This window comes from Rhodococcus sp. H-CA8f (genome assembly GCF_002501585.1).
GTDB lineage: Bacteria > Actinomycetota > Actinomycetes > Mycobacteriales > Mycobacteriaceae > Rhodococcus_F > Rhodococcus_F erythropolis.
Window position 1 is genome coordinate 6,011,028 of the sequence record NZ_CP023720.1, and the last position, 56,297, is coordinate 6,067,324.

60 protein-coding genes (2 of these 60 cut by a window edge) are annotated in these 56,297 nt (G+C 62.8%); 30 read left to right on the forward strand and 30 right to left on the reverse strand.

Annotation, left to right across the window (positions count from 1 at the left end; translation table 11 throughout):
• Both serS and CPI83_RS27920 read right to left on the reverse strand, forming a co-directional pair.
• Positions 1-548, reverse strand: partial view of a serine--tRNA ligase gene (serS, locus tag CPI83_RS27915; RefSeq protein ID WP_003945400.1) — the 5' portion only. It extends 706 nt beyond the left edge of the window; 548 of the gene's 1,254 nt are visible here — the first part of the coding sequence; it begins with the start codon at positions 546-548; the stop codon falls past the left edge of the window.
• 65 nt (positions 549-613) lie between these two features.
• Positions 614-1,009, reverse strand: coding sequence for an ankyrin repeat domain-containing protein (locus CPI83_RS27920; protein WP_003945404.1), 396 nt, complete (start codon positions 1,007-1,009; stop codon positions 614-616).
• 82 nt (positions 1,010-1,091) lie between these two features.
• On the opposite strand from CPI83_RS27920, the gene CPI83_RS27925 reads away from it, so the two are divergent.
• The 6 genes from CPI83_RS27925 (at position 1,092) to CPI83_RS27950 (ending at position 7,264) form a co-directional block, all read left to right on the forward strand.
• Positions 1,092-2,186 carry a septum formation family protein gene (locus CPI83_RS27925; RefSeq protein ID WP_198586328.1) on the forward strand — a complete coding sequence of 365 codons (1,095 nt, stop codon included), beginning with the start codon at positions 1,092-1,094 and terminating at the stop codon, positions 2,184-2,186.
• Positions 2,187-2,189: 3 nt separating this feature from the next.
• Positions 2,190-2,540, forward strand: coding sequence for a metallopeptidase family protein (locus CPI83_RS27930; protein WP_007736028.1), 351 nt, complete (start codon positions 2,190-2,192; stop codon positions 2,538-2,540).
• Positions 2,541-2,673: 133 nt separating this feature from the next.
• Complete coding sequence (locus CPI83_RS27935) at positions 2,674-2,973, forward strand: PE family protein (RefSeq protein WP_029254193.1); 300 nt, start codon at positions 2,674-2,676, stop codon at positions 2,971-2,973.
• A 76-nt stretch (positions 2,974-3,049) separates the two neighbouring features.
• A complete protein-coding gene (locus CPI83_RS27940) occupies positions 3,050-4,303 on the forward strand; it encodes a PPE domain-containing protein (protein ID WP_097388050.1) in 1,254 nt (417 codons plus the stop codon).
• Between the two features lie 65 nt (positions 4,304-4,368).
• The gene (locus tag CPI83_RS27945) at positions 4,369-5,121 is read left to right on the forward strand and encodes an ESX secretion-associated protein EspG (RefSeq protein ID WP_232816819.1); all 753 of its coding nucleotides are present in this window, start codon (positions 4,369-4,371) and stop codon (positions 5,119-5,121) included.
• 40 nt (positions 5,122-5,161) lie between these two features.
• Positions 5,162-7,264 (forward strand): acyltransferase family protein, encoded by a 2,103-nt coding sequence (locus CPI83_RS27950; RefSeq protein WP_097388052.1) that lies wholly within the window; start codon positions 5,162-5,164, stop codon positions 7,262-7,264.
• 9 nt (positions 7,265-7,273) lie between these two features.
• Here the strand turns inward: CPI83_RS27950 and CPI83_RS27955 are convergent, their stop codons facing one another.
• The 3 genes from CPI83_RS27955 to CPI83_RS27965 are packed head-to-tail and all read right to left on the reverse strand — an operon-like array spanning position 7,274 to position 9,523.
• Positions 7,274-7,942, reverse strand: coding sequence for a histidine phosphatase family protein (locus CPI83_RS27955; RefSeq protein ID WP_019746386.1), 669 nt, complete (start codon positions 7,940-7,942; stop codon positions 7,274-7,276).
• Positions 7,939-8,853: a prephenate dehydratase gene (pheA, locus tag CPI83_RS27960; RefSeq protein WP_097388053.1), complete on the reverse strand. Its 915-nt coding sequence runs from the start codon at positions 8,851-8,853 to the stop codon at positions 7,939-7,941. The genes CPI83_RS27955 and pheA overlap by 4 nt, the downstream gene beginning before the upstream one ends.
• Before the next feature lie 31 nt (positions 8,854-8,884).
• A complete protein-coding gene (locus CPI83_RS27965) occupies positions 8,885-9,523 on the reverse strand; it encodes a hypothetical protein (protein WP_021334642.1) in 639 nt (212 codons plus the stop codon).
• Between the two features lie 139 nt (positions 9,524-9,662).
• Here CPI83_RS27965 and CPI83_RS27970 point away from each other — a divergent pair, with 139 nt between their 5' ends.
• The 5 genes from CPI83_RS27970 to CPI83_RS27990 all read left to right on the forward strand — a co-directional run bounded on the left by CPI83_RS27970 (position 9,663) and on the right by CPI83_RS27990 (position 13,808).
• Positions 9,663-10,439: a DUF2470 domain-containing protein gene (locus tag CPI83_RS27970; RefSeq protein WP_097388054.1), complete on the forward strand. Its 777-nt coding sequence runs from the start codon at positions 9,663-9,665 to the stop codon at positions 10,437-10,439.
• Between the two features lie 10 nt (positions 10,440-10,449).
• Positions 10,450-11,271: a type II CAAX endopeptidase family protein gene (locus CPI83_RS27975; RefSeq protein ID WP_020905746.1), complete on the forward strand. Its 822-nt coding sequence runs from the start codon at positions 10,450-10,452 to the stop codon at positions 11,269-11,271.
• Positions 11,272-11,419: 148 nt separating this feature from the next.
• The gene (locus CPI83_RS27980; protein WP_198586386.1) at positions 11,420-12,655 is read left to right on the forward strand and encodes an LCP family protein; all 1,236 of its coding nucleotides are present in this window, start codon (positions 11,420-11,422) and stop codon (positions 12,653-12,655) included.
• Between the two features lie 99 nt (positions 12,656-12,754).
• Positions 12,755-13,225 (forward strand): hypothetical protein, encoded by a 471-nt coding sequence (locus tag CPI83_RS27985; protein ID WP_029254187.1) that lies wholly within the window; start codon positions 12,755-12,757, stop codon positions 13,223-13,225.
• A gap of 37 nt (positions 13,226-13,262) precedes the next feature.
• Entirely contained in the window at positions 13,263-13,808 is a 546-nt protein-coding gene (locus CPI83_RS27990; RefSeq protein ID WP_020905744.1) for a ferritin, read from the forward strand.
• A gap of 11 nt (positions 13,809-13,819) precedes the next feature.
• Here CPI83_RS27990 and CPI83_RS27995 read toward each other — a convergent pair whose 3' ends face one another.
• Complete coding sequence (locus tag CPI83_RS27995) at positions 13,820-14,761, reverse strand: cytochrome c oxidase assembly protein (RefSeq protein WP_097388055.1); 942 nt, start codon at positions 14,759-14,761, stop codon at positions 13,820-13,822.
• Positions 14,762-14,887: 126 nt separating this feature from the next.
• On the opposite strand from CPI83_RS27995, the gene CPI83_RS28000 reads away from it, so the two are divergent.
• Complete coding sequence (locus tag CPI83_RS28000; RefSeq protein WP_060938691.1) at positions 14,888-15,532, forward strand: thioredoxin domain-containing protein; 645 nt, start codon at positions 14,888-14,890, stop codon at positions 15,530-15,532.
• Here CPI83_RS28000 and CPI83_RS28005 read toward each other — a convergent pair whose 3' ends face one another.
• From CPI83_RS28005 to CPI83_RS28015, 3 genes are read right to left on the reverse strand one after another with little or no spacing between them, the layout of a single operon-like run.
• On the reverse strand, positions 15,533-16,480 hold the full coding sequence (locus CPI83_RS28005) for a M56 family metallopeptidase (RefSeq protein ID WP_021332702.1): 948 nt from the start codon (positions 16,478-16,480) through the stop codon (positions 15,533-15,535).
• A complete protein-coding gene (locus CPI83_RS28010; RefSeq protein ID WP_019746375.1) occupies positions 16,477-16,836 on the reverse strand; it encodes a BlaI/MecI/CopY family transcriptional regulator in 360 nt (119 codons plus the stop codon). Before CPI83_RS28010 ends, CPI83_RS28005 begins: the two co-directional genes overlap by 4 nt.
• Before the next feature lie 28 nt (positions 16,837-16,864).
• Positions 16,865-17,494: a M23 family metallopeptidase gene (locus CPI83_RS28015; protein ID WP_097388056.1), complete on the reverse strand. Its 630-nt coding sequence runs from the start codon at positions 17,492-17,494 to the stop codon at positions 16,865-16,867.
• Positions 17,495-17,673: 179 nt separating this feature from the next.
• On the opposite strand from CPI83_RS28015, the gene CPI83_RS28020 reads away from it, so the two are divergent.
• Positions 17,674-18,600 (forward strand): cation diffusion facilitator family transporter, encoded by a 927-nt coding sequence (locus tag CPI83_RS28020; protein ID WP_029254183.1) that lies wholly within the window; start codon positions 17,674-17,676, stop codon positions 18,598-18,600.
• A 154-nt stretch (positions 18,601-18,754) separates the two neighbouring features.
• A complete protein-coding gene (locus CPI83_RS28025; protein ID WP_024487904.1) occupies positions 18,755-19,300 on the forward strand; it encodes a ferritin in 546 nt (181 codons plus the stop codon).
• Here CPI83_RS28025 and CPI83_RS28030 read toward each other — a convergent pair.
• Genes CPI83_RS28030 through CPI83_RS28045 form a run of 4 tightly spaced genes read right to left on the reverse strand, consistent with a single transcriptional unit; the run spans position 19,297 to position 22,815 of the window.
• A complete protein-coding gene (locus tag CPI83_RS28030; RefSeq protein WP_020905739.1) occupies positions 19,297-20,115 on the reverse strand; it encodes an alpha/beta fold hydrolase in 819 nt (272 codons plus the stop codon). The genes CPI83_RS28025 and CPI83_RS28030 overlap by 4 nt on opposite strands.
• A 53-nt stretch (positions 20,116-20,168) precedes the next feature.
• Entirely contained in the window at positions 20,169-21,083 is a 915-nt protein-coding gene (locus CPI83_RS28035) for a DUF5926 family protein (RefSeq protein WP_024487903.1), read from the reverse strand.
• A gap of 11 nt (positions 21,084-21,094) precedes the next feature.
• Positions 21,095-21,859 carry a glycerophosphodiester phosphodiesterase gene (locus tag CPI83_RS28040; RefSeq protein ID WP_019746370.1) on the reverse strand — a complete coding sequence of 255 codons (765 nt, stop codon included), beginning with the start codon at positions 21,857-21,859 and terminating at the stop codon, positions 21,095-21,097.
• Positions 21,856-22,815, reverse strand: coding sequence for a DUF4328 domain-containing protein (locus tag CPI83_RS28045; protein ID WP_097388057.1), 960 nt, complete (start codon positions 22,813-22,815; stop codon positions 21,856-21,858). Before CPI83_RS28045 ends, CPI83_RS28040 begins: the two co-directional genes overlap by 4 nt.
• 415 nt (positions 22,816-23,230) lie before the next feature.
• Between CPI83_RS28045 and CPI83_RS28050 the strand changes: the two genes are divergently transcribed.
• Positions 23,231-25,012: a hypothetical protein gene (locus CPI83_RS28050; protein ID WP_097388058.1), complete on the forward strand. Its 1,782-nt coding sequence runs from the start codon at positions 23,231-23,233 to the stop codon at positions 25,010-25,012.
• Positions 25,013-25,028: 16 nt separating this feature from the next.
• Positions 25,029-25,958, forward strand: coding sequence for an LLM class F420-dependent oxidoreductase (locus CPI83_RS28055; RefSeq protein WP_020905735.1), 930 nt, complete (start codon positions 25,029-25,031; stop codon positions 25,956-25,958).
• A gap of 15 nt (positions 25,959-25,973) precedes the next feature.
• Here CPI83_RS28055 and CPI83_RS28060 read toward each other — a convergent pair whose 3' ends face one another.
• The 3 genes from CPI83_RS28060 to CPI83_RS28070 all read right to left on the reverse strand — a co-directional run bounded on the left by CPI83_RS28060 (position 25,974) and on the right by CPI83_RS28070 (position 28,512).
• Positions 25,974-26,570 (reverse strand): hypothetical protein, encoded by a 597-nt coding sequence (locus CPI83_RS28060; RefSeq protein ID WP_223257952.1) that lies wholly within the window; start codon positions 26,568-26,570, stop codon positions 25,974-25,976.
• A gap of 111 nt (positions 26,571-26,681) precedes the next feature.
• Positions 26,682-27,395 (reverse strand): peptide-methionine (S)-S-oxide reductase MsrA, encoded by a 714-nt coding sequence (gene msrA / locus CPI83_RS28065; protein ID WP_020905733.1) that lies wholly within the window; start codon positions 27,393-27,395, stop codon positions 26,682-26,684.
• Positions 27,334-28,512 (reverse strand): acyltransferase, encoded by a 1,179-nt coding sequence (locus CPI83_RS28070; protein ID WP_020968085.1) that lies wholly within the window; start codon positions 28,510-28,512, stop codon positions 27,334-27,336. Before CPI83_RS28070 ends, msrA begins: the two co-directional genes overlap by 62 nt.
• Before the next feature lie 260 nt (positions 28,513-28,772).
• Between CPI83_RS28070 and CPI83_RS28075 the strand changes: the two genes are divergently transcribed.
• Positions 28,773-29,396, forward strand: a complete 624-nt coding sequence (locus CPI83_RS28075) for a superoxide dismutase (protein WP_003944189.1) — start codon at positions 28,773-28,775, stop codon at positions 29,394-29,396.
• Here CPI83_RS28075 and CPI83_RS28080 read toward each other — a convergent pair whose 3' ends face one another.
• The 4 genes from CPI83_RS28080 to CPI83_RS28095 form a co-directional block, all read right to left on the reverse strand.
• Positions 29,397-30,743: a hypothetical protein gene (locus CPI83_RS28080; protein ID WP_080909301.1), complete on the reverse strand. Its 1,347-nt coding sequence runs from the start codon at positions 30,741-30,743 to the stop codon at positions 29,397-29,399.
• 44 nt (positions 30,744-30,787) lie between these two features.
• Positions 30,788-31,936, reverse strand: coding sequence for an AI-2E family transporter (locus CPI83_RS28085; protein WP_080909302.1), 1,149 nt, complete (start codon positions 31,934-31,936; stop codon positions 30,788-30,790).
• On the reverse strand, positions 31,926-32,498 hold the full coding sequence (locus tag CPI83_RS28090) for an HdeD family acid-resistance protein (protein ID WP_019746361.1): 573 nt from the start codon (positions 32,496-32,498) through the stop codon (positions 31,926-31,928). Before CPI83_RS28090 ends, CPI83_RS28085 begins: the two co-directional genes overlap by 11 nt.
• Before the next feature lie 156 nt (positions 32,499-32,654).
• On the reverse strand, positions 32,655-34,004 hold the full coding sequence (locus CPI83_RS28095; protein ID WP_046377720.1) for a DUF1254 domain-containing protein: 1,350 nt from the start codon (positions 34,002-34,004) through the stop codon (positions 32,655-32,657).
• Positions 34,005-34,169: 165 nt separating this feature from the next.
• On the opposite strand from CPI83_RS28095, the gene CPI83_RS28100 reads away from it, so the two are divergent.
• Positions 34,170-34,697 carry a hypothetical protein gene (locus tag CPI83_RS28100; protein WP_019746359.1) on the forward strand — a complete coding sequence of 176 codons (528 nt, stop codon included), beginning with the start codon at positions 34,170-34,172 and terminating at the stop codon, positions 34,695-34,697.
• A 292-nt stretch (positions 34,698-34,989) separates the two neighbouring features.
• Complete coding sequence (locus CPI83_RS28105; RefSeq protein WP_019746358.1) at positions 34,990-35,703, forward strand: TMEM165/GDT1 family protein; 714 nt, start codon at positions 34,990-34,992, stop codon at positions 35,701-35,703.
• A 3-nt stretch (positions 35,704-35,706) separates the two neighbouring features.
• Here CPI83_RS28105 and CPI83_RS28110 read toward each other — a convergent pair whose 3' ends face one another.
• Complete coding sequence (locus CPI83_RS28110) at positions 35,707-36,726, reverse strand: Lrp/AsnC family transcriptional regulator (protein WP_020905727.1); 1,020 nt, start codon at positions 36,724-36,726, stop codon at positions 35,707-35,709.
• A gap of 99 nt (positions 36,727-36,825) precedes the next feature.
• Here CPI83_RS28110 and CPI83_RS28115 point away from each other — a divergent pair, with 99 nt between their 5' ends.
• From CPI83_RS28115 to CPI83_RS28125, 3 genes are read left to right on the forward strand one after another with little or no spacing between them, the layout of a single operon-like run.
• On the forward strand, positions 36,826-38,034 hold the full coding sequence (locus CPI83_RS28115; protein WP_019746356.1) for an MFS transporter: 1,209 nt from the start codon (positions 36,826-36,828) through the stop codon (positions 38,032-38,034).
• 27 nt (positions 38,035-38,061) lie between these two features.
• Positions 38,062-39,324 carry an amidohydrolase gene (locus CPI83_RS28120; RefSeq protein WP_020905726.1) on the forward strand — a complete coding sequence of 421 codons (1,263 nt, stop codon included), beginning with the start codon at positions 38,062-38,064 and terminating at the stop codon, positions 39,322-39,324.
• Positions 39,325-39,357: 33 nt separating this feature from the next.
• Entirely contained in the window at positions 39,358-40,809 is a 1,452-nt protein-coding gene (locus CPI83_RS28125; protein WP_097388059.1) for an amidase, read from the forward strand.
• Positions 40,810-40,821: 12 nt separating this feature from the next.
• On the opposite strand, the gene CPI83_RS28130 is transcribed toward CPI83_RS28125, so the two are convergent.
• A complete protein-coding gene (locus CPI83_RS28130; protein WP_097388060.1) occupies positions 40,822-41,835 on the reverse strand; it encodes an ABC transporter substrate-binding protein in 1,014 nt (337 codons plus the stop codon).
• A 152-nt stretch (positions 41,836-41,987) separates the two neighbouring features.
• Between CPI83_RS28130 and CPI83_RS28135 the strand changes: the two genes are divergently transcribed.
• The 6 genes from CPI83_RS28135 (at position 41,988) to CPI83_RS28155 (ending at position 47,133) form a co-directional block, all read left to right on the forward strand.
• Positions 41,988-42,878 (forward strand): AraC family transcriptional regulator, encoded by an 891-nt coding sequence (locus CPI83_RS28135; RefSeq protein WP_232816821.1) that lies wholly within the window; start codon positions 41,988-41,990, stop codon positions 42,876-42,878.
• Between the two features lie 53 nt (positions 42,879-42,931).
• Positions 42,932-43,903 carry an ABC transporter substrate-binding protein gene (locus CPI83_RS28140; RefSeq protein WP_019746350.1) on the forward strand — a complete coding sequence of 324 codons (972 nt, stop codon included), beginning with the start codon at positions 42,932-42,934 and terminating at the stop codon, positions 43,901-43,903.
• A gap of 54 nt (positions 43,904-43,957) precedes the next feature.
• Positions 43,958-44,680, forward strand: a complete 723-nt coding sequence (locus CPI83_RS28145; protein WP_019746349.1) for a GntR family transcriptional regulator — start codon at positions 43,958-43,960, stop codon at positions 44,678-44,680.
• Entirely contained in the window at positions 44,677-45,327 is a 651-nt protein-coding gene (locus CPI83_RS28150) for a sterol desaturase family protein (protein WP_020968076.1), read from the forward strand. Before CPI83_RS28145 ends, CPI83_RS28150 begins: the two co-directional genes overlap by 4 nt.
• A gap of 144 nt (positions 45,328-45,471) precedes the next feature.
• The gene (locus CPI83_RS31100; RefSeq protein WP_003944172.1) at positions 45,472-45,630 is read left to right on the forward strand and encodes a hypothetical protein; all 159 of its coding nucleotides are present in this window, start codon (positions 45,472-45,474) and stop codon (positions 45,628-45,630) included.
• A 90-nt stretch (positions 45,631-45,720) separates the two neighbouring features.
• Positions 45,721-47,133: an amidase gene (locus tag CPI83_RS28155; RefSeq protein ID WP_020905719.1), complete on the forward strand. Its 1,413-nt coding sequence runs from the start codon at positions 45,721-45,723 to the stop codon at positions 47,131-47,133.
• A 19-nt stretch (positions 47,134-47,152) separates the two neighbouring features.
• Here the strand turns inward: CPI83_RS28155 and CPI83_RS28160 are convergent, their stop codons facing one another.
• From CPI83_RS28160 to CPI83_RS28180, 5 genes are read right to left on the reverse strand one after another with little or no spacing between them, the layout of a single operon-like run.
• Entirely contained in the window at positions 47,153-49,351 is a 2,199-nt protein-coding gene (locus CPI83_RS28160) for an acyl-CoA dehydrogenase (RefSeq protein ID WP_080909307.1), read from the reverse strand.
• 4 nt (positions 49,352-49,355) lie between these two features.
• On the reverse strand, positions 49,356-50,222 hold the full coding sequence (locus CPI83_RS28165; RefSeq protein WP_007735961.1) for an SDR family oxidoreductase: 867 nt from the start codon (positions 50,220-50,222) through the stop codon (positions 49,356-49,358).
• 41 nt (positions 50,223-50,263) lie between these two features.
• Positions 50,264-51,139: a MaoC/PaaZ C-terminal domain-containing protein gene (locus CPI83_RS28170; protein WP_021342394.1), complete on the reverse strand. Its 876-nt coding sequence runs from the start codon at positions 51,137-51,139 to the stop codon at positions 50,264-50,266.
• A 7-nt stretch (positions 51,140-51,146) separates the two neighbouring features.
• A complete protein-coding gene (locus CPI83_RS28175) occupies positions 51,147-51,578 on the reverse strand; it encodes an SRPBCC family protein (protein ID WP_019746343.1) in 432 nt (143 codons plus the stop codon).
• Between the two features lie 42 nt (positions 51,579-51,620).
• Positions 51,621-52,811 carry a lipid-transfer protein gene (locus CPI83_RS28180; protein ID WP_097388062.1) on the reverse strand — a complete coding sequence of 397 codons (1,191 nt, stop codon included), beginning with the start codon at positions 52,809-52,811 and terminating at the stop codon, positions 51,621-51,623.
• 102 nt (positions 52,812-52,913) lie between these two features.
• On the opposite strand from CPI83_RS28180, the gene CPI83_RS28185 reads away from it, so the two are divergent.
• Positions 52,914-53,597, forward strand: a complete 684-nt coding sequence (locus CPI83_RS28185) for a TetR/AcrR family transcriptional regulator (protein WP_080909309.1) — start codon at positions 52,914-52,916, stop codon at positions 53,595-53,597.
• Positions 53,594-54,145: a GNAT family N-acetyltransferase gene (locus tag CPI83_RS28190; protein WP_097388063.1), complete on the forward strand. Its 552-nt coding sequence runs from the start codon at positions 53,594-53,596 to the stop codon at positions 54,143-54,145. The genes CPI83_RS28185 and CPI83_RS28190 overlap by 4 nt, the downstream gene beginning before the upstream one ends.
• On the opposite strand, the gene CPI83_RS28195 is transcribed toward CPI83_RS28190, so the two are convergent.
• The 3 genes in view from CPI83_RS28195 to CPI83_RS28205 are tightly spaced (at most 35 nt apart) and all read right to left on the reverse strand, a layout consistent with a single transcriptional unit that may run on beyond the window.
• Positions 54,123-55,580 carry an HNH endonuclease signature motif containing protein gene (locus CPI83_RS28195; RefSeq protein ID WP_097388064.1) on the reverse strand — a complete coding sequence of 486 codons (1,458 nt, stop codon included), beginning with the start codon at positions 55,578-55,580 and terminating at the stop codon, positions 54,123-54,125. The two genes, CPI83_RS28190 and CPI83_RS28195, sit on opposite strands and share 23 nt — an antisense overlap.
• Before the next feature lie 35 nt (positions 55,581-55,615).
• A complete protein-coding gene (locus CPI83_RS28200; protein WP_069146698.1) occupies positions 55,616-56,266 on the reverse strand; it encodes a DUF6308 family protein in 651 nt (216 codons plus the stop codon).
• A protein-coding gene (locus tag CPI83_RS28205) for a hypothetical protein (RefSeq protein ID WP_029254163.1) crosses the window boundary here: on the reverse strand, positions 56,259-56,297 show its 3' end. 552 nt of this gene lie beyond the right edge of the window; only the last 39 of its 591 coding nucleotides appear in the window; its start codon lies beyond the right edge, outside the window; its stop codon occupies positions 56,259-56,261. The genes CPI83_RS28200 and CPI83_RS28205 overlap by 8 nt, the downstream gene beginning before the upstream one ends.

Here is a 56,297-nt window from a genome sequence, read left to right on the forward strand (position 1 = left end):
ATCGCCTTCTGCGCCGCCAACTGCAGCAGTCCGAGCTGGAGCATGGCTCCGTAGCCGGTCATGAAGTAGAAGCGCGAACCCGAAACCTTGGCGCCGCGTTCCATGTCGATCAGGCCGAGCGACTCACCCAGCTCGAGGTGATCCTTCGGCTCGAAGTCGAACTTCGGAATCTCACCGACGTGTTCGAGCACGATGTAATCGTCCTCGCCGCCGGCCGGCGCACCTTCTTGTACGACGTTGGAAATCGCGCGGTGTGCGGAGTCGAGCGCGGCCTGCGCCTCGTGCTGCGCGGCCTCGGCTTCCTTGACCTTGGCCGCCAGTTCCTTGGAACCCTCGAGCAGCGCGGGACGCTCCTCCGGAGATGCCTGTCCGACCTTCTTGCCGAAGGCCTTCTGCTCTGCGCGGAGGTTGTCTCCGGTCAGAACGGCAGCGCGTCGGGACGCGTCGGCTTCGAGCAGAGCGTCGACCAGTCCTGGATCTTCTCCACGGGTGCGCTGCGACTCGCGGACGATTTCGGGGTTCTCACGGAGAAACTTGAGGTCAATCACGACTTCGAACTTTACCCACTCACCGCAGCTCGCCGACGGTCACGTCCACGTCGGAGAGGGGGAGATCACGATTCGAGCAGACTCAGGTAGTCCTCGCGTCCGAACATCCGAGCCGCGTCGACGGCCGTCGGGTGTCCGCCTTTCGGGTCGGCTCCCCCGCTCACCAGCGCTTTCACCACCGCATCCTCGCCCTTGAAGACGGCTCCGGCGAGGGGTGTCTGGTTCTTGTCGTTGGGCCGGTTGACGTCGGCGCCGCGCTCGATCAAGGCAACGACGGCGTCAGCGTGACCGTGATACGCCGCCAACATGACGAGCGTGTCGCCACTCTCGTTGGTCAGATTGACGGGAACTCCAGCATCGACGTACGACGCCAGCCCGGCCGCGTCGCCGGTTCGTGCCATGTCGAAGAGCCGGCCCGCCAGCTCGACAGCCTCGGGATCGAGTGGGGTGTTTTCGCTCATGACTACAAAATACTCACAGACGCGTTTGTGAGTTTTGTAGTGAAGGTTCGATATCGCCACGGCAACAGGCATGATGGAATCGATGTCCGAAGACAAGATCGAGAAGTCGCCAGATCCGGCAGATCCCCAGGGGACGCCGGCGAAGAAAACTGTCTCAGCGAGTCGCACCCGTCGGGTCCTGGCTGCCGTGGCGGTAGGTGCGGTGGTCGCCGCGATCGCAACGATCGCGATTTCCGGTGGATTGAACAAGGACGACTCGTCCTCGGTCAGTGTCAGTGGTGGCGGTCCGGCAGCGACGGGATCTACTCGCGACGACGCCTTCACCGCGGCTGCGGCCGGCGACTGCCTCAACTGGACGCCTGCGACCGAGTCGGGCGGGGACCGCACGGACATGTCAAAGGTTCAGTGCGGAACTGAACACCGCTTCGAGGTTGCCGGACCACTCGACCTGTCGGTGTTCCCCGGCGCCGAGTTCGGCCCCGGTTCCCGGTACCCGGGCGCCCTTCGATTCGCCGAACTCCGCGACGAGCACTGCACACCCATCGTCATGTCCTACCTCGATTCGAAGTTCGATCCCGAGGGCAAGTTCAGCGTCGGCCTGATGTTCCCGAGCGAATCGGGTTGGGCTTCGGGCGAGCGCGCACTGCGTTGCGGCTTGCAGTTCTCGACCACGACCGGCGAACTACAACCGTTCGTGGGCCGCGTGGCGGACCAGGACCAGTCGAACGTGTGGGACGTCGGCACGTGCATCGGCATCAACCAGAACCTCCCGACCGATCCGGTCGATTGCGCGAAACCGCATGCATACGAGGTTATTTCGGTGATCGACCTCGGCACTCAGTTCCCGGGCGCAATGCCGTCGGTCGAAGATCAGGACCGTTACCTCGAGGGCGTCTGCACTCAGGCGTCCAACGAGTACCTTGGTTCCGCAGACGCGCTTCGCGACAAGACGCTGACGCTGTTCTGGGACAACATTTCACTGGAAAGCTGGTTGGCCGGTAGCCGCCGAGTCAATTGTTCGATCGGCAAAGAGGTCGAAACCGGCGGGTTTGCCGCGATCACCGGAAGCGCCAAGGGCGAAATCCTGATCAACGGCGCCGCTCCGGTCCCGCCACCCGCTGCACCGGAAGGTCGGTCGCTGCCGACGCCGTTGCCCGGCGCAGCTCCGCCGTCGTAAGCCATGACGGTGACTATGACGCCCGACCGGTTCGAGGAACTGGTCGGCGAGGCGCTCGATCTGATTCCGCCCGAACTTGCCAAGGCCATCGACAACGTCGTGGTGCTTGTCGAAGCACGTGACGAGGAAGAACCGGGGCTGCTCGGTTTGTATCAGGGCGTCGCTCTGACCGAGCGGGATTCTCATTACGGTGGGTACCTGCCGGACACGGTCACTATTTTCCGCGATTCGATACTCGACATCTGTGCATCCGAGGACGAGGTTGTTCACGAGGTTGCCGTGACCGTCATCCACGAGATCGCGCACTACTTCGGTATCGAAGAAGACAGATTGCACGAACTCGGCTGGGGCTGAGGGCAAAGTCGTCCGATTCCGGGGGAACCAAAAGCGGCCGGCATGCATCAAACTATGTGCGGGGGGATTTCTACGGCTGTGTGCACGACCTCCCGACCACTTATCCGCCCTGGTCAGGAAGGAGTTCGGCACTATGTACGTCGACCCTCAAGCCCTAGTTGCCGCCGCAATGGAACTCGAGTCTGCGGCGACGCGATTGCGCGGAATCGTCTCTACTGCGCAGCCGACGCTACGCGTTCTCCCAGCCGGATCCGAGGAAGTGTCCGGTAGCGCGGCAAATTACTTCAACACCATCTCGGGCAGCCTTGCCTCGTCCACCGATCGGGCAATCGAGGAGCTCACCGCGGCTGCGGCAGCTCTGCGCAAGAATGCAGCTGCCTACGAGCTCGAAGACCAGCTCACCAAGTCCAGCCTGGCAGCCGCACCGATCTGATCGACAGAAATCGAACTCGGTAACTCGGTAACTCGGCAACTCGGCAACACAGTCACACTTCCTGGGGGGAAGAACAATGGTCGGCATCACCGGCGTCATCTGGTATCCACGGGGCGCAGCACCCAACTCTGCAGCACTGGTCGCCGGGGCCGGGCCGGTCCCTCTCGGTGTGGCGGCCGGGGCCTGGTCCACCGTGTCGTCCGGACTGACCGACACCGCTGCGTCCATCTCTCGCGTGATGGCGGACCTTCGCACCGGGTGGTCAGGAGAAGCCGCGGATGCCGCGTTGAGCAAGTTCGCACCGTTCCAGGAATGGGCTGCCTCGGCCGCGCTGCTCGCGGGAGAAACCGCTGGTAAAGCCCAAGTGCAGTCCGGTTCCTACACCGTCGCCACCCTGGCCATGCCGTCCCTGGCGGAGATCGCGGCGGTTCAAGCGGCCAAGGTCGCCGCGTACTCCATCGGCGGGGCCCTGGTCGGCGGTGCCGCTGCCGCCGAGGCTGCCGAAGAAGCTCTCAAAATTCGAGCGGCGGTGACGATGGAAACGTACGACGCCGCAACGACGCATCTGGCCGTGCAGCAGAACTTCGACTCACCACCGTCCATCGCGGAACCCACAGCTGGGGCATCCGCTTCGGCCGAAAGCCCAGGCAGCGCCGCACGACAGTCCGTCGTGCAAGCGGCATCAACACTCGCTGACGTAATCGCGGATCCCGTGCGCGCCGCAACCGCTGCTGTCGCATCCGTAGTTTCCAACCCGGTATTTGCCGCCGCTGCCTCACAGGCCGGTGCCATCTCCGGTGGAGCGACGGCCGCCGTAAGCGCCGCGACCACCGCGGTCACGGGCGCCACCACTGCCGCATCAACTCTCGCGACGGCCGGAGCAGGACTCACCGGACTGGGCGGCGCAGGGCTCGGTGGCGCAGGACTCGGCGCTTCCACACCATCACTGTTCGGCACCCCGTCGGCGAGTCGGGCACCGGCACAGGTCAGCGCAGCTTCCGCGACTACCAGAGCCGGAGCATTCGCGGGCTCGCCGTCGAGCAGCAGCACCGGCCGGCACGCTCTTCCGGATCCCTCCACCGGCCAGAGCGCCGCGCGCCAGAACCCCGTGACCTCGCCGGTTCAGGGCACCGCGGATACCGTCAAGGTGGATCCGGCCCGAACCGCAGGCGGATCTGCGCCGATCGCCGGCGGCCGTGATGCGGCCCAATCTGAAGACGACACCGAGCACGACACACCCGATTACCTGAAGCACTTCGAGCACTTCGCCGACGGCCGAACAGTCATCCCGTCCGTGATCGGTGGCGCACTCGAAACTGCAGAGCGTTGATGGTGGACCTCGGCACCTCACCTGATGGGTGGAATTTGCCTGTCGTCGCCCTGTCACAGGACGAAATGGACTATGTACGTGAGCGACTCGGGCTCGATGCGCTTCCCGTGGTTCTCGGTGGCGCGACGGTTCACGCCAGTGCGAGCGCTCACCGTATGGCGATGCAGTCCGCGGCAGATTCACTCTCCGAGCGCGATCTCCTCCCCGGCGGGGAGATCCATCACGAACTCAGCGCCCGCCTGCGCGTCCTGACCCACCCCAAATGGGAGTTGGCGCTGCGTCGGCATGTCGGTGGAAGGATTTCACGCCTCTGCGTCGCACAGGGCGAATTCCTTTGTGTCGAAGCAACTTCAACCGATTCTTCGTTCACATTGTGCAGCGTCACCGCCGAACCAGCTGCACCCGTTGTCACCGCGCTCGGCAGCGCCGAAGCAATGCCGATTGCCGTGATCAACGCACCGACCGAGATGCTCAGCCTGGCATTCGGCGCCGGCCCGGATGCAGACAGCGTGACCTCGGCCTTGATCAACGCCGGGATACCCGAAGACGACGCGCGCCAACTGGGTAGCGCAATCGTCACATGCACCGCCTTCGCCGAATTGGTTGGAATACCACACAGTTTGGGAGCGACGACGCTCATGACCGGCGCAGTGACTGTGTACGACACCTTGGCCGGCCGGCTCGTGGGTTCGACTACTCGGGCTGCCGACGGCACCGAGTGGACGTCCATCAGTTCCGGAACACCGCATCGCCTGCGACAAGCCGTGAACGCGCTGGTAACCGAACTCGAGGAATCGACGCCGGAGACTTCCGGGTAACCTCGGGGCGTCCCTTCAACGCCCGGAGCCTTACTTCAGCATGCAGTTCTCGCGTCAACCGTCGTCACCGGGCGAACAAGGCTCGGTCGCCACGATCGACCGGCCGAACGAAGAACGGGCAACAACACCGCACCGACAAGACCTGAACGGACTGCGTGGCCTCGCCATCGGTTTGGTGGTCGTATTCCACGTATGGTTCGGACGGGTATCGGGCGGGGTGGACGTCTTCCTGGTTCTGTCCGGATACTTCTTCGTCGGCTCACTGGTTCGACGCGCCGAAGCCGGGGGTTCACTCAACCCGGTCCCGGCACTGCGGCGGGTGTTTCTGCGGCTGTTCCCCCTGATCGCGGTGGTCAGCATTTTGACCGCACTGGGGACCGCGTTGCTGCTGCCACGCACACGCTGGGCCGATCTGGGCGATCAACTGATCGCGGTGCTCGGGTTCTTCCAGAACTGGCAGCTCGCCAGCACCGCAAGCGACTACCTGGCCGCCGACGGCTCGGTCACTCCCCTGCAGCACCTGTGGTCGATGGCCGTGCAAGGTCAGTTCTATCTCCTGGCCATCGCACTCGTCTCCGTGATCGCTTATGTGGCTTCACGCGTGAATCCCAACTATTTCCGCCCGTCACTCGCGGTCACCCTTCTGGTTCTGACCGCAGGATCTTTTCTCTACGCACTCGCCAAATCTTCGCGTCACCAAGCCTGGGCGTACTACGACTCCGGCGCCAGGTTGTGGGAATTGGCCCTCGGTGGTCTGCTGGCCGTTCTGATGACCAGCACGCGCAGTCGGCAGATCGCATCCCTGCCGTTCTCGGTCAGAGCGACGATCGGCTGGGCGGGGCTTTCGTCGATCCTGTTGTGCGGCATAGTGCTCGACGGCGCCCAGCAGTTCCCCGGCCCGTGGGCGCTGGTACCGGTGCTGGCCACTCTTGCGTTGATACTGTCCGGAGTCGGCGACGACACACCTTGGACGTCGAAGACGCTCGCCCATCCGGCACTGACGTGGCTCGGCTCGTTCGCATTCGCGCTGTACCTGATTCACTGGCCGATTCTGGTGTTTGCACTCGTGATCACCGGAAGCCCCGAAGCCGGCCTGCTCGGCGGGGCACTGATCATCGCCCTCTCCGTCGCGGGGGCGCTTGCACTCCGGCGCCTGGTCGAGGTTCCGGTGGAGCGCGGAGGCCGCTCGCGCCGGTACACCGTCCTGGCATGCGTCGTCACCGCTGCCGCGGTCCTCGCCGCTTCGGTCGCCTGGCAGTCGTACGCGAGCAGCCAGACGACGGGCCAGCGGGCGGTCGACACCCTCGACCTCCCGACCCATCCCGGCGCACTCGCGCTCACCGACGGTGCCGAAGTACCCAAGGCGTCGATGGTTCCCTCGATCTTCGATGCGCCACTGGACCTTCCGGCCAGTACGCTCGACGGCTGTATCGCCGATTTTCTCGAGCGGGACGTCGTCCACTGCACCTATGGCGACGCCGATGCAGACAGAACCATCGCGCTCGCGGGTGGTTCGCACTCCGAGCACTGGCTCACTGCGCTCGACGAACTCGGCAAGAGTCACGGGTTCCGCGTCGACACGTATCTGAAGATGGGCTGCCCGCTCACCGTCGACTCCATGCAGACGTTGTCGGACAACGACTATCCGGATTGTGTCGACTGGTCGCGTGGAGTGCTGACCGAGTTGGCCGACGCCTCACCCGATTTCGTGTTCACGACGGCAACCAGGCCGAGTTCCGACGGCCCTGGTGACGTGACGCCCGAATCGTACGTTCACGTATGGGAGGAACTGGGGCGCGACGGTATCGACGTCCTCGCCATTCGCGATACCCCCTGGCTGCACCACGACGGCGTCGCCTACCGCGCGATCGACTGTCTGGCGACAACCACGTCACCCGATCACTGCGCGATGCCACGGTCCGAAATGCTCAGCGACGTCAATCCGGCGCCGTCGGCAATTGCCGATCTGACCAACGTCCGCCTACTCGATCTCAGCGACGGTGTGTGCGGACCGGAGTTGTGCCGCGTCGTAGAGGGAAATGTGTTGGTGTATCACGATTCCCACCACCTGACAGCCAGCTACGTGAGCACACTGTCGGCTGAACTGGGGCGCCAACTGAGCGTCCAGACCGGTTGGTGGTGAAACCGGCTGTCAGCCCATCACGTCGTCGGCGCCGGGGATGAGTCGGTGCTCGAACGGCGGGTTGACGGCTCCCCAGCGTAGGCATTCCCAGCCGCCATCAGCTGAGGGCAACAGTTCGACGGTCTCGGTGTTGGCCAAGTGGTTGTTGGCTGCGAACAGTCCGGGGACACCGGCAAGCTGGGCGGCGACAAGACGAATCGCAGCACCATGACTCACCACGACGATGTCGCCGCCGTCTCGTGAGCCTTCGAGAAATTCTTCGCGCAGCGCATTGACGACGGGGACGTACCGTTCCAGGACGTCGTATCCCGTTTCACCGCCGGGAATGCGAGCGCCGAGGTTGCCGGTGTGCCAGTGATGGAACGTCTCCATGAACAGTCGGTGCGCGGCCTCGTCGGTGCGATCCTCGAGGTCACCGGCCTGGACCTCGTGCAGTCCGTCCCGCACATCCAGGGATACACCGGCGGCCTGCTCCACAAAACCTGCTGTCTGCCGGGCACGCAAAGCCAAGGACGATACGAGCGCCAGAGGAGGAGCCGAAGCCAGGCCGATGCCCAACGTCTCGGCCTGCGCCAACCCTTCCGGCGTGAGCTTTGCTCCGGGCAGAGCGGTGTCGAGACGTTTGGCGACATTCGCCTCCGTCTGACCGTGCCGAACGAGGATGAGCCTTCCGGTCATCGTTCTCCCCCTCCATGCTTGAGTTCGTCGATCCACCGAATCGCTTCTTCGTCCGAAGGAGGTTGTGGCCCGGTCGAATTCGCTGTCGCCCACGACCCCAGGAAGCGGACTCCGGATTTCCGATGCAGTGCACGCATCGCCTCGGCCACCAGCGAGTCCTCGACGTGTCCGACGCAGTCCACGAAGAACCGGTACGTACCCAATTCCGTTCGCATCGGACGCGATTCGATCCGAGTCAGATCGATACCGCGAGCGGCGAATTCGGAGAGTGCGCGCACCAGGGAGCCTGGAGCGTTGTCGAGGTGAAGCACCAGCGCGGTGCGATCGGCACCGGTCCGTTCGGGAACCGGAGCCGGCTTGGTGACCAGCACGAAGCGTGTACGGGCGCCGCCCACATCGGCGACGTTGTCCGCCAGGCTGTCGAGTCCGAGCATCTGACCGGCCAAAGCCGTGGAGACACCGGCATCGACTGTTCCGGCCTGCACGTCCAGCGCCGCACCGGCATTGGACGAGGCCAACACAACCTCGGCCTGGGGCAGGTGCTCGGAGATCCAACCGCGGACCTGTGCGCCCGCATGCGGGTACGCGCCGATCGTGCGGACCTGGTCGGCGGTGGTCCCGGCCCGAACCAGGATGGAGAAACTCACGTCCAGATCGGTTTCGGCGACGATCTGCAGGGGCGAACCGAGAGCGAGTGAATCGAGCGTCGGAGCTACGCCGCCTTCCACCGAGTTCTCGAAGGGAACTACGGCCCCGTCCACGGAACCGTCGCGAACCATGTCGAGAGTCGCCGGCGGACTGCCGGCCGGTACTCGCTCGACGGTTTCGCCGAACGCGCCCTCAGCCTCCAACTGGGCGAGAGCTATCTCCGTGAAGGTTCCCGACGGACCGAAATACGCGATTCTTGGCACGCCTAAAAGATTACGCATCGACCCACGCCGGTCACTGCAAACCCGCGGCACGCAGAGCCGTTTCCACCGCAGGCAGATCCGCGACCTCGATCGTGAGCAGCACCTCGCGCATCGCGGACGCGGCTTCCGGGATCAGCGCGGCGAGTTTTTCGGGCTTCGGATCGACTATCGCGGCGCGCACGTCGTCGCCGCGCAGTGCAGCGACGGTGCCACACAGTAGGGCGATCACCTCGTCGCCGTCGGCTGCGCGGGCTACGAAACCGACGGACTCGTGCGCGAGTACCGCCAGGAAATCAGCCACTTCGGTGGGCGTGCGACCGGCGGCGAGTCCGGGGATCCGTCCACCTTCACACAGGCGCAGCGCCGCTTCGGCGGGTGTCAGATCCTCTTCGCCGCCGTCGACGTACACCGCGAGCGGAGCGGGCAGACGTAGCGCGATCGCGTCGTCGATCTGGTCGGTGGTGACGTCGACGTCGAAACGGACGGCCTCGTACGACGCTTCCGTGTCCGCGCGCAGTTCTTCCGGATCGATATCGAGGCGGACGACAACCCGGCCTGCTGCTTCGCCACCGATCAGCGCCGACGCCGGAACGACCGGGAGAAAGAGTGCTTCGAGGAGTCCGCGCGAGTTTCTCGGGGCGGGCAGCCCGAGTGAAAGAGGAATGGCCACAGACAAACCGTAACCCCGACGCAGGCGGCGGATTCCACGCGAGTTGCGCAAAAGTCTTGCGATTCACACCGAAGCGCCTTAGGTTAGGGTTACCTCATCATCCGATGGAGTTCGAGAGAACACCCGCCAAGGGGGCAGCATGGCAACGAAGACCAGCACCGGCCCGTCCACCGCCGAACGCGTCCGCAGCGCCTGTGTGCGCGCACAGGACGCAGTTCTCGCCATCGAAGGCAGCGATCCCACCGTCACGTCGGTGCATCACCTGCGTTCGAACGGTGACGTCGTCGTTGCAGTCCCACATGCCTCCGCAGCTGCGGCCCTGGCCTGGAACTCCGGCGGCGGACTGCCTGCCGTCCTCGAGATCACCGATCACGCACCACTGCGTCTGCGTGAGCCCGTGCGCTCCCTCGTGTGGCTTCGCGGCTCGTTACACGCCGTGCCCGACTACGAGGCACGCGTTCTCGCCGACGACGTCGCATCCGAACACCCCCATCCGGGGCTCCTCGACATCGGCCACACCTCGGTCCTCCTTCGCCTGAGCCTGGCCTCGGCCGTTGTCGCCGACTCGACGGGGGCAGAGCCCGTCGCCGTGGACGAACTGCTGAACGCCAGCCCCGATCCCTTCTGGGAAATGGAGACGGCGTGGCTGCAGCATCTCGACGAAGACCACCGCGATCTCGTGGACCTGCTCGTGCGCAAGCTTCCCCCGTACATGCGCACCGGACGCGTTCGCCCACTCGGCATCGACCGCTACGGACTGCGCCTGCGGGTCGAGGATCACACCGGTGACCGCGACGTGTGGATGCCGTTCGCCAACCCCGTCGACGACGCTCCCGCGCTGAGCCGTGCCATCCGAATGCTTGTCGGGTGCCCTTTCCTCAACGGCCTCCGATCGGGTGGCGCTGCAAGCGGCTAGCGTTGCGCGGGTGAATGCCCGCGAAACCGTCCGCACCTGGTTACGGCCGCCGTCTCCCGTTCGAACGGACCCGGAACTAGATCCCGCCGCCAGACGCGGAATCCGGATCGAGATCACTATCGTTCTGCTGGTCACCTTCGGGCTCAGCGGATTGTCCGGGATCCTTTCGCTCGCCGAATCCTTGGCGACGCCGGTTGCGCTCTCGGATCAGACGGTTGCACTCAACCCGTCGCGCGCTGCCATCGACTGGATCGACCTGGCGCGCCAATTACTGGGCGTTGCAAAGCTTCTCGCGTGGGCAGCGCTAGGACTCTATCTACTGTGGCGTTCGGGGATCGGTCCACGTGCTGCGGGCCTGACTCCCAAACCTCGATTCGGTCGCGACATAGCTCCGGGATTCGGCCTCGCCGCTGTGATCGGCCTCCCCGGACTCTTGTTCTACCTCGTCGCTCAGGCACTGAGCATCAACCTCACCGTCCAAGCCAGCGCGCTCGACGACCACTGGTGGCGGGTGCCGATCCTCGTACTGTCCGCGATCGCGAACTCGGGCGCCGAAGAGGTACTGGTCGTCGCCTACCTGATCACTCGCCTCCGAACACTCGGCTGGAGCGAGAACAAATCTCTGCTCGCGTCCTCGCTCCTGCGCGGTAGTTATCACCTCTACCAAGGGTTCGGCGGCGGTGTGGGAAACGTGATCATGGGGCTCGTGTTCGGTCGATACTGGCAGCGCACCGGCAAGCTGTGGCCGCTGATCATCGCCCACGCGCTCATCGACATGGTGGCGTTCATCGGTTACGCCCTCCTGCGCGATCACGTCTCCTGGCTGCCGTGACCGGTACCGTGAACTGGTGACCGGCGACTCCGAATATCCTCAGCGCCCTCCGCGGCGCCAGCCGCCAGGGCCACCTCCGCGGCGCCAGCCGCCCCCGCGTGGACCGATGCCACCCCGTCAGGGCCCACCCCCGCAGCGGCGCCCACCGATGCCGCCCGAAGGGCCGACGGTCATTCGCCGCGACGGACGTCCACCGCAGCAGAATCCGGCCAATCAGGCCTGGTCACAGGTCCCACCAGAAGCGCCGCAGCAACCCAGGCGTGAGGACTGGGCGCCGACCCAACGCCCGCAGCCGTTCCAGGACGACCCCCGCAGGCAGGGGCCGCCGCGTCAGGATCCGCACCGCCAGGCGAAGTACGCACCCGCGCCGCCGCGCCGAACCCCGCCGAACGCCCCGCCTCGCCCTCCTGAACCCCCGAAGCAGCGACGCCCACGCAAGCGTCGCAGCTGGGGTAAACGTATCGGCATCACGTTGTTGGTCTTGCTGCTCGCGCTGGCCGGCGCGGTCTATTACGTCGACAGTTCGCTCAATCGAATCGACGCGCTGCCCGACTACGCGGGACGCGTCGCCGATACTCCGGGCACGAACTGGCTGATCGTCGGCTCCGACAGTCGTGAGGGACTCACACCCGAGCAGGAGCAAGCGCTTGCGACAGGTGGTGACACCGGCCCCAAGCGCACTGACACGGTCATCTTGGTCCACGTTCCCAAGAGCGGGAAGACGACGATGGTCAGCATCCCTCGCGATTCGTACGTTCCGATTCCCGGCTACGGCTCGGACAAGATCAACGCCGCCTTCGCTTTCGGTGGTGCCCCCTTGCTGGTGCAGACCGTCGAGGAGGCAACCGGACTTCGCATCGACCACTATGCCGAGATCGGATTCAGCGGGTTCGCCGGCATCGTCGACGCCGTCGGTGGCGTCAATGTATGCCTGACGCAGGCGATCGACGATCCGCTGGCCGGAATCAACCTCCCCGCTGGATGCCAGGACTTGAAGGGTTCGGATGCACTCGGGTTCGTGCGGACCCGAGCAACCGCGCTCGCAGACCTCGACCGCATGAACAACCAGCGCCAGTTCATGTCGGCGTTGCTGTCGAAGGCGACGAGTCCGAGTACGTTCCTCAATCCGTTCCGGTTGTGGCCGCTCGTCTCCGATACGGCCAAGTCCCTGCAGGTCGACGAGGGCGATCACATCTGGAATCTGGCCTCACTCGCCTGGGCGCTTCGCGGCGGGATGACCACCACGACGGTTCCGGTCGCCGGTTTCGAGGACGTGGACGGGTCGGGCAACGTGTTGTTGTGGGACAAGGCACGCGCTTCGCAGTTCTTCGACGCCCTGGCCAACGATCAGCAGATTCCGCAGGATCTGATCACCACGGGGTGATCGCCCTGAGTTTCGGTAGTACCCCGGGAGGACAGGCCGAGCGAACAAATCGCTTTCCGGCAGGACGCGGAACGGCCGGCGGAAAAATACCGTGAAGGTATGAACACAGCACACCGCCGATTCCGCACTGCCGCCGTCATCGCCGCCTCGGCCGGAGCGGCTTTACTGGCCACGTCCTGCTCGGGCACCTTCGACAAGTTCGACGAGTCGAAGGCATACAAGAAAACCGAAACCTTCTCTTTTGCACAAGCATCCAGCGGAATCGACACACTGCCGAGTTGGGTTCCCGCCGGCGCGACGGGTATCGACGAGGTCATCCGCACCACCGGCAACGAACGCATCCTGCGAATGACTGCGAACATCACAGAGATAGATCACAACAGCTGCATCGCACGACCCACCGTCGAAACTCGTCCGGCATCGCTGTCCGCACAGTGGTGGCCGACGGGGGTCGAGAAGGGCAGTTCTTTCCAGTGCGGCGACTGGTACGTCGGCGAAAAGGACTCGTTCGTCTACGGATACCGGCCGGAAACTCTCGACTTCATCATCGATCAGCTCGACAACAAGTAGCTCCCTGTCCGTGCCGCCGACCCAGTAATCTGTTGGGATGACACAGGCGAAGAACTCGAGCGAATTCACCACTCTGCTGCGTCAGCAGATCCGTAACGAGTTCACTGCATCGCAGCAGTACATCGCGGTAGCGGTGTACTTCGATGCACACGATCTTCCGCAGATGGCCGCGCGCTTCTACAGCCAGGCCACCGAGGAACGCGGTCACGCGATGATGATGATCCAGTACCTGCTCGACAACGACCTCGACGTGGACGTACCGGGTGTCGACGACGTCGTGACGAAGTTCGACAGTGTCCGGGCTCCGGTCGAATTGGCACTCGAGCAGGAGAAGACGGTCACCGAGCAGATCACGCAGTTGGCGCGCACCGCGCGCGATACCGGCGACTACCTGGGCGAGCAGTTCATGCAGTGGTTCCTCAAGGAGCAGGTCGAGGAAGTTGCAAGCATGACAACACTTCTCACCATCGTCGACCGCGCCGGCGACAACCTCTTCCACCTCGAAACGTTTGTCGCACGCGAGATGAACACACCGGCAGCTGCCGACGCAATGGCGCCGACGCCCGCCGGCGGCGGCGTCTGAGGGCCACCGGCCTACCGAGTCTCCGGCCGCTCGGCGGCGCTCAGTGATCTGAGGAAGTTGTTGTATGCCTCCAGATCACTGTCGCCGTCGATCTCGGCGCGGCGGTCCTGGGCGGCATTCATCCGTTTGTCGTCGCGGTTCCAGCGCATCGCGAAGATCACGACCACTACCAGCGCGACGGGCTCACCGTACGACCACGCAAGGGCACCGGCCAACTGCTGGTCCTGCATCACGTCCACGCCCCACTCGGGAGGCGGATTCACGAACGTGGTCAGCAGCGGCTTTGTCGCCATCATGAGGACGACTCCGATGAACACGTGCAGCGGCATCTCCACGAAAAGGTCGAAACACCGGCCGAGATAGCTTTGCCGCACCGGCAGTGGTCCGGTGGCGAGCACGGGCATGATGAAGAGCAGACCGCTGGCGAGAAAGAAGATTTCGAGAAAGACGTGTCCGGCCGGCAATCCCGAGACGGCGTCGAAGATCGGCGACAGGTAGATCCCGTAGTAGCTGAACAGAAAGACCGGGATCGTGAACCCGGGGTGCAGCATCCACCGTGCCGGACGGCTGCGCAATGCCAATAGTGCAAGCGCCAGAACATTTCTCCCGGGACCTCGATGCGACGTCGAACGCAGTAGCAGCAGTCCTGGCGAGCCCAGCACCCACAGCGGCGGGATCGCCATCGAGAGCGTCAAATGCTGGAACATCCAGACACTGAAGAGTTCGTTCCCGTAACTTTCGACCTTCGAACCGGTCACGGCGATCAACAGCAAGCACCCGGCCAGAAAACATGCAGTTCGATACCAGGGCCATAGCCGTCCCCGCGCACGCACACGGTGCATTGACCACCAATACCAAAGCGCCAGAACAGCTCCCAGTAGAACAAGAGGTGACAGGGACGAGGAGTCCCAGGTCAACATCTGTCCGATCGACGGCGGCGCCAGACCGTTCACCTCCGATTCACGGCTGAACCCTCCTTCGAATCCTTTCGGGTACCGTCGACTCTACACCTAAATACTATGTTGGATAGTATTTAAGTAATCGACGGAAGGTCAAGGTACACAGCAGTGTCCAGAAGCATGAAGATATCCGCCGCCCTGATCGCATTGTTCGCGGTAGCACTGATCACGTTCATCACCGTCGATCCGATCAGGGCGGACAACGAGAGCACCGATCGGGCAGCACAATCCACCGCCGTCCTGACCGACGACGCGTACCGATTGACCTCGGCCGCTGACGACAAAGTGAATCTTGTCGAGTTCCTCGACTTCGAATGTGAGGCCTGCCTCGCGCTGTACCCGACGATGGAGCGAATCAGAGCCGAGTACGAGGATCGAATCACATTCGGTATCAGATACTTTCCGATTCCGAGTCACACCAACAGCACTCTCGCGGCGCAGGTCGTCGAATCCGCATCTCGCCAGGGCAAGTTCGTCGAGATGTATCGGCGGATGTACGAGACTCAGTCGCAGTGGGGTGAATCCGCCGAATCGCAGGAGGCACTGTTCCGCGCCTACGCACAAGATCTCGGCCTGGACATGACCCGATTCGAATCCGACCTCAGCAGTCGCGGCGTCCGCGAGCGGGTCGAGCGCGACTTCAACGAGGGCAAACGCCTTGGCGTCCAGGGCACCCCGACGCTGTTCCTCAACGACGTGAAGCTGGCCCAGATGCCGAGCTACGAAGATCTGAAAGCCCAGATCGACTCAGCGTTGGAGCAATGATCAGGTCAGAACAGCGCAGATACCCGCGGAGACGGCCACCGTCACGGCTGCGGCAACGGCCGTCGTTACGGCCGCCGGCACGCACGCCGCAACCGCGCAGGTCAGTCGCCGAGGCGACGCCACGTCGCCGTCGACCAGGGAACGCAATCGCACTGCGGTCGCGCCGCCGCGATCGCCCAAGCTCCAGTCCGGCTGAGGAAGCGGCGATTTCGACACCACGGCAAGGGCGGAACGCACTGCAGCCGGGCTGGTGACGCGAGCGGCGTGCCGGTCCGCCGACAGTTCCACGATCGCGCCGACGGCAGCAGGTGCCGCCGCGAACAACGGCACTCCCGGCAGAACAGCGGCCAAGACTTCACAGGCACCGACGATTCGGTGATGACCGCCGCTCAGATGCGCACGCTCGTGCGCGAGGACCGCGTCACGCTCGCCCCCGGTAAGAGCGGATGACAAGCCTTGTGTCGCAACAACAAATCCAGGCTTTCCGGCGACACTGTAGGCCATCGGCAGCGGATGATCCAACCACAACACGTCGGACTCCGAGTTGTCGCGGCGCGCGACGATCGAGAGAACATCACGATGGAAATCTCGGACTCTCGCGTGCTCACGTGCCTGTTTGCGGCCGGCCAGCACGATCCGAACGGCGATCAAACCCACCACACCAACGGCTGTGCCGGTGATCAGTTCACCCACCCATGAACTCGTGCCGTGCGCGAAGGCGCTGAAACACCGAGCGATACCGTCGACCAGCCCCTCGACCGGCGCGTGGCTCGGCCACACCAGAACCAAGACCGCGGAGAGAGCGAGATACAGAGCCGACGCCATACTGCCGAGCCACGCCGCGAGCAGCACCGTCGGTGACAACGTCGAGGAAACGGCCCGTAACGCTCTCGGAACCAAAAATCCGACGAATACCGCACCGAGAAGCATCGGCAAGGCCAGTGTCATTGCGCACCTTCCCCGGAAAGTCCTCGGCGCAGGGCCTCGTTCTCAGCGTCCGTCATTGTCTTCGCGAAGTGCAACAGCACGGCAGCGGAATCGGAACTGCTGTCCAACAATTCGCGCAGTGCCCTGGATGTGGCCTCTTCACGGCTGCGACTCGGCCGATAGAAGTAGGCGCGACTCTTCTTCTCACGACTCACCCAGCCCTTGTCGTAGAGATGAGTCACGACGGTCAGGATGGTGGTGTACGCGAGTTGTCGACGCTCACCCAAGATCTCGACCAGATCCTTGACCGAGAGCGCGTCGTCGGACTGCCAGAGCACATCCATGACCTCGGCTTCGAGTCCGCCCAGCCCCTGCATTGCTCCTCCATCGCGTCGTGACAGAACTTCAGCCGCTCGCGGCCTTCTCCCCGAACGACACGCCCCGGGAATTCAGATACGCGAGCGGATCAGTCTTCTGCCCGTCAGATTGCCACACCTCGTAGTGCAGGTGCGGTCCCGTCGATTGTCCACGATTGCCGATGGTCGCGATCAGTTCACCCGCCCGCACCTTCTGACCGGCAACCACGAGCGCCTCGTTGATGTGCCCGTAGACGCCGACGGTCCCGTCGTCCTGCTGGATGCGGACCCAGAGCCCGAATCCCGCGGCGGGACCGGATTCGATCACAACACCGTCGGTCGCCGAGACGATGGGCGTACCGATCGAGTTTGCGATGTCGAGACCGTAATGGGTTGTTCCCCAGCGTGGACCGAAGTTGGACGTCATCGTCCCGCTGACGGGGGCCATCACCCGCGGCTTTTCTGCCTCGTACGCCAACGCCGCCCGTTCGGCTTCGAGTTGTCTCGTTTTACCGAGTTGTTCGGCTATCCCGGCAAGATCCGTCGTCCGAACAAGGTCGAGTATCTCCGGCACCGACACCAGCGCTGGACCTTCCGTTGCAACTGGAAGCGGCGATGCGTGCCCGATGGAAGTGCCGGACGCCAGGATTGCACCCGTCGCCACGGAAACCGCGGCCATGCGCCCGCCGGGTCTGGTCGGCTCGGATTTTCGATGTCTTCCCACTTCTCGGTCCTCGCGTCGATGACAAATGAAGGTCTACGCCGCCACCTTACAACTATGTTGCATAGTTTTTAAGACATGCACTATTGCGCATATATGCATATGTGTCTAGGCTGACGTCGACGAAAGGACCTTCGATGTCACACGGACACGGGCACGGAATCTCTCCCGCCGAGGCTGCGACCAGCAACAGCGGCAAGCATGTCAACAAACTGTGGATCGCCGCCGGCCTCGGGTTGGTGACGTTCGTGCTGCAGGTGACGGTCGGCTTCTTCACCTCGTCACTGGCGCTGCTTTCGGACTCGGCGCACGTGTTCACCGACATCTTCGGCATCTTCATGGCGCTCGCCGCGATCCTCGTCGCACAGCGCGCAGCACGGCGCCCGGATCGCACTTTCGGCATGTACCGCACGGAAGTGTTTGCGGCACTGGCCAATGCGATCCTGCTCTTCGCAGTCGCCGGGTGGGTGCTCTACGAGGCGGCCAGCCGATTCTCGGATCCGCCCGAGGTTCCGGGCCTCCCCGTCGCGATAGTCGCCGTCGTCGGTTTGGCGATGAACGTCATCGCCTTCCTGATGCTCCGCAGCGGCGCGAAGGAAAGCATCAACATCCGCGGCGCCTACCTCGAAGTCATGGCGGACATGATCGGGTCCATCGGCGTCCTCGTCAGCGGCTTGGTCACGCTCGCTTTCGGTTGGCGCTACGCCGACCCCGTCATCGGCGTCGCCATCGGCCTTTTCGTCTTGCCGCGCGCCTTCAACCTGGGCCGCCATGCCGTCCGCATCTTGCTCCAGCAGGCTCCCGATCGCATCGACGTCACCTCGATACTCGAGAAGATCAACACACTCCCGGGAGTCGTCGACGCGCACGATCTGCACGTCTGGACACTCACCTCGGGGATGGAAGTTGCTTCCGTTCACGTCACCGCGGCCAGTGACGCCGATCCCACTACGGTGCTCGCGGCCACCCAAACCTTGCTGGCCGAGGTATTCGACCTGGAGCACGCCACCGTGCAGGTGGAACTCCAGGGAAGTGACGGTAAATGCACGGAACTCGCCTGGTGAAAAGGACATTCCTAAATGAAACATTCGCTTTCGGGCCAATGGATAACCGCACCGAATTCGAAAAGAAATTAGGTCTTCTTTAGTTTGGGAACGCTTACCACAATAAGGTCAGACTGGGATGACAGGGCCTCTGACCTGCACTATCTTGGAATTCATGACTTCTGGGGAGACTCACATGACCAAATTCCACGCACTACTCCGAGACCAGATTCGCAACGAGTTCAACGCTTCGCATCAGTACATCGCGACAGCGGTTTACTTCGACAATGCGGACCTGCCACAGCTGGCAAAGCACTTCTACAAGCAGGCTGTGGAAGAGCGTAACCACGCCATGATGATCGTTCAGTATTTCCTCGATCGCGACATCAACGTCGAACTCACCGGCGTCGACGCCGCGAAGGCCGACTTCAAGGATGCCCGTGAGCCCATCGCTCTCGCGCTGACGCAGGAGAAGACGGTCACCGAGCAGATCGTCCAGCTCGCGAGCACTGCCCGCGAAGAAGGCGACTACCTCGGCGAGCAGTTCATGCAGTGGTTCCTCAAGGAGCAGGTCGAGGAAGTTGCCAGCATGACAACACTTCTCACCATCGCGGACCGCGCAGGCGCCAACCTGTTCGACCTCGAAGACTTCGTGTCCCGCGAGATGAGCACCGTCGGTGACACCACCGGTGCGCCGAACGCAGCAGGCGGAACCATCTAGCCTGCAGCACTCACGGATTTTGCCCTCGAGCCGAACGGTTCGCTTCCTGCCAGCAGGATCGAACTGATCAGCTCGGGGGCATCTGTCATCGGTACGTGCCCCAGTCCGGGCAAAACCATCAACTTCGCCTGCGGGAACGGCTTTTTCACGCGCTGCGCTTGGTACACGGGCAGAATGAGATCGCGTCGACCCCACGCAACCGTCACCGGCACAGTGGGATCCACGATGGGCGGCAATACGAAGTCCATCTCGAGACCGAGATCGACGAGTTCGTTGGACACGAGCGAACGGCAGTCGGCCAACGCCGCCGCATAACCGACATGACTCGGATGAGCGAAGAACGCGGCGAGCGCCGGATAGCGAATCAGCTTGTACCGCAATGCACGTGGCAGACCATCGCCCATGAGCTTGGCCGTGCCGCGCAGTGCACGGAACGTGTTGATCGCCCGCACCTGATCGAGGTGATTGACAAAGAACCCGGCCGGCGAAAGAGCTGTCGCCGACGCGACGTCTCCGCGCGCGGCCAGCGAGAGTGCAATCCATCCGCCGAGTGAGTTTCCGGCGACGTGGGCGCGCTCCCCCGCCGGAGTCACTTCCTTGACGAACTCACTGACGTCGTCGATCAGCTGTCCCATGACGTCCGGACCGAGTTCGGGCAGCACGGACTCTCCGTGACCTGGCAGGTCGACCGTGACCACACGGCGATACGGCGTCAGCTGGTCCAAAAGCGAATCCCACGCCTGCCGTCGATGGACGATGCCATGGACGAGCACAAGCGTGGGACCGCTACCGGAGATGTCGTGCGACAAAGTCATGCCGCCAACATTAACCGTAACTTTGCGTAACGCCTATAGTTCTGGCGAAAAAATCAGCGCAGCGTGACCTGGCGTCCGCGCAGGCCGTCGCGCGAGCGCAACTCGGCCGAGTTCAGCGGAGCATCGACAGCCAGAGCCTCGGCAAGACGCTCACCGAGCTCGACGGTTGCCGCTACCCACTCGTTTGCATGCTTTTCGCGGTCGAGGTCGAAGACGGGGACCAACAGGCCGTGGGTGCGGAACGAGCCTGCGTAGCGCGAGCCCTCACCCAGGTGCAGTCCACCGGTCGCGTGCACGCGCGCCAACGCGAGCATCAGGTCGTCTTCGCTCTCGGGGCGAACCCAACGCAGGTGCGCCTTCTCGCCGGCGTCGACCCACCACGCGGCAACGAGGCCGTCTCCTTCGAGGCGTGCAGAGGGCATGATCGCCGAGTTGGCGTGCTGCACGGTGGCGGCAACCTCAGGATCGGTTTCGACGCCTTCCGGAATCCACCAGTTGAAGTTCTGGTGCACCGTGATGTCGAGCAGAGCCGATGGATCGACAACCTCGGTGACGGCGGGTGTCTCGGAATCGGGGTTCGCGGCAGAAAGCGCGTCGCCGGGGGCCGCGTCCTTGATCCAGTTCACCGAAGCGGCGAGGTCTGCGCCGAGGTCTGCAGAGTGCGCCTGAACCTGGACACCGACAAATCCGGTGGCCGTCTCGCCCTCGTCGCGGACGAGGGCGGCAACAGCGCCGGGGAGGACCGTCGCCAACGTGACGGGACGGTCGGAGCCGATGACCGGCAACGGAGCCGTGGCGGACGGAACGAATTCGCGCAGCGCGACCAGATCGCACTCGGCGGCAAGGCCCTCGAACGGGCGGTTCACTGCGCCGGCAGCGGCTTCACGCTCTGCTTGGCGTGCCGCCAGCTTCTCTGCGCGTGCGCTGCCCTGCTTCGGTCCACTGTTTCTTTTGCTCTTCTTGGCCACGAGGGCAAAATCTACACGCTGCCCAGCCATTGCTTCGTGCGCCCGGGATGGTTGGTGGCCACCCAACTGACCCCGAGCTCACGACACAGGTCCACATCCGCCTTGTCGTCGACGGTCCAGCAGTACGTCGCGCGACCCGCAGCGGCAGCCCGATCGACCAGATCGGGATGTTCGCGCAACGCCTTGATCGACGGCCCGATCGCCGTGGCGCCGACAGCCGTCGACGCACCACCGCCGAGGTATCGCGACGCGTCACCGAGTAGGACCGTCGGCAGCAGCGGTGCCGAACGACGCACTCGCCAGACCGCAGTAGCCGAGAAAGACATGACCACAGCGCGAGAGTGATCGGCCGACGGCGGTGACGCGATCCCGAAGCGGTGCAGTTCCGCGAGAAGTTTTGCTTCGACCAGGCCGCCGAACCGCACGGGGTGTTTGGTTTCGATGAACAGCTTCACCGGGCGCGCGAAATCCAGGGCGAGAGTGATGAGGTCGGAGAGAGTCAGCAGTTCGGCCGGTTCGCTCGTCGACCCGTAGTCCAGAGCGTTCAGCGAATCGAGCGTCATCTCGCTGACGATCCCCGTGCCGCTGGAGGTGCGGTCGACCTTGCGGTCGTGAACGCAGACCAGGTGCCCGTCGCGGGTGAGGCGGACGTCGCATTCGAGCCCGTCGGCACCCTCCTCGAGGGCCAGTTCGTAGGCGGCGAGGGTGTGCTCCGGCCGCGCAGCCGACGCACCTCGGTGCGCAACGACGAGTGGACCTCGACGATCTGGGCTCACAGGGCAGCGGTCTCCTTCTCGTCCAACACCGTCTTCTCTTCCAACACCGAGGGCGGCACTGGCACCCATCGAGTTTCCGATTCGGGTTCGCCGCGCCAACCCCTGCGCTCGATCCGTCGGATCACGACGAGCGTCAACGCCGCGGTGACGGCTGCGACCAATGCGATGAAGGCGTTCAGCAGAACCCCGTCGGCCATTGCCTGAATCCCCGGGCGTGATCGCCAGTACGCGTTGACCACCAGCAGCAGAGCGCTGAATCCCCAGAAGCCCCACCAGATCTTCACCAGCAGAGTTCCGCGCGGATCGCGGCGGACCAACTCGAAGAGATAAACCGCCGGCATCACGAGGTTGAGGATCGGCACAGCGCAGCCGACGACAACTTCCGACGCTGTGCGCGGATCGGATTCCCCGGCACCTGCGAAGTGTTCATGACGCCGACGAAGCAGCCAGCACACACCGGCGACAGCCGCGAAGACCGAGATCAGCAGTCCACCCAACTGAGTGAAGTACACGGCGGCGTCGGAGACCGTGAGAAGCCACTGCGGGATCAGCGTGGTGCGGTTACGCACCAGGATCGCGTATCTGCCCAGTTCGGCGAACACAGCGAGTCCGTAGAGGATTGTCGCGAGTGTCAGCAACGGCCCGACTCGGTCGGCCATCCGGTCCGCTCGCGAGGGCGGCACCGGTGAGGTGTCGACGACGTCCTGCAGTCCCCACTGCGGGACGGCGTCGTAGCGCGGGGTGGTGAGGCTACGACGCACTGGTGCGTCCCCCACGCCGCGTGGGTCGGACGGTGAGCGCGCGATCCAGCGGAAGCCTCGACGGTTGGGTGGTTGGTAGATCTCGGTGCGGGTGGGGATCAGCAGGACGCCGCTGCAGCGCGGGCACCACTGCGTTGGGCCGCCGACGACAGGCCAGCGTGCGGCGCACCGGGCGCAGACCTGAACGACACTCACAACTTCGATTCTGTCACGCCGTATCGGTAACGGCAGCAAATGGATTCACTCCCGATTTGTGATCGAACCTCCACCCCGTTCACCTGCATTGTTCGAATAATGTGACCTCCGCCACTTAAAAACTCGAGTTATCCACAGTTTCCACAGGTTCATCCACAGTTCTGGATGAATGAATCGGGCTTTATCCACAGGTCACGGGCAAGACCCTGAGAATTTGCTGACAGGTGTTAGCGAACGATGCACAGGCTCGAGGATGAATTTGACACCGCAGGTCAGTGAACTTTTGGGCGTCGGCGTCATTTATCCCGGCAAAGTTCACAATCCATTCAGAAATTGCTCCCGAAAAGACAGAAAAGACCGTTATCCCTTTTTTGCGGGAAGTCGGTTTTTGACACACCTGGAAGCATGACCGTCGATGACTTCTCCACAGCCCGAGCCAACTCTGACGTTCACCCCGAAACGGGTCGCGCAGCTCGCGTTCGTGTTGATCGGATGTCAGCTCGTCATTCGCGCCTGGGTTGCCGCGAGCAATTACTTCTACTGGGACGACCTCATCCTGATGGGCCGCGGAGGACGCTTCCCTCTCTTCTCGAGCGAACTCCTGCTCTACGACCACGACGGTCACTTCATGCCCGCGGCCTTCTTCTTCACCGGGTTGATCACCCGCATCGCGCCGTACAACTGGGCGCTGTCGGCAACGCTGCTCGTCATCGGCCAGGCCGCAGCGTCGTTGGCGCTTCTGCGCACTCTTCGGTTGGCCCTTGGTTGGCGACCGGCGCTGTTGATTCCGCTGATCCTGTATCTCTTCGTCCCGCTGACCCTTCCGTCGTTCTCGTGGTGGGCGGCCGCACTCAACGCCTTGCCGCTTCAGATCGCGCTTGCCTGGGCGTGTGGGGACGCGATCAAGCTGTACCGCACCGGGCATGTGCGCTACGTGTTCTCGGGCACCGCGGTTTTTGTCGTCTCTCTGCTGTTCTTCGAGAAGGCAGTGCTCGTTCCGTTCGTGGCACTCGCTTTTCTGGTGCTGTACTTGCGCACACAAGGTGAAGGAACGCCGATACGAAGTGCGGTCACGAAGTGCCGACGCCTGTGGACGGCCTGCGCCGCCGTGCTCGCGATCTGGATTCCGGTGTATCTGACAACTGTCGAATCTCCGATCACCGGCAACGGCCGTTCCATGTCCACCGAACTGCTGCATCACGGCACGTCTTTGGGGATGCTTCCCACCCTTCTCGGCGGCCCCTGGCGCTGGGAGCGGTGGATCCCCAGCCCCGCCTGGGCCGATCCGCCGACGGTCTTGGTGGCCGCGGCCTGGGCCGCGCTGCTGACGACGGTCGTGATGACCGTGCGTGCCCGACGCGGCGCTGCCTGGATCTGGGTCGCCGCGGCGCTGTACTTCCTGGCCTCTGTCGTGGCGATGACCGCTACCCGATCCGACGCCGACACCACGTACGAGTTGGCGCAGACCTTGCGTTACTTCACGGATTCGGCGACGGTGTTCGCCCTCGCCGCCGCTCTGATTCTCGCTGCACCTCGGCGGCGTCCGGCCCGGATACCCGTCGCAGTCGCCGCCGGCCTGTCGGCGCTCTTCGTGGTCAGTTCGCTCGTCTCGACCGTCACGTTCGTCGACATCTGGCGCGAGAACCCGACTCGCGACTACCTCGCCAACGCGCGAATGTCGTTGTCACAGAATGAGGATGCTCCACTGCTCGAGCAACCCGTCGCGATCGAAGTGCTCCTTCCCGTCGCCTTTCCGAACAATTTGGCAAGCAATGTTCTCGCGCCACTGCCTGATCGCCCCGAATTTTCTTCCAGCACTCCGATTCTGCGCACCATCGACGACAGCGGACGGATTGTCGATGCCGAAGTGACCTGGACGAGAAGGATTCCCGAAGGAGCGGCACCGAACTGCGGCACCCGTGCCGAAGGCCCGACCGAACTCCCCCTCGACGGCCCCCTGGCCGGCTGGGAATGGACGGTGCAGCTCAATTACCTCGCGAGCACCGACGGAACGATCGATGTCGCGTTGGAGTCCGGCGACGCAGTATCGGTACCCGTGACGCAGGGTTTGCACTCGGCATTCGTGCGCCTGGTCGGCCACGGAAACAGTGTGAAGATCACGCCGACAACGCCGGGACTGACGCTGTGTTTCGGCGCCGGACAAGTCGGTGCCGTCGTCCCGACCTCCGCAAAATAGTGGCAGAGTAGAAGTCATGGAGCTGCGTATATTCACCGAACCCCAGCAGGGCGCTACCTACGAACAACTACTGACTGTTGCCCAGACCGCCGAAAAACTCGGCTACGGCGCATTTTTCCGCTCGGACCACTATCTCGCCATGAATTCCGACGGCCTTCCCGGACCCACCGACGCGTGGATCACGCTCGCCGGAATCGCCCGCGAAACATCCACCATCCGCCTCGGCACTCTGGTGACGTCGGCTACGTTCCGTCACGCCGGACCGCTGGCCATCTCGGTCGCACAGGTCGATCAGATGAGTGGTGGCCGCGTAGACCTCGGCATCGGTGCCGGCTGGTACGAGGAAGAGCACCAGGCGTACGGCATCCCGTTCCCGGCGCTCAAGGATCGCTTCGAACTGCTCGAGGAAACTCTCGACGTAGTGACCGGCCTGTGGCGTACGCCGGTCGGCGACACGTTCGACTACGACGGTAAGCACGTGCAGATCAAGAACTCTCCCGCGCTTCCCAAACCGCACCAGGTCGACGGTCCGCCGATCCTGATCGGTGGCACGGGCAAGAAGAAGACTCCGGCGCTCGCCGCTCGGTTCGCGAACGAGTTCAACATCCCGTTCAAGTCCCTCGCGGAAACGAAGGACATCTTTGCGCGGGTTCGTCAGGCTTGCATCGACATCGAGCGCGATCCGAACGAATTGGTGTACTCCAACGCTCTCGTCCTGTGCTGCGGCCGCGACGAGGCGGAGATCAAGAAGCGCGCCGAAGCGATCGGACGCGACGTGGACGAGCTACGTGAGAACGGTCTGGCCGGAACACCTTCGGAGCTGGTCGACAAGATCGGCACTTTCGCCGAGGCCGGTTCACAGCGCGTGTACCTGCAGACTCTCGATCTGGCCGATCTGGATCATCTCGAACTCGTCGCAAGCGAGGTCATGCCCCAACTGCAGTGAGGAAAGGTCCGGGATCTACAGCGCGTTCGCGTCGAGGAACGCGCGTAGGTCTCGGTCCCACTGGGCCGAGCGGGAACGATCGAGAAAGACCCGCACCAGCATGAACGCGATGACCAATAGGGACATCACGCTGAACCAGGTGAAAACCCCGGTCACCACGGCTGCGACGTCGGCAGCACTCTGTGTGATCGGAGCTACGGTCTTGTCGCCGTGATCGTTGACGTAGATGGGGACCTCGGTGCCGACGGGCGTCGCCGAGTCGACAGTGACATCACCCGTGTGAACCTCACCGTTCCAGTTCCATTGCGCGCTGGCCATTTCGGTGGTCGGTGCAATGTAATCGGCTGTCGAGGGGGTGGTCTGCGTCGAGTCTGCAGTCGTCGTCGCCGAAATGCTGTGTAGTTCGGCGGATTGTTTGGCGATCAGTGCGTTCTGGCTCGAAGCCGTCGCAGCCCCTGCCCATACCGCGAGAGGCAGCAGAAGAATCGCGAAAATGATCAGACCGAAGGACATGAATCCTTCGATCCGATCACTGCGGCGAACCATCGGATCGTGGCCTACATGAATGGTGCGTCGGAGCAGCGACGCAGTTCCTCGCGTACTACCTGACATTATTAGCTCAGTTCTCTCGACGACACACTCTTACATCGAGATTCCCTTTGTTTCGATCTAGTTGCAAGTGTTAACGAGCTGAATCACATGTGTCCTCCAACACCTGTCCAGTTATTCGCTCGGCGGAAGGATGTCCGTCTGCGCCGGAACCTGATCCTGACGGAGCAATCCGACCGGGCAACTGACGCCGGTGGCATGCACCGGGCAGTAGCCGCCGGGGTTCTTCGCCAAATACTGCTGGTGGTAATCCTCCGCGTAGAAGAAGTCGCGCAGCGGACCGATTTCGGTGGTGATCGCGCCGTATCCGGCTTCGGCAAGTCGTTCACCGAAAGCGACGGCCGACGCATGAGCGATTTCTTCCTGCTCGGCGGACGTCGTGAAGATCGCCGAACGGTACTGCGAGCCCTGGTCGTTACCCTGACGCATCCCCTGCGTCGGATCGTGGTTCTCCCAGAAGTGCGCCAGGATCTGCTCGTAGGAGATCACTGCGGGATCGAAGACCACCAGCACCACTTCGGTGTGACCCGTACGTCCGGAGCACGTTTCTTCGTACGTCGGGTTGGGGGTGAAGCCTCCCGCATAACCCGCAGCGGTTGTGTACACACCGGGAAGCTGCCAGAACTCCTTCTCGGCGCCCCAGAAACAACCCATCCCGACGACGACGGTCTGCAGTTCGGCCGGAAACGGCGGCGTCAACGGATGCCCGTTGACGTAGTGCGCGGTAGGTACCGGCATTTTCTGCTCTCGCCCGGGCAGGGCGTCCTCAGGCGCGATCAGCGTGGATTTTGCGGACGCTCGTCCCAGAATGTCGTCGTACCAGCTCATGCTTCGATGCTACGCGTGAGCGGCTGTTTCGCCACGCCGTGACCGCGCGGGCGCCGGGCAGCTCCACCCACCGGTAGCCGATTTCTGCTACCGCGGCCGTTGCCAGAAGGAACAGCGCGAACGCCAGCGTCGGTCCGACGTACAAAACGGTGTTCTCGACAACGCGGTACAGGATCAGGGTGTGCACGAGATAGATGATGTAACTGCGCGTCGAAAGCCATTTCACGACTGACCAGCGCGTCGGGACACCGTCGTAGCGGCCGATGAGAACTACCGCTGCGGCGACTACCGAAATGGTCCACAGGTAGTGCTCGCCGGCCCAGTAGACGCGGAACTGGGTCGCCACGATGATGACGTGCATCTGAACGAGGACGGCAACGATCAGCCAGCGGCCGGGAGCGAGCTTGGCCCACGCGAGGTACATGATCTGACCGAGGAAGACAGCCGGCAGCGTCGCGGCGATCTTGGACAGCATCGGCACCGTGTACGGCAACGGCGCGTAGACGTTGTAGAGCAGCACCAATGAGCACAGTGCTCCGCCCGCGAGCGGCATGACGATTGGACGCAGACGCAGTATCGGTCGAGCCGCGACGCAGGCGAGATAGAAGAGGAACTGGACGGTGAGCGTCCAGGTCACTCCGAGAACCGCTACCTCGGGCTTGAGAAAGAATCCGCCGAGAAAAAAGCTCATCAACGCTTCGGTATCGGAAATACCTTCCTGACCGCTGAACATTCCGTTGATTCCGAGGCGGACCAGAAGAATGGCAATCGCGGTTGCCACCCAGAATGCAGGCAGCAGGCGGCTGAATCGGTTGGTCAAGAACTTTCCGGGGCCGTCACGAATCGCGGACCGCGTCACCAGAGCGCCGGTCAGCATCATGAATACCGCGACGCCGACAAAAGAGAGGTGCTGGTTGAGTTCGGCAGGCTCGATCAGAACGCCGTAAACGACGTCGATCACCCACCAACCCGAGCCGAGATCGTCGATGACGTAAAAAGAGATGTGGGAGTAGATCACGGCGGCAACCGCCAGTGCTCGCAGCAGGTCAGCGCCCGGAAGATTCACCCGAGGCGCGGCCGCCTCTGGTGATTCCGGGAGGAAAACTGGTGCGGGCATCGCGCAAGTTTAAGGTTCCGTTCACCTTTACGACGAATTTGCGCATATTAGCTTACCCTTAGATCCGACTAAGTTCGGTTAACCAAACTTTATTCTTTGGTGATTACTACCTGAGCCGGACTGTTGCGGACGGTGTACGAATGTTATTGGGTGGAAACCCGAAGAATGATTTGCACATACGCGAGTGACGTCACGCCGTGACCGGTGATCGACGCACTCTAAAGCACCAGGGCTCACCAGCCCGCAAAGAAGGGACCCTCGTGTCTGTTTACACGCTGCCGGAACTCCCCTACGACTACGCAGCCCTCGAGCCGCACATCTCGGGCAAGATCATGGAGCTGCATCACGACAAGCACCACGCGGCTTACGTTGCCGGTGCCAACGCTGCACTCGAGAAGCTGGCCGAGGCTCGTGAGAACGACACCATCGCAGCGCAGGCCAACCTGCTCGAGAAGAACCTGGCGTTCCACCTCGGTGGCCACACCAACCACACCGTTTTCTGGAACAACCTCAGCGCTGACGGTGGCGACAAGCCCGAAGGCGAGCTCGCCGCAGCGATCGACGACAACTTCGGTTCGTTCGATCTCTTCCGCGCTCACTTCTCCGCGAACGCCAACGCCATCCAGGGCTCCGGCTGGTCCATCCTCGCGTGGGACTCGATCGGACAGCGTCTGATCATCGTCCAGCTCTACGATCAGCAGGGCAACATCTCCATCGGCCTCACGCCGCTGCTGCTCCTCGACATGTGGGAGCACGCTTTCTACCTCGACTACCAGAACGTCAAGGGCGACTACGTCAAGGCATTCTGGAACATCGTCAACTGGAACGACGTTTCGGCTCGCTTCGACCGTGCACGTACCCAGACCGCAGGTCTGATCGTCTAGTCACAGCTCTTCTTGCGAACGGCGGCGCCTCACCAGGGGCGCCGCCGTTCGCGTCAGCAGAGCGCCACCGAGCAGGACCGTCGTGGCTCCGAAGACCAATGCCAGTGTGCGAGTTCCGGAGTCACCACTGCTCGCGCTGGTCTGATTCACGGCCACCGGATCCGACAGCACCGAGGTCAACTGAACCTGCTGCGGAGTGGTCATCGCCGGAATACCGGATTTTGCGCCGTCGAGGCCCGTGACCAATGACTTGGCGATCCCTTGCAGCGTCGTGAATCCCTGGGTGATCTGATCGGTCACGTCGCCGAGCATCTGCGGTGCCTGATCGGCGATGGGGATGAGTCCGTCGTTCAATTGTCCGGCAGCACTGCTCAGTTGATCGCTCGCGCCTTGCAGCTGCCCGACAGCGGTGCGGACTAGATCACCGAGCTCCGTATCGGGTCCGACCGAGCCACCCAACAGCGCCGGAACGGTGCCCAATTGCGCATTCAGCGCACCGAGATCCGAACTCACACCGGCCAGTTGCGCTGTCACGTCGGGCGGGATCGGAAGGCCGTTCAACGCAGTTTGCAACGTGTCGATCCGTGTCTTCAATTCCGCGGTCGACGACGACGCCTCCCCCAGCGTCAGGCCCAGTGAGTCAGCGCGCGTGGCCAGCTCTTCCGCCGACCCCGACGCCTGATCGACCACGCCGGATACCTGGTCCGCCACGCTCATCAACTCCAACGCTCCCGAGCGTGCGGTCTCGAGATACGGCAGCAGAGTGCCTGCGCCTGCCTTCACCTGATCGATGGACTTTCCGGCCTCGTTGGTGCCGGCGACCAGAATCTGTGCGGTGGTGAGGTTTTGATCGATCGAGCGCCGCGCGGCCGAAGTCTGAGCCAGCAAACCCTTGATTCCGTCCGCGCCGACCTGCGCCGATACGGCCCGAGTCAACTCGGCGGACTTCTCCGGGTCCGAGCCATTCACCGCCAGTTCGACACTGGCTTGGCGGGGATCAGTGCCGAACATCGACGCGACGGTTTCGCTGAAGTCTTCCGGCACCGTCAACGTCGCGAAGTAGTTCCCGCCGGGATTGTCGACCACCTGGAAGTCGAAGTCTTCGTTCTTGCCCAACGTGTCCACCAGGGTGTCGCCGGCCCGAAGTTCCTTGCCGTCGAGCGTGGTTCCCGCGTCGGCGTTCACGATCGCGACGGTGTTCGAGGAATCGGCACCGCCCGCGAAGATCACGAACCCGATCCCCGCCACCGCAGCCGCGACAATCGCGGCCACACCACCCACTGCCAGCCGTCGACCGAGGCGTGACGGCTGGCGGTGGGAGTTCTCGGTGGTGTTCTCGGCGCTCATGGGCGAGACGATAAAGCAACAACTTGTAGAAACACTGAGAAGTTCTAGGTGGGCGCCGGGGTCGGTTTCGCTTCTTCTTTCGGGTCTTCATCCGGTTCGGTTCGAGGACCACTGATCAGGATGTCCGCCCAGCGTGTGGCCGGGTCGATGTCGAGCAGGACGGCCTTCACCAGCAACGAGAGCGGAATCGCCAGCAATGCTCCGAGTGCTCCGAGAACCCACGCCCAGAAGACAAGCGAGAGGAAGGTCATCGTCACCGACAGCCCGACGGCGTCGCCGACGAACTTGGGTTGGATGATGGACTGGATCACGAAGTTGATGACGGAGTAGACGACGATCACCCACAGCATCAGCCACGGCCCGCCCTGAAGGAGTCCCAGGAGCGCCGGTGGGATGACGCCGATGACAAACCCGATGTTGGGGATGTAGTTGGTGATGAACGACAGCAGCGCCCACAGGACGGGCAGCTGAATGCCCATCAGCCACAGCGCACCACCGTCGAGTACCGCCACGATGAGGCCGAAGACCGTCGAGACGACCAGATATTTGCGAGTTCCGGCGGCAAAGGTGGAGAGCGCGTAGGAGATTTCGGGACGTTGCTCCGACAGCACATTCAACCGCGAGCGGATACTCATGCCGTCGAAAGCCATGAACAACAACAGCGCGAGGATGAACACCAGATCCGACAGAATGCCGAGCAGACCCTCCAGCCCGCTTTCGAGTACGCCCACAACCTTCGTGAGATCGATACTGCTGAGTGTGCTTTGGATCTGTTCGGTGCTGACTCCGAAGTCGGCCAACTTGTCGCGGCCCTCGTTGAGGAGGTTGGTCATCTCCTCGGAGTATTGAGGCAGGATTGTCGCCAACTGGGCCGTCGACACGATCAACGACGCCGCCAACCCGAGCAGAATCAGGTACACGGTGACCAGTGAGCCGAGCATCCCGACCCACTTGGGCCACCCTCGTCGCTGTGACCAATCCTGAATGGGCTGAACGGCAATCGTCAGCACGAGCGCCAGGAATACCGGTCCGAGGATGCCGCCGAACACCTTCATTCCGCCGACGGCAACCACGGTGGCCGCGAGACCGAGCAGGACGATCAGACCGCGCGGGATCGACCAGTTCGCACTACCGGAAAGCGTGGGGATCGGAGCGGGAGCCGCGGCGGCCGGCTTGCCCTTCCTAGAGAACACCGGCTTCCTTTGCCCGGCTTCTGATCTGGAATGCGCCCACGATCATGAAGAGGCCGAACAAGATTGCGTACCAACCCAACAGCCAGATGAGGCTGATGATGCCTTCGCCTGGTGCGATCAGAAGGATGATGCCGAAGATGACCGCGAGCACCGATGCGGCGAGCAGCCATCCCCAACTGGATCCTGGCAGCGCTTTCATCTTGAAGGCGCCGACAATTCCGAAGATTCCGAACATGATGGCGTAGAAGGCAATTATGTACAGAAGTACCAGCGCCGTGATGCCTGGCCAGACCAGCGCGACGATACCGGCTCCCACCGAAACGACGCCGGTGAACACCCACCATCCCCACGAACTCAGGTGTTCGCGGTCCCGGATGGCTCGAACGAGCGTGATCAAGCCGTCGACAATGGAGTAGATACCGAACAGGAAAACCAAGGCCACCACGGTAATTCCCGGCCACACGAGCGCGATGATTCCGAAGATCACGCCGAAGATTCCGCGGATCAGGATCATCCACCAGATCTCTTTGCCGTACTGCACGAACGGATTCTGCGTGACCATCAGTAGCCTCCGAAGCAAGCGGGTGTCTCTGACCGATTCAACAGCTTTTCAAACAGGGCAATACCGACAGATCGTATGGCTATCGTGACCTTTCCGCCCATCGAAACGCGCGGCTGATACCGAGTTGTGCTCTTCGGGTGCGAAGCGAGGGGACTTTCAGCCCGCTTCCCGAATACTTGCTTCCCGAATACCGGGCGCAGTCCACGATCCCGAAAGCACTGCAGCCTTCGGCCAGTACAGGCGCAGAAAGACGTTGAAGTCACCGGACGGAGCCGGCAGCCAGTTCCGCTCCTTCTCGCCACCAGGCGACTCGTGCTGGAGATAGATGTCCAACGAGCCGTCGTCGGCGAACACCAGATCACTTCGATCGCCGATGGCATATCGATCGATCGGGTTGTCCACGAAGTACTGTCGCTCGTTCATCATCGTGAGCGACCAAAATCCCTCGACCGGCGGGAGCTCGTCCTTCTCGAAATGAAGTACGTACTTCTTCTCACCGGTCAGAGGCTTACCGTCGACGTCGGTGGTGGCGTGCGGGTACACGGCATCTGCGTCGAGGTTGGCCCCGAAACCGAGCCAGACGATCAGAGCCCGCTGAGCGTAATGAGTCCCGTAATGCCCCAAGCCGCGGTGCATCGTCCAGCCGTTCTTCGGATTGCCTTCCGCCTCCTTGGCGATCTCGCTCAGCACGTCCATTCCGGTTCGCGCAGCCCGGTCGAGGGCATCACGCACCTCTTGCGGGCGCGACTTCCAGGGCAGCGACGAGCCGATTCCGATGTCGGACAGCTGTTTCATCATCTCGGTATCCTCCGGACGCGGAGGATTGTCGTCGAGAAGTGCGTCGAGCGTGGTGAAGAAGGCCTCGCCGTCCATTGCGGCCACCTGGTCCACCGGCGGTGTGCGCGTGTCGACAGCGGAGTTCACCGGAACTTCTCCGGGCGTGTAGTCCTGCGGATCACCTGTCCACTCCGACAGTGGTGTGAGCCGCGTCCGGTCCTGCAGGCTGTGCACTTCGGCCAGGTCCGTTCCCCCTGACGTCGCGTAGCGGGCGACTATCCAATTCATCGCCGTCGGCGACCGCAGCAGCGTCAAACCCTTGGGCACGTTGCCTTTCCAATTCGGTCCGGCCACCAGGTACGGCCCCCCGGTGCGTCCTACCGTCCGAGATCCCGGCACCGTGAAGACGTCGCTCCACGCGTCGAGGATGGGGACCAACCAGTACCGGGTGCCGAAGTCCGGCAGCGAGAGCACCTGCGGTTCCGTCGAGACGTCCAGCCACCCCGACGAGTAAAGAGTGTCCGCGTTCGGCGAGACGACATCGGTGAAGCTCGCATCGGGCGTCGTACGCGCATAAGCGAACTGGTTGAGCGGGGCTTTCATCGCCACCGGGGTCGGCGTCGCCGTCATGACGTCACGCGATACCGCCGCAATCAACAGGGGATACCCGAAGATCCACGCCTGCGTTGCCAGGTCTTCGAGCCGAGAACGGTTCTTCGACAGAGTCATGCCTGCGCATACCACCGCTCTCACCAGCGCAAACCTGGCTGGCACTCTCCCTGTCTTGTGTGCCAGTACCGAATAGGTGCATATTTCGATTACCCAACGAGGTGTGCCGGACCGACGCATGCGCGTCAGACCGAGATTTGCCCCAGCACCGAGGGAGGAACAGAAATGAACAGAAACGAAGCAATAGGCATTTCTCCGTTCCAAGCCGCTGGGTCTTTGCAGGGTTTCGTCATTTCCGGCCGTTGGCCGGACACCACCCAGGAGTGGGCGCAGCTTCTCGCCCTGGCTGTCCGAGTGGCCTCGATGCCGGGATTGTTGCCGACGACGACGGTCTTCGGAGTGCGTGAGGACGTTCCCGAGGATCCGCAACCCGGCACCGTCGGTCTGGTGGTTGCCGAAGGTCCGGTGCTCGGCGATTTTGCACTGACACCCGGCCGTTTCTCCGACCATCAGCCGCCGGCACTGATCATGCTGCACCCGCCGTCGGAAACTACCCCCAGCCTGCCGGAATGCGAGGGAAGCGCGTCGGGGTGCGTACTACTGCCAGGACTTCCCTACCTGGGCTTGGAGCATCGTGCGGCCTGGGTGGAGGCAGAGCCGGACGGCACGGTCGTCTCCATGATCAGCCGCGTCGGCATCGATTTGATCAGCGATCCCGACACCGCTGTTTTGGCCATGCTCCTCGCTTCGTGACGGCCGCGGTAAGCGATAAGTTCGGACTCCCAAACTTGCTGTGCGCTTTGCCAATTCGAGCCGACCGCGCTAACGTGGGTAGCAACGAAGGGGAGTAGCCCCCAATCGCCTGTGTCGACATACTGGTTCGACGCGTTCCGCCTGGTGCGGATCGCGAAGCACCCGGCCTGGCGAACCGAAGGTCCTGTGGCCTCGGTGGGCGAGACCTTCGGCCGGACAAGCGCACTATGCGCCTGCCCAGGCCGGAGGCTCGCATTTTTCCTCCGACCTACACCGACCGGAGGAGTAAACCTTGCTTGCCGCAATACTTTTGAGTTTCGGCGTCATTTTCGTCGCTGAACTCGGCGACAAGTCGCAACTGATGGCAATGACGTTTGCCTTGCGATATCGCTGGTGGGTCGTCCTCGGCGGAATCACCGTCGCCACCACCCTTGTTCACCTTGTCTCGGTCGCCGTCGGCCACTACCTGGGCGTCGCACTCCCCACCGCTGCAATCTCCATCGTCGGCGGTATCGCGTTCCTGATCTTCGGCCTCTGGACCCTGCGCGGTGACGATCTCACCGACGACGAGCAGAACAAGGCCGGTCGCGTCACGCGATCCGCCTTCATCGCCGTCGCGTCGGCCTTCTTCCTGGCAGAACTCGGCGACAAGACCATGCTCGCCACCATCACCCTTGCGACCGACAACGACTGGATCGGCGTCTGGATCGGGTCGACGGTAGGCATGGTGGCGGCCGACGCTCTCGCCATCATCGTCGGCTCGGTACTGGGCAAGCACCTCCCGGACGGATTCATCAAGATCGGCGCCGCGGTGCTGTTCTTCGTCTTCGGTGTCTGGCTGCTGCTCGAGGGCATCTTCCCCGACTCGTCGGCCGGCATCATCGGCGGTGGCGTTGTCCTGGCAGTGTCCGTACTGGGTGCGCTGGCTCGGATGATCTGGAAGCGCTCCCGTGCGACCGACTCCGATACACACCTCGTCGACGACAATCGGACGCCGATCGACTGACGCTCAACGAATAACGTCGCCGGCGCCCCAAATCGCGACCGGGACATGACCTTCCGCCACTCCGCTCGGTCCGAGTAGCTGCCCGAACCGCTTCATCGGGTACAGCGAGACACGTCGATCGAGGATCCGCACACTACCGATTCGGCGGAGTCGATCCTCGACGACAAGACTCTGCGCGAGGCTGCTCAGCCACACGCTGATCAACATGTTCGCTGTTCCGGTAGTCGCCACCAACAATCTGATCTCCGGCCAACTCGACACAAGATTGCCGAGTTCGTCGGTGGAACCGTCCACAGCGACATCGAAGATCACTTCGAACGGTGAACCGACAGCCTGTTGCGAGACATCGCAGCGGAAAATCAACTGTCGCGATGCAGTCAACTGGGCCAAGCGCCGTCGAATCGCAGTCTCGTTCGTTCCACAAATCGCGGCGAGACGCGCATAGCTGGCACGTCCGTCACGGCCGAGCGCCTCCAACAGGGCACCGTCGGACTCACGGAACACTGTCGGATCTGCCGGCGCCGCAGCGGTTGCCAGCTGAGCGCGACCTGCTTGCCCCAGAGCGCCCGGCTCCCAACTGAAGCCGTCTCGGTACACCTTCACCCCGACCCGGCTTCTGATCGACAAGATTCCAGGATCGGCAGCCAGGTGCTCACACACCAAGGCGTCCAAACTCTTCTGGTCGGCGGCCACAACTCCGACGAAGTACTCGTACTCACCTTCCGTCCTGGCCAACAGATAAGCGCAGGCCAGCTCACTTAACCGCTCCCCCACGTCGGCAACCGCATCCTGAGTGGTCCTGATCAGGAGATAGCCGAATATGTGGGTTCGACCGATTGCGACCGCGTTGACCCACGAATGACCGTTCGAGACGAGGCGACGCCACCGGCGGGCGATCGTCGTCGAATCCATGTCGAGTACCGACGACAACTGCGTCCACGACGCGCGGGGGTTGAGTTGGAGTGCATTGATGATCTCCAGATCAGATTCCGCGATCACATATGCGTCGGATTCCGGCTTCATCTGCCAAGTATTGCTGGATTACTGCATTCTGACCGGTGATCCCTGCCTGTTTGCCAAAGATATGTGAATCACTTCACAGGTTCACCACTTGGAGGCCCAGTGCTTCGCTCCACCAAAGTCACGGTCGCGCTGCTGTTCGTCGCCTACGCGATCGACTACATAGACCGGCTGGCGATCAACCTCGCCCTCCCTTTGCTCGGTGAGGAGTTCGATCTCGACTACTCCCAGCGTGGGTTGATCATCTCCACGTTCTTCATTGCATACACACTGGCCCAACTGCCTGGTGGACTGCTCGCCGATCGATACGGCGCAGTTCGGATGGCTCTGATCGGGTTGGTGGCGTGGAGTGTCTTCACCGGCCTCACTGCCCTTGCGTGGTCGTTCGGGACGCTTCTGGTTGTTCGCTTTCTCTTCGGTCTCGCACAGGGCGTGTTTCCGGCAGCCGCAGTAAAGCTGGTTGCCGAACGCAGCATCCCGGAGCAACGTGCCACCGCAACCGGATGGATGAACAGTTCCAACGCCGTCGGTACGCTTCTCGCCATTGTCGTTGCGGCAGCTCTTCTCCCGTTGATCGGCTGGCGCGGGATGTTTCTGGCCGTCGCTGCGCTCGGCGTACTCTCGCTCGTCAGCATCAAGTTGTGGCTCCCGCCCGCACTTCCGGCGGAGATCGACCACGGTCCGGATTCCTCCTGGGACAACATGCGCACCGTACTTCGCTCCCGCGCGATGTGGCTCTTCGCCTTGATGTTCTTCGGCTACGACTTCGTGATCTGGGGGATGTCGTCCTGGGTTCCGTCCTACCTCCATGACGAACGTGGAATCGCCCTCTCGAGTGCGAGCCTCCTTCTCATCCCGGCAACCGTGGTGGCCGCCGTGACCACCGTCGTCGGCGGCCGAATCTCGGATCGACTGGCAGGCAACAGCCGCATCGTCGTAGTGCCGTCCATGCTCGCGTGCATCGTGATGCTCGTTTCAGTTCCTTTCGCCTCCAACACTGCCTTGTTCGTCGTTCTCGTCACCCTCGGATCTGCCGCTGCCTCTTTCGCTTTCATGCCGTGTTTTGCACTCCCACTTCGTAGCCTGCCTTCTTCGGTGGTCGGAGCCGCCTCGTCGATGATCATTTTCGGCGGCATGGTCGCCGGAATAGTCGCGCCGCTGGTGTTCGGATTCATCGTGGACCATCTCTCCTGGTCAGCGGCGTTCGTTTCGCTCGCGCTCGGGCCCGTCGTGGCGATCATCGCGGTAATGGCAGCGCCGCAGACCCGAGAAAAGATGCTGAACCTGGTGCAACTGAAAACCGCCAACTGACCATCACCAACCGAAAGAAGATCGACCATGAACCAACTGCTTTCGAATCTTGAATTCGGAGACCCTTCGCGGTTGCGAACCGTCGAGCCGCACTGGTTCGATCTGTACCGGGACCTGCACGCACACCCCGAGTTGTCCGGCAACGAAACTCGCACTGCCGCACTTGTTGCCGAAGAGCTTCGGCGGATCGGCGGCTGGGACGTCACGATCGGAGTCGGCGGCACGGGTGTCGTCGGTGTTCTCCAAGGGAGCAGCGGGCCGGTGATCCTGCTCCGCGCCGACATGGACGCGTTGCCGGTCGCAGAAGACACCGGGCTGTCATACGCCTCCAAGACGGATGGCGTCATGCATGCGTGTGGCCACGACGTCCACGTCACCGCGCTACTTGCCACGTGCGCAGCACTTTCCGCGGATCCGACGTCGATCACCGGCACTGTTGTCGCGGTCTTCCAGCCTGCCGAGGAGACCGGGTCCGGCGCTCGTGCGATGGTCGACGACGGAATCTTCGACCGCTTCCCGCGACCGGACCTCTGCCTGGGACAACACGTGGGTCCGACTCCGGCTGGGATGCTGGTCAGCAAACCCGACATCTTGATGGCAGCATCCGACACGATTCGAGTGGTTTTTCACGGCCGTGGTGGACATGCGTCATCGCCGTACGCGTGCATCGACCCCTTGTTGATGGCAGCATCTTTCGCGCTGCGCATTCAAAGTCTGGTCGCTCATGAAGCGGCAACCCCGACAGCACCGGTGCTCACGGTGGGAGCATTGCACGCCGGCACAGCTGCGAACATCATTGCCGACGACGCCGAACTACTACTCAGTCTGCGAACTTTCAGTGCATCGTCGCGAGAACACATGCTCGAATCTGTAGGCCGGATCGCTCGCGCAGAAGCGGACGGAGCAGGCGCCGCCGAAGCGCCGGACGTTCATGCGTACAACGGCTTTCCGGCCACGGTCAATACTCCGGACGCAACGTCCACGGTGATGACCGACCTACGCCGGGCAGGATTGGGAATGCACACCCTGCCGCAACCGCTTTCAGGCAGTGAGGACTTCGGAGTCTTCGGCACTGCTGCCCAATGCCCCTCCGTTTTCTGGCATTTCGGCGGGACGGCGCTTCGGAGTTTCGACGAAAGGGCTCTCGCCGCACTCGCCGAGGGACGGATTCCTCCCGGCACACCCTCGAATCACTCACCGCGCTTCGCGCCGGATCCGGCCGCGGCACTACCCGAAGGTGTCACGGCTATGACTGCGGCCGCACTGGGCGCCCTTGCGCGAAGCGCGTGATTCCTACACATACTTCTCCAGGGAGATAACGCCATGTCAGACGACCTGCATTACCTCAGCGCCACCGAAGCTATTGCACACTTTCGCACGCGAGAATTGTCTCCGGTCGAGCTGCTACAAGCAGTCGTCGACCGAACCCAGAAGTTCGAACCTCACATCAATGCCTTCACCGAAGAGATGTTCGAGGAGGCACTCATCGGCGCTCGGGAAGCTGAGAGCCGATATCTCGGCCACGGACCCGATCCGCGGCCGCTGGAGGGAATTCCGGTAGCTGCCAAGGAAAAACACGCTATTGCCGGAAAGTCTCTGACCGAAGGTTCGCTGGCGGCACGCGGAAACATCGCCCGCGAGAACGCACCGGTGATCGATCGAGTTCTGGCAGCAGGCGGCTTGATTCACGCACGCACCACGACGCCGGAGTTCTGTGTTGCGGCGTTCACGCACTCTCCACTGTGGGGCGTGACTCGCAATCCCTGGAACCTCGATTACAGTCCCGGCGGTTCATCCGGAGGCGCGGGCGCCGCCCTCGCTGCCGGAACTACCACTCTGGCAACAGCATCCGATATCGGCGGGTCGACGCGGGGCCCGGCAGGCTTCACCGGCACCGTCGGGCTCAAAGCGTCGTACGGCCGCATTCCCGGGGTCGCCCCGCTGTCCATGGATTCCTACCGTGGCGACGGTCCGATGGCCCGAACTGTCGACGACGCAATTCTTTTGGCCAACGTTCTGATCGGGCCGGATCCGCGTGACCATTCTTCGCTGAGGCCGGCGATCACGCTGCCACACGAGTACCCGTCGGTCGAGGGAATGCGCATTGCCCTGTGCCTGCGGCTCGGTGACTTCCCCATCGAGCCTGACATCGAGGCGAACACCCGGGCTCTCGCACAGTCGTTGGTCGATGCCGGCGCGATCGTCGAGGAGATCGAGTTGCCGTGGACTCGTGATTCGATGGCAGCAGCGGTGAAAGTCCATTTCGGAACGATCATGGGTGCATCCGTCGCGGAAGTTGCTCGCGTCCACGGTGATCTTCTTGCCGACTACACGCTCGACAACGTCGCGATCACGTCGAAGGGCGCTGCGGAAATGTCATTTCTGGACGGCCTTCGCAAAGAAACCCAGATGCAACGAGAGCTCGCCGAGGCGATGGCTCCATTCGATGCGCTGATCTGCCCGACTTCGGGCACCATCGCCTTCCCGGCAGGCGAGTCTTTGCTCGACGGCCTCACGGTTGCGGGCCAGCACGTGAACACCACCGCCGAAGCACTTCTCACGTTGCCGTTCAACGTCGCCAATCGGTGCCCCGTACTAGCGGTGCCCAGTGGACACGCACACGACGGCGTTCCCACGGGCGTCCAGATCGTCGGCCATACGTACGACGAACCGACCGTGTTCCGGATCGGCAAAGCACTGGAGAAGATCCGCCCGTGGGCATACACCGACCAGCATCAACCGAGGCTGGACGTGGTGGCGCCGGCTTCCTCTTGATCGCTGAGGAGATCAGAGCTTGGCTCTGATCTCCTCAGCAATCGGCTGGAACTGCTCGAGGAACGTCAGGGCCCAACCGAACGACGCGACGCCCTCGTAGTCGAACGAGTACACCTGATCGTTCTTGACGGCGCGCAGACGCTGGAAGATGGTGTCGTTCGCCAACTTCTCGTTGATGGGGCCCTTGCCACTGTTGGTGATGATGACGTCGGCTTCGTCGAGTAGCTCCAACTGCTCCTTCGGGAACCACTCGTTGCTGCCGGCAGGAATTGCGAGTGAGCGGTCGTTGAACTGGAACCCTGCCTCGCTGATGACCGTCGTCTGATACTTGGTCGGCGAATACAGCGAGAAACCACTCTCCTCGAAGTACGTGGTGTAGACGACCTTCACCTTGCTCAACACGTCAGCGTTGTCGCTGCGGAACTTCGCGATCCGCGCCTCGTATCGGTCTGCCAACTCTTGAACCTTCGCACTCTGGTTGAGGGCGTCCGCGACCCCGAGGGCGCGCTCCTTCCACGCGTACTGGCCGTCTTCGGCAAAAACTGCGGTCGGTGCAATCGACCGGATCTGCTCGTAAAGATCCGGGTTGTTCTCCGAAAGGAGGTTGGTCATCACGATCAAGTCGGGAGACAAAGCCGCTATCGCCTCGGCGTTGGGCTCGTACCAGCGTCCCACCTTCGGAAGAGACCGCAGGGCAGACGCATACGGTTCCGGGACACCGTCGGCGTTCTCGTAGTCCACCGGCAATCCGACGGGCGTGAATCCGGCGTCGAACATCGCGGGGCCCGTGTAGTAATCGGCGCTGACCACTCGCTGCGGGTTGGTGGGAACCTCCACCTGCCCCAGTGCCGTGTTGATGGTGCGCATCGAGCCCTCGGCCGATTCACTGGAGCTGGTTCCACAGGCCGTGAGCAATCCGATCCCCGCCAAGGCACCGGCCCCGAGGAAACCGCGTCGGGTAAGTGCTGCGGTGATGCGAGCGAACTCGGCATCGGTGTCAGCGGTAGGCCAGAGAAGTGATGTCATGGGTTTCCTGACGGTATCCGAATTAGGGCTACCTAAAATTACTCTCACCTGCACTGTTACGGTGAAGCGTCATGGCCAACCACTGTTTCGATCGAGCCATCGATACGCGCACCCCCTCGGTCGACGGCCGGAAGCCGGTACGTTCTTGGTTCGTGACGCCTTCGCGACAGGACTTCCCCGGCATCATGTTGTGGGGAGCGCCGACCCTGAAACCGTCGACGTGGAACGAGCCGGTGTCCACCCCGAACCGGATCGTCGCGGAGCCGTGGTCCGTCAGCACCATCCGGTTCAAGAGCACGGCAACTGGCGTCTGGGATTTCCATACCCACCGCGAACATGAACTGCTGTGGTCGGCAGGTGGGACCGTCACCCTCGAAGCGTCCGAACACCTCTGGATGGTTCCGCCGATGCTCGGCATCTGGATTCCTGCCGGCACTGCGCACCGCGTCCGCTCCGACGACGGCGCCGTCATCTTCGCGACGTACCTGACGCCGGATCGAATCGACACCGATTGGGACTCGATAGTCGGCATACCCATGACCGGTGCACTTCGGGAGGTGTTGTTACACAACGAGAACAACGCCATGCCCGACCTGAAGCGACTACGGCTACAGCAGGTGGCAATCGACCTCATCCATCCCGTTCAGGCCGCGAGTCTCGACATTCCGTTGCCGAGAACGCCTGACCTTCTTTCGATTGCCCAGCAGATCATCGCCGATCCGGCGGACGACCGCACCACTTCCGACTGGGCTCGCACCATCGGCGTGAGTGGCCGGACCTTGATGCGCCGCTTCCAGGCCGACACCGGCACGACGCTCACTCAATGGCGAATTCTGGTGCGCGTCCGCGTTGCATTGATCGAGATTGCCGCAGGCAAACCTGTCGTCGCCGTGGCCCGCGGCCTCGGGTATGCCAACCCTGGAACGTTCATCGACCTGTTCAGGCAGGTCATCGGCCACACCCCCGCCGCGTACTTCCGCTCGTTCTCACCTGTCATGAAACCGCATCAGAATGGCACCAAACCCGCACGGGTGACACGTTAGCGTTGTTAGGCAAGGCAAACCATGTTGCCCGAACACGTTGGAGAACACCACAGATGCACCACCGCCGCCGTTTTGCCAGGTCTATCGCGCTCGCGGTCGGCGCGATCCTGATCGGCACGCTCGCCTCGTGCAGCTCGTCCGACGACCAGCCCTCGCCTTCGGCCGAGACCATCGACTACAGCTTCGCGGGGTACTCCGCCCAGATACCTGCCGACCCGCAGCGAGTGGTTGTCATCGACTCCCGGACGTCCCTCGAGTTCGCACTTCTCGCCGATTACCCGATCGTCGCCCTCGATTACGACGAGTCGAGCCATCTCGCATCCAAGGTCCCTGCCGATGCGGGGCATCTGGGCGGCAATCTCAGTAAGGAGGACGTGCTGAGCTACAACCCGGACCTGATCCTCATCTCCGTCGGCTGGTACGAGAGCTACAAGTCACAGAACCTCACTTTCGAGGACATCGCACCGGTTCTGGTGATCCAGGACGGCAGCTCGCCCGACAAGGAGACCGAATCACTCGGCGGGCCTCTGGGATTCATGGGCGAGCAACTGGCACTACTGGGCAAGACCGCCGCCGCCTCGGCAGCACAGGCGCGGTACGAAGCCGCTCTCGCCACTGCCCGCGACGACGTCGGTTCCGTCGCGCAGACCAAGACGATCGCCTTCGTATCGCTGATCGAGGACAAGTTCTTCGTGTTCAACACCCCGAACAACCTGACCGTCGACGTAGCGTCGTCACTCGGTTACACGATCTTGTCCAACGACGCGATCACCGCCGCCCAGTCGGCCGCGATCGGCGGCTACAGCGCCGAATTCGGTTGGGAGAATGCGGATGTGCTCGCCGACGCCGATGTCGTCGTCGCCCAGAATCTCGACTCCTGGCCGGGCAACCCGGCGTGGGATCGTGTTCCAGCCGTGGCCGCCGGCAATGTTGCACCGCTCGACTACGACGACAAAGTCGGATTCGCACTCACCTACACGGACTTCCTGAACAAGTTGGCGGACACCACTCGCAACCTGCAGTGACGGTAACTGGTCATACCACTTGACCTCTCACCAGTTAGCGCTTACGGTCAGTACATGTTCCAACCCGTTGCACGTACCTCCGCTTCCGGCGCAGTGTTCGACCAGATTTCGGTGAAAGTGCTGGCCGGAGAGTTGGCCGCGGGTGAGGCGCTACCCAGCGAGCGCAAGCTCGCCGAGGCATTCGGTGTCTCGCGGCCCGCAGTCCGCGAGGCAATTCAGAAGCTCGCCCAGGCCGGGCTCGTCGAGGTCCGCCAGGGCGAGTCCACGTCCGTGCGAGATTTTCGACGCCAGGCCGGACCCGAACTTCTCCCCCAGTTGTTGGTTCGAGACGGCGTCCCCGACCTGACCGTGGTGCGCAGCGTCCTGGAAACTCGCGAGTTGATGGGACCGCAGATCGCTGTGCTGGCCGCCCGTCGCATCTCCGCGGAATCCGCCCGAGAACTCGACACGGCCGTTGATCAACTAGGCGCCACCGAAGATCCAGTGGAGTTGCAAGACCGCGCTCTGGCGTTCTGGGACGTCGTCGTCGACAGCGCAGATTCCATTGCCTTCCGTTTGATCTTCAACAGCCTTCGGGCTGCATACGAGCCGGCTATGACTGCACTTGCATCCGTCATGGTCGCCGAAGTCGGCCAGACCGACCTGTATCGAAAACTGGCCTCCGCCATCACTTCACACGACGAGTCAACTGCCGAGGCGTCAGCCGCACAGCTCCTTCACACCGGTACGACGGCAATCGGCGATGCTCTCACCTTCCTGGAAGGACTGAAACCATGAGCAAGCCTCTCACTCTGGCCGACGCAGCACGGACGTTCCGCAAGTCACCGACGCCGTGGATGATCGGCACCATGCTGCTGGCCGCCGCGGCGGCGCGCATCGCAGTGGGCAACTGGCAGATCACCGACGCCCTCGTTCCGCTCGTGATGCTTGCCGCATTCCCCTTCGTGGAGTGGATCATTCACGTCTTCGTTCTTCATTGGAAGCCACGAACCATTGCCGGCGTCACACTCGATTCACGGCTGGCGCGCAGCCATCGGGAACACCACTTTGCGCCGCGAACCGTCTCACTCATCTTCATCCCGTGGCAGACGCTCCTGATCGTGATTCCCGTTCTGACAGCCGTCGCCCTCCTGGCATTTCCCCGCGTCGAACTCGGTCTGACGTTCCTGACCTGCATTTCCGTGCTCGGCCTCGGTTACGAGTGGACACATTTCCTCATCCACAGTGACTACAAGCCGAAAACTGCTCTCTACCGGTCAGTTTGGCGCAACCACCGCAACCACCACTTCAAGAACGAGCACTACTGGTTCACCGTCACCACCGCGGGAACTGCCGATCGAGTACTGGGCACGTACCCCGATCCCAAATCCGTCGAGACCTCCCCGACAGCCAAGAACCTGCACGGCGCAGCGTCCAAGCTGTGAAGGAAGACCGATTCCTGGCCCCCAGCTGGCAATGAACTTGAACTTGCCTGTGTATCAGCAATTTTCGTTGAAACTCGTCAGAACCGTGCTTAGTGTCGATGGAGTCAGAAGTTCGAAAAACGCTGTAACCGAAGGACACAACACATGTTCAACGATGTATTCAACAACGTCATCCACCCGATGGTCACGAACTTCCAGCAGTTGGGCCCCCAGCAGTTCATTCCGCAGCAGTTCATCCCACAGGGAGTGTTCCAGCAGGCGCCGCAGGCAGCAGAGCAGGCAGTGACGATCTTCGGTAGCTGATACCGCAATCCACAGATAGCGCCACTCAGGGGTCGTCCGTCCAATATGCTGGACGGACGACCTGAGTGCCTCCGCCTGACAAGGATCCCCATGAGCCCCAACACCCCCGTCCACGCATTCACCGATGACGCCCTGGGCGATCTCGACGCCACCGGCGTCGCCGCCCGGATCGAATCAGGCGAGGTGACCGCACGGGAAGTCATGGAGGCGTCGATCGCGCGCGCCGAGGCAGTGCAGGGGCAATTGAACGGTTTGGCCTGCACAGACTTCGATCGCGCCCTTGCCAGGAGCAACCGGCCGGCCGCGGGCATCTTCGCCGGCGTCCCCACCGCGATCAAGGACAACACCGACAGTGCCGGCCTTCCCACCCAGCAGGGCAGCACCGCCTTCACAGCAGTCCCCGCCAAGGCTGACAGCGATTTCGCGAAGCAGTTCCTCTCCACCGGGGCCATTTCGATCGGCAAGACCCGACTGCCCGAGTTCGGATTCAGTGCGTCCACCGAGTACATGACGGAAGAACCCGTGCACAACCCGTGGAACCCGGCCTACTCGTCGGGCGCTTCCTCGGGTGGCGCTGCCGCACTGGTTGCTGCCGGAGTCCTCCCGATCGCGCACGCCAACGACGGTGGTGGATCGATTCGCATTCCCGCCGCTGCCTGCGGACTGGTCGGACTCAAACCCACTCGCGGCCGTACCATCGCCGATCCGGCCGACAAGTCGATGCCGATCCGGCTGATCTCTCAGGGCGCCGTCACCCGCACGGTTCGCGACACCGCACGATGGATGTCAGCGGCCGAAAGTTACTACCGCAATCCACGACTCGCACCGGTTCGCCTGATCGAAGGACCCAGCTCAACCCGCCTGCGCGTCGGCGTGATCACCGATTCCGTGACGGTCACCAAGACCGACGACGAGACACGCAAGTCCGTCGAAGCTACGGCTGAACTCCTTGCAAGCCTTGGCCATCACGTCGAGGACGCGGCATTGCCAGTCGGACCGGAATTCATCGACGACTTCAGCATCTACTGGGGATTCTTGTCGTTTGCCATCTCCACCGGTGGCAAACAGATGCTCGGGCCCGACTTCGACAAGTCCGGCACCGACAATCTCACCAAGGGCCTCTACACGCTGTACCGGAAGAACCTGGTGAAGACGCCGCGCGTGCTCTACCGCCTGCGACGCCTCCAGCAGCAGTACAGCGCCATGTTCTTGAAGTACGACGTCGTGCTCTCGCCGGCCCTGGGGCACACCACCCCTGAACTCGGATACCTCTCTCCCGCTCAGCCTTTCGAGGAACTCTTCGACAAGTTGATCGCGTACACGTCGTTCACACCGCTCAACAACATCTCCGGTGGTCCCGCGATTTCGCTACCGATGCACCAGACCAGCAACGGTTTGCCGTTGGCTTCGCATTTCTCCGCCGATCTCGGCGACGAGCGCACGCTCCTCGAATTGGCCTTCGAACTGGAAGAGGCTCAGCCCTGGAGAAGAATCCAGGACTGAGCCTCACCGGTCAATACCCTCAGTCTCGCGGCAATCCGAGCATGCGCTCACCGATCACGTTGAGTTGCACCTCGGTTGTGCCGCCGTAAATGGTGGTGGCACGGCCCGAAATGAGCTGCTCCATCGCCTTGTCGCTTGGCTGACCTGGGATGCTGACCGCTCCGGCAGCACCCAGTTCGGCGACGACGAACTCGGCGATCGACTGGCTGATCTTCATCGCCAACAGCTTGCCGACGCTCGACGTCGTACTCACGTCGATTCCCGAAAGTTGCTTGAGCACAACGCGGGAGCCGATGAGGTCGATCGCCTGACTCTCGGCCACCAGCTCGCCGACGCGGTAGCGCCCGATCGGGCTCAGGTCTGCCGACTTCGCGAACTTCAGTAGATCGGAGTCCGAGGCGTACGCCTCCATCTTCTGGCTCAGGGCGACGCGCTCGCCGGCCAGCGTCGTACGTGCGACGTTCCAGCCGTCGTTGACCTCGCCGACCACGTTCTCGTCGGGGATGAACACGTCGTCGAGGAACACCTCGTTGAACAACGCCGAACCCGTCATCTCACGCAGCGGGCGGACGGTGATGCCCGGTGTCGACATATCGAGCACGAAGTAGGTGATGCCCTGATGCTTCGGCTTGGTGGCGTCCGTACGGGCGATCAGCATTGCCCAGTCGGAGAACTGCGCAACCGTGGTCCAGATCTTCTGACCGGTGATCTTCCAACCGCCGTCGACCTTTTCGGCCTTCGTGGACAATGACGCGAGGTCGGAACCAGCACCGGGCTCACTGAAGAGCTGGCACCACACCAGCTCACCCTGCAGGGTCGGTATTGCCAATTCCTGCTTCTGCTTGTCCGAACCATGCGCTACGACGGCCTGCACGGCCCAGGTGCCCATCAGGAGCTGCGGCATCGAGATACCCGCAGCCTTGATCTCCTGGGAGATGACGATCTGCTCGAGCGGAGCGGCGCTGCGCCCGTACGGCTTCGGCAGGTGAGGCTGAACCCAGCCGCCGTCGCCGAGCGCGATCAGCTGGTCGTCCTCGTCGAGCTCGACCAACTTGGCAAGCTCGGCCGCAATGTCGCCGCGGATCTCCTCTGCCTCGGGCGGCAGTTCGAGAACCGAAGCCCGGCTGACACCGTCAAGTGCCTGCTGCGCAACACGGTTGGCACGATCCTCGCGGGTGCCGAGAATGCCGCGGATCGAGAGCGCGCGCCGGTAGTACAGGTGGGCGTCGTGCTCCCACGTGAATCCGATGCCGCCGTGGACCTGCACACAATCCTGCGCTACCTGCACTGCGGCGTCCGGCACGATGACTGCGGCGATATCGGCGGCAAAATCTGCCGTGTCGTCGCCCTTGTCCAATGCGCTTGCCGCATCCCACACAACGGCGCGTGCCTGCTCGAGCGCAATGCCCATCTGCGCACACTTGTGCTTGACGCCCTGGAACTGGCCGATGGGTCGCCCGAACTGCACGCGTGTCTTGGCGTACTCCGACGCAGTGGAAACACACCAGGACATGACGCCGACGTCTTCGGCGCCGAGAACGACTGCGGCAATGGACCGTACCCGCGCCTCGGTGAGACCGTCGAGTATCCGTTCGGCGCTGATCTGAACATTGTCAGCTTCGATCCGCGCACTGCCGCGCAGCACGTCGATGCTGTCCTGCACGGTGATCGCGACTGCGCTGCTCTCGAGCACCGCGTAGCGGACACCCTCGGGCAACTGGATCGGGACCAGCAGCACGTCGGCGTGTTCACCGCCGAGCACACCGTCGAGTGCGCCCGTGATCTTGTATCCGCCGTCCGACGACTCGGCCGTCAACGGTGCACCCAAGGCGACTGCTGCCGTACGACTTCCGTCGATCAGACCCGGCAGGAACTCGGGTCCCGCCTTGGAATCGGCGGCACCGAGAACGGCGCTTGCCAATACTGTCGGAACAAACGGGCCGGGAGAGACAGTGCGGCCCAATGCTTCCAGTGCCACCGCCAAGGTCAGCAGACCGGCGCCGTGACCACCCTGTTCTTCCGGAACCGCGAGCCCGAGAAGGTCTTGCCCGACCAGGGCCGTCCAGAACTCGGGGAACTTGTCCTCGGTCCTCGACTCCACCGCCGCGCGCACCTGCTCGGTAGTGATGGTGCGCTCGGCGAATGACCGCACCGAATCTGCGAGTGCGGTGTGCTCCTCACTCAGCCCGAGGCCGAGTTCGTATGCGTTGCGTGCCATGCGCTTACAGACGTTCTGCGAGGTCGGCGGTGGTCCAGGGACCCTCGCTCTCGATGGTGTTCACACCGTGCCAGCCGGCGAGTTCCGTGATGGCCCCACCCTGAACGGCATACACCTTGCCGGTCAGCTTGCAATCCGCTGCCGCTAGATAGGCCACCAGCGGGGAGATGTTGGACGGCGCAAACGCGTCGAACTCACCCTCGGGGACCTCGGCGGCGAACAACGCGCCCATACCGGGTGTCGCCAGCGTCAGCCGAGTACGCGCGATCGGCGCAATAGCGTTGACACGCACGCCGTATCGATCGAGCTCGTCAGCGGCCACCAGAGTCAGGGCTGCGATGCCCGCCTTGGCGGCGCCGTAGTTGCCCTGGCCCGCGTTGGGCATGAAGGTACCCGAAGCCGAAGCGGTGTTGATGACCGAAGCGTTGACGGTCTCGCCTGCCTTGCTCTGGTCCTTCCAGTACGCGGCAGCGTGGTGCAGCGTCGCCGCGTGACCCTTGAGGTGCACGGCAATGACTGCGTCCCACTGGCTCTCGTCCATACCGGCGATGAAGGCGTCACGAAGAATGCCGGCGTTGTTGACCAGTACGTCGAGTCGGCCGAACTCGCTGACGGCCTGCTTGACAAGGCCCTCGGCGCCGTCCCAGGTGGCGATGTTGTCGGTGTTGGCAACAGCCTTGCCGCCTGCAGCGACGATCTCGTCGACTACCTGCTGCGCGGGGCCGGCATCTGCACCGGAACCGTCGTTTGCTCCGCCGAGATCGTTGACCACGACGCTCGCACCCTCACGAGCGAAGAGCAGCGCATGCTCACGGCCGATGCCGCGTCCTGCTCCGGTGATGATCGCTACGCGACCGTCGAGACTTCCCATCAGTTCAGATTCCCATCAGTTCAGTTGTCGGACATGAAGACTCATTTGTCGGCGATGACCGCGAGGCCGTCCTTGATGACGAGGTCACCGACCGCGCTGGTTTCGTACGAGTACGACGTGGCTCCGTCTGCCGAACCCGACTTGTGGAACACCGTCTCGATGTCCTGTGTCGGGAGTACGGGTTTCGCGAATCGCACTGCGAGACGGCGCAACCGCTCGGTCTCGCCGCCTGCCAGTTCGGTCAGGGCTCCCCACGACGTGAACGCCATCGTGCACAGTCCATGGTTGATGATTCCGGGGAGACCGGACATCCGAGCGATCTCCTCGTCGAGGTGAATCGGCATCGGATCGCCGGAAGCCGGTGAGTACCGGAATGTCTGGTCCTCGTCGATGTGCTGGTTCACCACCGCTGCGGGACTACCCGCGCGAAGAGCGTCGTCGAATCGGTGTTCGGGAGCCTTCTCGCCAAGTCCGGGGCCTGCGTCGACCTTGCGGAAGAAGGCCGTCATCCACTGCTCGTTGACCAATTCACCCTTGTCGGTTTTGGTTTCGACGTAGATGACGACGGTGGATCCGTTGTCCCGGCCCTCGAATCCGATGGGCTTGGCACGAGCGACCAGATGGTCACCGGGGTAGATCGGACGGTGGAACAGGAAGTCCTGCTCACCGTGAACGAGCTTCATCAGCAGTTCGACCGGCGCCACCGACAGCGCAGCGGGTGCCATCGACATGAAGACGGGTACCACCGCGAAGACCGGTGGAGCGATCTCGCCCTTCAGGTGTCGCTCGATGGGATCGTTGGTGGCAGCGGCATATTCAGCGATGCGCTCGGCTGTCACCTCGAAGTGCTCCGGATCGGTCCATACGTCCAGCCCGGACGTATCGAATTCGACCGCGTTAGTCTTCGGTGTCGTCATCGAGCCGTTACCCGACCAGCTCGGCGAACTTGGCCAGCGAGGCCTCGAGGTCAGCCTTGGCGTTCTTGGCTACTGCCTTGCCGATCGGCCCGACGATCATGGTGCCCTTGAAGCTGGCGTCGACGGTTGCCTTCGAACCGGCACCGTCGGCCTCGACCGAGAGAACGAATTCGACGGTGACGCCGGCCATTCCGGTACCGGCAATCTTGACCATCTTCGGAACCTCGACCTCTTCGACGGTCCACTCGATCTTGTTTGCCATACCCATCACGGAGACGACCTCGGTGAACTTGGCGCCCAACGCAACCTGGGTGGGGAGTTCACTCTTCCAGCCCTGGTGAATGGTGAGCCACTCTTCCCAGCGAGACAGGTCGGAGAGCGCATCCCAGGTCTTCTCGGGGGATGCGGGCAGTACAGCGGAGACGGAAACGGAAGCCATGATGAAACTCCTAGTGGGTAGCTGGCGGGTTGTGGGTGTGATTCAGCGTGCGTAGGGCTTGTATGCGGTCACGACAACTGCGCCGCCGAGTCCGATGTTGTGCTGGAGCGCGACCTTCGCGCCGTCGACCTGACGCTTGTCGGCGGTTCCGCGGAGCTGCCAGGTGAGTTCGGCGCACTGGGCAAGGCCGGTTGCGCCGAGGGGGTGCCCCTTGGAGATGAGGCCGCCGGACGGGTTGACCACCCAGCGTCCTCCGTAGGTGGTGTCGTCGGCGTCGACGAGCTTGCCGCCGTCACCTACGGCGCACAGTCCGAGTGCCTCGTACGTCAGCAACTCGTTGGTGGAGAAGCAGTCGTGGAGTTCGATGACGTCGACGTCATCGGCGGTGATCCCGGCCTGCGCGTATACCTTCTCAGCGGCCTTACGAGTCATGTCCGCGCCGACGAGACTGATCGCGCTCTTGTCCTCGAAGGTGCTGTTCATGTCGGTGACCATGGCCTGCCCGACGATCTCGATCGCCTGAGCAGCGAGGCCGTGCTTCTCGACGAATGCTTCGCTGGCGATGATCGCCGCGCCGGATCCGTCCGAGGTAGGCGAGCACTGGAGCTTGGTGAGCGGCCCGTGGATCTGGCGCGCTTCGAGGATCTGCTCGAGGGTGTACTCGTCCTGGAACTGGGCATACGGGTTGTTCAGTGAGTGCTTGTGGTTCTTGACGGCGATCTTCGCGAACTGCTCTGCAGTGGTCCCGAAGCGTTCCATGTGCTCGACGCCGGCCGCGCCGAACATGTACGGAGCGGGCGGCATCGCGAACTCCTGCAGTTCGGCGAGAGCGAGGAGGTGCCGCATGAGTGGCTGTTCACGGTCGTCGTAGGTGGATCCGAGGGACCCGGACTGCATCTTCTCGAAGCCCAGCGCCAGTGCGCAGTCGGCCTGACCACTCTTGACTGCCTGCGTGGCGAGGTAGAGCGCGGTCGATCCCGTCGAACAGTTGTTGTTGACGTTGACGATGGGGATGCCCGTCAGACCCAGCTCGTAGACAGCCCGCTGACCTGCGGTGGACTCGCCGTAGACGTAGCCGACGTATGCCTGCTCGACCTCGGTGTAGTCGATACCCGCGTCTTCGAGCGCCTTGGTACCCGACTCGCGTGCCATGTCGGGGTAGTCCCACTCGCGGGCTCCCGGCTTCTCGAACTTCGTCATGCCGACGCCGACGACAAAAACCCTGTTACTCATTGCCACTCCTGAAGAGAACGGTATCTGTGTGTGACACGCTGTCCCACCAAAGTATGTGAGACATCTTGTCCAGTCAATGGCGGGGTGAGTATCGTTCGATTTATGACAAAAACAGCCGAGTCGGCGCAGCCCGACGGGCGCAGCACTCGCTGGAACGATCACAAGGAGCAGCGCAAAGCGCGGATCCTCGACGCAGCACTCGATGCAGTCAACGAAGGTGGCGCCGACGTCGGCGTCCAGCAGATCGCCGAGCGCGCCGACGTCCCACGTTCCGTTGTCTACCGGATCTTCAAGGATCGAGCCGACCTCGACGAGCAGCTGCGAGTTCGCATCCTCGAGATGATGATGACCGACCTGACACCCACCCTCACGCCGCAGGGTACGGTCGGCGAGGCTATCTCACGGGCAGTCGAGACCTACCTCCAGTGGATTGTGAAATACCCACGACTGCACCACTTTTTAGGCAAGGGCTCGCCGAGCACGCGGGCTACCGGTTCGAAAGTGGTGACCGGAACCAAGACGGCCATCGCCGTCCAATTGGGGAACCTGTTGGGCGCGATCCTCGCCAGCCGCGGCAAACCGTCGAAGATGGCGGAGCCCTTGGCTTTCGGCGTCATCGGATTGGTCGACGTCAGCGTCAACCGTTGGCTCAGCCAGCCGGGTTCCGATGTGACCAGTGCGGAATTGGCCGAGTTTCTCGGGCGCTCCATCTGGCAGGTTCTGGACGGCAATCTTCGGAGCATCGGCGTCGACATAACTCTGTCGACTCCGATCGCCGACCTGTGACAGTCACCGAACTACCCTGGACACTCGACGGACGTGGACTTCAACTGATCCGGGTTCCATCACTCGCCCTACATGCACTGGGTGGAGACAACGCCACTCTCGCAATGGAACTCGAACCCAACCTGCTGACCCCGTATCTCCTCGGCGAAGAATGCCAGGGCTTGTGGCGCTACCGGAGCAAGCAGATATCCGGGAACCCACTCGACAGCGCGTGGATCACCCGCATCGCCGTCGATGCCCGCACCTCGACGCCGGTGGGGTTGGCCGGATTCCACGGTCGCCCCGACGCGCGCGGGATGGTGGAGATCGGATATCGCATCGACCCGGCATTCCGGCGACTGGGCTACGCTCGAACTGCCCTCGAGATACTTCTCGACGTCGCGAGTCGCCAATCCGAAGTGCACATCGTTCGAGCGACCATCAGCCCGGACAACATCGCATCGCGAAATCTGATCAGCCAGTACGGTTTCAACGAAGTCGGTGAGCAGTGGGACGAAGAAGACGGTCTGGAGACCATCTTCGAAGTCAGCGCCTCTCCGGAACCGTGACAGCCGTCAACCCGCTGGTGCTGTCGGTCCAGTGAATGGCACGATCCACGAGCATCACCGGCGTCCATAACCTGTATGTCTTCACCTGATGGTGATGGCGACACAGGCATTGGAGGTTGCTCGCAATGGTCCACCCACCGCGTCTCGGGTCGGAAGGATCGAACTCGGTGATGTGGTCGAGTTGGCACCTGTTCGCGGGCGCCGAACAACCAGGGAACCGGCAGTGACCGTCGACGGCCCGCACCAATGCGGCCAGAGCCGCTCCCGGAGCATAGGTCAGCGCGCCGGGAGGTGGATCGGGCTGGGCGCCATGCCCATCCGATCTTCGAACTATGTCCGGGGCTCGCGCGACCAACCGTTGCATCGCCCGAATCCGATCTCCGCAGCCTTTCGGTTCGCGACTCAGGCAATCACGTCGGGTGACAAGCGGCAGGACAGTCGGAGCATGTCGCCGACGCGGTCGATTCCCGGCGGCCTGAGAGCGAAAGTCGACAAACAGTGCCTGCCAAGTGGAATCGGTGGCAAGCTCGCGAGCATAGTCGGGATCGATTGGCCCGTACCCGTCGATACTCGCGGGATCTGACGTCAATCCGAGGAGCGTCGCCAGATCGCACACGATGTGCAGCAACGGCTTCCGACGTGAGGGCGCAGTTGATCGAGCTGCTGGGGATACTGCCTCGCACGTTTCGCTGCCACACTGGCAAGTCAGCCCCTGTTCGCCGTGCAGGAGAGCGACCAACGCGTCGGCCCGGCGCGTCGAGGCATTCCGAGGATCGTGGTTGCAGACGCTTCCGGCGGCCTCGTTGATCAGGCCAAGCGCTTCGACAGCCTCGTTCGCGCTGAGTGTTGCCTGCAACTGGGCGAGTCCGTGACGGTCTGCACGCGTGCGAACATCGCGGTGTTCCAGCATTTTCCGGCGACGTTCGGCGGCAGCATCCGGATCGTAGGCAAAGAGCTGACGTTCGATGTCGCGCTCGAGTTGCCCGGGCGGAAGACGGTGCGCGGAGGCAAGTACTCGGCGCTCGAGTGCTGCGATCGCCTCGGGGGCGGCCCCGGTGAGTCCGTCGACAATCTTGCGCACACGCGCATAGTCCAGCTCGCCGGCAGCAAATGAAGCCTTGGTGAGCGGAAGGAACTCGCGCAAGGCGTCACCGATCTCGATGTGAACTTCGGCTGTGCGCCGCGAACACGTGAGCATGACCGCGATCTCGTTGCACGCGATCCGCCACGCCTTGTCGACATCACCGGACACGTCGAGCTCCGCATTGAATCTCGACTCCGACAACATGGATGCACCGAGCACCTTCTGTGCGGCTAGCATGTTCTCGCTCTGCGCCGTTGCAAAGAGCATGTCCGGCAGCACGAGTGGATCGACGACAGGACGGCCGTCATCTACAACTGCCCCCACACCGCCCGTCGATCCATTATCGAACATACATTCGAGACTAGACCTGCCCACCGACAAGAAAGCTAGAGTGCCGGTTTGTATCCCTTACCCTGCATCCAGGCGAGCACATCCAGCACCCGGATCGCCGGAACGGCATCGTCCAGTCCGGCCCGAACTCGCAAGTCGAGCAATCTCACGTGTAATTCTCCGTCGTGCAAGGCCTCTCGTACCGGTTCCAGATGGGCAGCCTTCGTTCCCAACTCCCGCCCGATGACGTCGTCGTAAATCGGGTAGAGCCGCGGACGCTTGCGTGCGATCAGTTTGGACGCCATGGTTCGCCCGACGCCGTGAATCTCTCGAAGCGCCGTCTCCAACCGCCACACCGGAGATTCCGGAGTGAAGGGATCGGGTTCGTTCGACAGATCGCGATCGGGGCCCACGTCAGCCAGGAGTCGGTTCAGTTCGGCATTGTTCTCCCCGAGTAGGAAGAAGGCCCCTTGCGCCGGAACCTGAACCGACAGAAGCGTCACCGCAACAAGATCTTCCGCGGTAAAGATGTTCGCATCACGATCGCGGTTGCCACTGGGATCCCAGGAATCCCACAGCGCACCGGTACGGAGATAGCCCGTCTTTCGGAGCGGCCTCGTGAAGTATTCCTGCAGCACGTCGACCGCGCCGGCATCGTCCCCGTCTCGCAGCACACGCGGGAGGCGGATGGGCAACTGATCAACCATGGTCGAGCGACCTTTCCAGTACATATTTGGC

Coding starts and splice junctions, on each gene's coding strand:
- CPI83_RS27920 (WP_003945404.1), bottom strand. CDS start 1,009: ATGAGCGAAAACACCCCACTCGATCCCGAGGCTGTCGAGCTGGCGGGC.
- CPI83_RS27925 (WP_198586328.1), top strand. CDS start 1,092: ATGTCCGAAGACAAGATCGAGAAGTCGCCAGATCCGGCAGATCCCCAG.
- CPI83_RS27930 (WP_007736028.1), top strand. CDS start 2,190: ATGACGGTGACTATGACGCCCGACCGGTTCGAGGAACTGGTCGGCGAG.
- CPI83_RS27935 (WP_029254193.1), top strand. CDS start 2,674: ATGTACGTCGACCCTCAAGCCCTAGTTGCCGCCGCAATGGAACTCGAG.
- CPI83_RS27940 (WP_097388050.1), top strand. CDS start 3,050: ATGGTCGGCATCACCGGCGTCATCTGGTATCCACGGGGCGCAGCACCC.
- CPI83_RS27945 (WP_232816819.1), top strand. CDS start 4,369: ATGGACTATGTACGTGAGCGACTCGGGCTCGATGCGCTTCCCGTGGTT.
- CPI83_RS27950 (WP_097388052.1), top strand. CDS start 5,162: ATGCAGTTCTCGCGTCAACCGTCGTCACCGGGCGAACAAGGCTCGGTC.
- CPI83_RS27955 (WP_019746386.1), bottom strand. CDS start 7,942: ATGACCGGAAGGCTCATCCTCGTTCGGCACGGTCAGACGGAGGCGAAT.
- CPI83_RS27970 (WP_097388054.1), top strand. CDS start 9,663: ATGGCAACGAAGACCAGCACCGGCCCGTCCACCGCCGAACGCGTCCGC.
- CPI83_RS27980 (WP_198586386.1), top strand. CDS start 11,420: ATGCCGCCCGAAGGGCCGACGGTCATTCGCCGCGACGGACGTCCACCG.
- CPI83_RS27985 (WP_029254187.1), top strand. CDS start 12,755: ATGAACACAGCACACCGCCGATTCCGCACTGCCGCCGTCATCGCCGCC.
- CPI83_RS27990 (WP_020905744.1), top strand. CDS start 13,263: ATGACACAGGCGAAGAACTCGAGCGAATTCACCACTCTGCTGCGTCAG.
- CPI83_RS28000 (WP_060938691.1), top strand. CDS start 14,888: ATGAAGATATCCGCCGCCCTGATCGCATTGTTCGCGGTAGCACTGATC.
- CPI83_RS28005 (WP_021332702.1), bottom strand. CDS start 16,480: ATGACACTGGCCTTGCCGATGCTTCTCGGTGCGGTATTCGTCGGATTT.
- CPI83_RS28010 (WP_019746375.1), bottom strand. CDS start 16,836: ATGCAGGGGCTGGGCGGACTCGAAGCCGAGGTCATGGATGTGCTCTGG.
- CPI83_RS28015 (WP_097388056.1), bottom strand. CDS start 17,494: ATGGCCGCGGTTTCCGTGGCGACGGGTGCAATCCTGGCGTCCGGCACT.
- CPI83_RS28020 (WP_029254183.1), top strand. CDS start 17,674: ATGTCACACGGACACGGGCACGGAATCTCTCCCGCCGAGGCTGCGACC.
- CPI83_RS28025 (WP_024487904.1), top strand. CDS start 18,755: ATGACTTCTGGGGAGACTCACATGACCAAATTCCACGCACTACTCCGA.
- CPI83_RS28030 (WP_020905739.1), bottom strand. CDS start 20,115: ATGACTTTGTCGCACGACATCTCCGGTAGCGGTCCCACGCTTGTGCTC.
- CPI83_RS28050 (WP_097388058.1), top strand. CDS start 23,231: ATGACTTCTCCACAGCCCGAGCCAACTCTGACGTTCACCCCGAAACGG.
- CPI83_RS28055 (WP_020905735.1), top strand. CDS start 25,029: ATGGAGCTGCGTATATTCACCGAACCCCAGCAGGGCGCTACCTACGAA.
- CPI83_RS28060 (WP_223257952.1), bottom strand. CDS start 26,570: ATGTCAGGTAGTACGCGAGGAACTGCGTCGCTGCTCCGACGCACCATT.
- msrA (WP_020905733.1), bottom strand. CDS start 27,395: ATGAGCTGGTACGACGACATTCTGGGACGAGCGTCCGCAAAATCCACG.
- CPI83_RS28070 (WP_020968085.1), bottom strand. CDS start 28,512: ATGCCCGCACCAGTTTTCCTCCCGGAATCACCAGAGGCGGCCGCGCCT.
- CPI83_RS28080 (WP_080909301.1), bottom strand. CDS start 30,743: ATGAGCGCCGAGAACACCACCGAGAACTCCCACCGCCAGCCGTCACGC.
- CPI83_RS28090 (WP_019746361.1), bottom strand. CDS start 32,498: ATGGTCACGCAGAATCCGTTCGTGCAGTACGGCAAAGAGATCTGGTGG.
- CPI83_RS28095 (WP_046377720.1), bottom strand. CDS start 34,004: ATGACTCTGTCGAAGAACCGTTCTCGGCTCGAAGACCTGGCAACGCAG.
- CPI83_RS28100 (WP_019746359.1), top strand. CDS start 34,170: ATGAACAGAAACGAAGCAATAGGCATTTCTCCGTTCCAAGCCGCTGGG.
- CPI83_RS28110 (WP_020905727.1), bottom strand. CDS start 36,726: ATGAAGCCGGAATCCGACGCATATGTGATCGCGGAATCTGATCTGGAG.
- CPI83_RS28120 (WP_020905726.1), top strand. CDS start 38,062: ATGAACCAACTGCTTTCGAATCTTGAATTCGGAGACCCTTCGCGGTTG.
- CPI83_RS28125 (WP_097388059.1), top strand. CDS start 39,358: ATGTCAGACGACCTGCATTACCTCAGCGCCACCGAAGCTATTGCACAC.
- CPI83_RS28130 (WP_097388060.1), bottom strand. CDS start 41,835: ATGACATCACTTCTCTGGCCTACCGCTGACACCGATGCCGAGTTCGCT.
- CPI83_RS28140 (WP_019746350.1), top strand. CDS start 42,932: ATGCACCACCGCCGCCGTTTTGCCAGGTCTATCGCGCTCGCGGTCGGC.
- CPI83_RS28145 (WP_019746349.1), top strand. CDS start 43,958: ATGTTCCAACCCGTTGCACGTACCTCCGCTTCCGGCGCAGTGTTCGAC.
- CPI83_RS28150 (WP_020968076.1), top strand. CDS start 44,677: ATGAGCAAGCCTCTCACTCTGGCCGACGCAGCACGGACGTTCCGCAAG.
- CPI83_RS31100 (WP_003944172.1), top strand. CDS start 45,472: ATGTTCAACGATGTATTCAACAACGTCATCCACCCGATGGTCACGAAC.
- CPI83_RS28155 (WP_020905719.1), top strand. CDS start 45,721: ATGAGCCCCAACACCCCCGTCCACGCATTCACCGATGACGCCCTGGGC.
- CPI83_RS28160 (WP_080909307.1), bottom strand. CDS start 49,351: ATGGCACGCAACGCATACGAACTCGGCCTCGGGCTGAGTGAGGAGCAC.
- CPI83_RS28165 (WP_007735961.1), bottom strand. CDS start 50,222: ATGGGAAGTCTCGACGGTCGCGTAGCGATCATCACCGGAGCAGGACGC.
- CPI83_RS28170 (WP_021342394.1), bottom strand. CDS start 51,139: ATGACGACACCGAAGACTAACGCGGTCGAATTCGATACGTCCGGGCTG.
- CPI83_RS28175 (WP_019746343.1), bottom strand. CDS start 51,578: ATGGCTTCCGTTTCCGTCTCCGCTGTACTGCCCGCATCCCCCGAGAAG.
- CPI83_RS28180 (WP_097388062.1), bottom strand. CDS start 52,811: ATGAGTAACAGGGTTTTTGTCGTCGGCGTCGGCATGACGAAGTTCGAG.
- CPI83_RS28185 (WP_080909309.1), top strand. CDS start 52,914: ATGACAAAAACAGCCGAGTCGGCGCAGCCCGACGGGCGCAGCACTCGC.
- CPI83_RS28195 (WP_097388064.1), bottom strand. CDS start 55,580: ATGTTCGATAATGGATCGACGGGCGGTGTGGGGGCAGTTGTAGATGAC.
- CPI83_RS28200 (WP_069146698.1), bottom strand. CDS start 56,266: ATGGTTGATCAGTTGCCCATCCGCCTCCCGCGTGTGCTGCGAGACGGG.